This window comes from Lentisalinibacter salinarum (assembly GCF_040706555.1).
In the GTDB taxonomy this organism is placed as follows: domain Bacteria; phylum Pseudomonadota; class Gammaproteobacteria; order Steroidobacterales; family Woeseiaceae; genus Lentisalinibacter; species Lentisalinibacter salinarum.
In genome coordinates, this window is the sequence record NZ_JAPDRH010000005.1 from 113,233 (window position 1) to 168,996 (window position 55,764).

A 55,764-nucleotide genomic window follows, 5' to 3' on the forward strand; every position below is an offset into this window, starting at 1 on the left:
GCCAGGCTGGATCCCAGGCACTATAATGGCGCGAGTCTGGTCGGTCTCACCGGCATCGTCGTGAAGAGTCACGGCAGCGCCGACGAGCTGGCCTTCCTGCACGCCATCGAGACGGCGGTGGTGGAGGTCGAGCACGACGTGCCGTCCCAGATCGGACGACTGCTGCAACGGGAAGCCGCATGAAATATTCGCGCATCGAGGGCACCGGTCGCTGCCTGCCGGACAGGATCCTCACCAACGCCGATCTGGAGAAGATGGTGGAGACCACCGACGAGTGGATCCGCACGCGGACCGGCATCGAGCGGCGCCATATCGCCGCCGACGATCAGTACACCAGCGATCTCGCGGTGGGCGCCGCCAGGGAGGCCATGGCGGCCGCCGGCGTCGGCCCGGCCGATATCGATTTCATCGTCGTAGGCACCACCACGCCGGATCGGGTGTTCCCCAACGTCGGCTGTCTGGTGCAGGAGAAGCTGGGCATCCACGACTGCGCCGCGTTCAGTGTCGAGGCGGCCTGCACCGGTTTCATCTATGCCCTCAGCGTGGCGGACAAGTTCGTGCGCGCCGGCGCGGCCGGCTGCGCGCTGGTGATCGGCGCCGAGACGCTCTCCCGGATCACCGACTGGGACGACCGCCAGACCTGTGTGCTGTTCGGCGATGGCGCCGGCGCGGTGGTGCTGAAGCCGGCCGACGAGCCCGGTGTCGTGTCCACCCACCTCGGCGCCGACGGCCAGTACAAGGACCTGCTGTACTACCCGGCGGGTCCGTCCGAGAAGCTGGACGACATGCTGCGGGGCGAGGCGGCCATCCACATGCGTGGCAACGAGGTCTTCAAGGTGGCGGTGAAGACCCTGGGCAACATCGTCGACGAGACGCTCGCCGCCAACAGCCTGTCGAAGAGCGACATCGACTGGCTCATCCCGCATCAGGCGAACATCCGCATCATCCAGGCCACGGCGAAGCGCCTCGACATGCCCATGGAGCGTGTGGTGCTCACGGTGCAGGACCACGGCAATACGTCCGCTGCTTCGGTGCCGATGGCCCTCGACGTGGCGATCCGCGACGGGCGCATCAGCCGGGGCCAGACCCTGCTGCTGGAGGCGTTCGGCGGCGGCTTTACCTGGGGTTCGGCGCTGATCCGCTACTAAGGGCGCGGCCGCACTACCAGAGCGGAGCCGGTACCGCGTCCGTCTCCCGGTCGCGCCGGGTGCGCCGGAGCATGCGCTCGTGCAGCTGCTCGCGCCGTGCGGCGACGCGCTCGCGGCGGGTCGCCGCGTCGGTGCCCACCTTGAAGCGCCGGAAATAGTTGTCCCGGAACTCGCAGAAATCCTCGTAAGCCTCGATCACGTGCTTCAGTTCCCGCAGCACGAGCTCGATCATGATGGCGTCGTCCAGATAACCGAGTCCCGGCATGTCGTCGGGGATCAGGTCCTCGGGGTCGCCGAAATAGATCAGCGCGGAGAGCAGCTTCAGCCGTTCCGCGGTGGGCAGCTCCCATTCCTCGTCCTCGAGCATGGAACACATCGCCTGCAGGCGCGGCAGCCGCTCGCGGACGAAGTCCGGCAGCGCGCCCGGGTGCAGGGATTCCATCACGTCCCGGGTGGCCTTGACGATCTCCGCCTCGTCCGCGTCTTTCGCCGCGGCGCGGGCGCCTTTCATGGCCTTGCGGAACTGTTTGAGGTCGCGCTCGCTGATGTACAGGCTGATTTTCATGGTCATGGGCTTCGCTCGCGGTCGGGGGGCCGGGGAGGGGGCACGGGGGAAAGGTAGGCGACTCCGGGGAGGCGGTCAACGGCGGAACGTCGACCGGATGCGGGATATCTGGGAGAATCTCCGCCGTTGCACCCCACGGTGCGTTGCGCAGAGATTCGCTCGATGAGGACGGTTGCAGGCAGGTTCGGCCTGGTCGCCATGGCGACGCTCGGTCTGTTCGTCACGGCGCCGGCGCGGGGCGAAGTGTTCGACCTGCCGGACAACGGCGATACCGTGGTCGGGCAGATGACGACCGTCGAGTCCCGCGAGTGGGACACGCTGCTGGACATCGCCCGCCGCCACGGACTCGGCTATTACGACATCGTCCGGGCCAATCCGGGCGTGGACCCCTGGCTCCCGGGCGACGGCACCGAGGTGGTCCTGCCGACCCGCTTCATCCTGCCCGACGTGCCCTGGGAGGGGGTCGTGCTGAATCTGCCCGAGTACCGCATGTATTACTTCCCGCCGCCGGAGGCGGACGGCGCGCGCACGGTCATGACCTTCCCGATCAGCATCGGCCGCATGGACTGGGAGACGCCGCTGGGGGTGACCCGCATTACCGTCAAAGCCAGGGACCCGGCGTGGTACCCGCCCGAATCCGTGCGCAAGGAGCACGAGGCCGACGGCCGCTCATTGCCGCGGGTGGTACCGCCGGGGCCGGACAACCCGCTCGGGCAATTCGCCATGCGCCTGGCGATCCCCGGCTACCTCATCCACGGGACGAACCGGCCGGCCGGCGTCGGCATGCGGGTGACCCACGGCTGCATCCGCATGTTCCCCGAGGACATCGAGTTCGCCTTCGGGCGCATCCCGACCGGGACGCCGGTGCGCATCATCGACGAGCCCTACAAGTTCGGCTGGTACGACGGTCAGCTGTTGATGGAGGCCCACGAGCCGCTGGAGAGTCCGGCGGAGACCGACGACGCGGCGCCGGTGGTCAGTACGCTGACGCGGCTGACGGAACTCTACGTGGCGGCCACCGGCGATCGGCGCATCGCGGTGGACTGGGACCGGGTGGAAGCGCTGCATCAAGCCGCCGACGGCATACCGCGCCGGGTCGACTCGGCCGGCGTCGGCGAGACGCTGGTAGCGGACCAGGACTAGCCGTCGGAAGGGCGGAAGACTCGCGGACGAATCCTGCGGACAAAAAAACGCCGCGACGAGCGCGGCGTTGAAGAATCTCTGAACCCGCGAATTATTTGGACATCGATTTCTGGAACATGCGCTCCAGGCGTTCGCGGTTCGCATCGCAGCAGCTCTGTGCGCCCTGTGCGGCCGACAGCGCCTGGCTGGCGGTGCTCTGAGCGCTGGAAGCCATCTGGCTGGCACGGTCCGCTGCGGAACGTGCGGCTTCAGCGGCCGACTTCGCAGCAGCGGCGTCGGCAGCAGCGCGTTCGGCGGTCGCCTGCACTTCGTCCATGGCGGTCTGGTTGGCACAACCGGTGACCAGCAGCATCGTAGCTGCGACGGCGCCGAGTTTCGTTGCGATTCTCTTCATATGCTTTTCCCCTGTTGGAGGCATTAAAAACAACCGTATTATTTATTAAACGCGGTCAGTGTTCAACGTAATCCGGGTATCGGAGGCGGTTTTTTTTCGCCCCGAGGCATTTGATTTGTCTGTGTTTTGCGACACCCGGCGGGCATTGCCCGTCAGAGTTCGCTGAGCAGCCGGCGGGCTTCGTCCTCCAGCCGGGCTAGTTCGCGCTCCAGGGAATCACGGTCGCGCTCGAGATTGCGGAGGCGGTAGTAGATCGAGCGGCGCTGATCGTCGGTCAGGTCCCCGCGCTGGAGATCGAATTCCAGCTGTCGTACTGCCCGTTCGGCATCGTCCAGATCCTCGCTCACCCGATGGATACGCCGGCCCAGCTGGAAGCCGGTATAGAAGTCTTCCTCGTAGCCGGGCGGGCAGACGCCCTGGTAGCCGCGCCCGTCGCGGCCATGGGCCAGGCCGCCGGGGACGGTGCACAGGCGGTCAAGGCCCGCGAGTCGGCCGCGGGCGTAGGCATCCCGGTCGGGCACGACACCGTATTCGGCGCAGGCCTCCCGGTGTTCCTCGATCCGATCCGGCGGATAGCCGCGTGCGCCTTCCGCCTCTCCCAGGGCCTCCCAGTCGGCCTGCCGGCATTCGGTCTCGGAGAGAGTGGCGCAGCCGCCGGCCAGGAAGGCGGCGGACAGGGTGAGCCAGAGAAACTTGCGCCGGAATGGAACCTGTATATAATCACAGTATCTGGGCATGCATACAGGATAACACCATGGCCGATCTCACCCCACGCCAGTCGCAGATTCTGAAACTCATCCAGGATTTCATCGCCGAGACGGGCATGCCGCCCACCCGGGCCGAGATCGCCGAGGAACTGGGTTTCCGCTCTCCCAACGCCGCCGAGGAGCACCTGCGGGCGCTGCAGCGCAAGGGCGTGCTGGAACTGAGGCCCGGCACCTCCCGCGGCATCCAGCTGAAGGATTCCCTGCGCGAGCAGATGGGTCTGCCGCTGGTCGGGCGGGTGGCTGCCGGTCAGCCAATACTGGCCGAGCAGAACATCGAGGCCCATTACCAGATCGACAAGAGCCTGTTCCGGCCGAAGCCCCATTACCTGCTGCGGGTGCAGGGCATGAGCATGAAAGACGTGGGCATCCTGGACGGTGACCTGGTGGCCGTGCACCGCACGCCCGAGGTACGGAGCCGCCAGATCGTGGTGGCCCGCCTGGAGGACGAGGTCACCGTGAAGCGCTACCGGCAGGAAGGCACCATGGTCTGGCTGATGCCGGAGAACAGCGAATTCGCCCCGATACGGGTGGATCTCGCCCATCAGCCGCTGGTCATCGAAGGCGTGGTCGTCGGTGTCATCCGCGACGGCATGCCCGTGCACTGACGCATCTTCCGCACGTGGACGAAGCCCTCGAACAGTTACTCGGCAGTTACCGGCTCTGGCGCGGCAGCGAAGGCGCCGTGCGGGAAGGCCAGGCCGGACGGGTGGCGGCCACCGGTTACCGCAAGCTCGACGCCTGCCTGCCCGGCGGCGGCTGGCCGCTCGCATCGCTCACCGAGGCCCTTTCCGCCGCGTGTGGCATCGGCGAGTTGCGCCTGTTTATGCCGGCGCTCTCCGCACTGTGCCGGCAGCGAGAGGGTTGGGTGGTCTGGATCGCGCCGCCCCACGTACCCTATGCGCCGGCACTGATGCAGTGGGGGCTGGAAGTCTCCCGGGTACTGCTGATCCATCCGGCCCGTGACCGGGAAGCGCTCTGGGCGATGGAGCAGGCATTGTCTTCGGGCACCTGCGTGGCGGTTCTGGCCTGGATCAACCGCATGGACGAGCGCACCAGCCGACGGCTGCAGCTCGCGGCGGGCAGGGGCGAGAGCTGGGCCATCGCCTTCCGGCCGGCCGCCGCCAGGCGGGAGGCTTCCGCCGCCGCGCTGCGACTGATGCTGCGCCCCGGCAGCAATGGCACCGATGTGGACCTGTTCAAGGTACGCGGCGCTCGGCCCGCGCTGGTGAGCGACTATGACGGCCGGGACGGCGGTTGCCCGTTGCCGCTGGTGCGCCCGCCGGGGGAGAGCCTGGAGGAGAGCGCGGCAGCGGTGGGCGTGGGCGGGCGCGCCGGTTCGGGCTGACGACGTGGCCGCCTCTTCATGGTATCGCCGCCCGAGCCCGATTCCGTCCTGCCGGCCGAAAGGGAGTCTCCGCATCCCCGGCCCGAGCGTGGACGGGTAACGGCCGCCCCCGGACCCGCCCGGCAGCAGCCGCTGCCCCTCGGTGGCGGTGAACCCCCGGCCGAAGACCCGTCTCCTTCGTATTCGCGGCAGCGCCGTTCGCAGCTGTGGCTGTGCGTCCGCCTGCCGGGGATCGCCCTCGATGCACTGGGCGAGTCCGCCGCGTCCGCCGGGCCGGTGGCTGTGGTGGAAGAGGAAAGCGGGCAGATCGTCGTCCATCACGCGAACCGGGCCGCCGCGGCGGCCGGGATCAGGCCCGGCCAGACGCTGAGCGCTGCCCTGGCACTGGCGCCGGGGCTCCTCACCCTCTCGCGTCGGCCGCGGCGCGAGCGCATCCTGCTGGAATCCCTGGCTGAGTGGGCGGGGCGCTTCAGCCCCCTGGTCAGTCTGGAGGCCCCGGATGCGCTGCTGCTGGAAGTGCAGGGCAGCCTGCGTCTGTTCCGCGGCCTGGATCGCCTCTGCCGGCTGGTCACCGAAGGGTTGCGGCAACGAGGCCACCGGGCCCTCGTCTGCGTGGCCCCTACGCCGCTGGCGGCGCTCTGGCTCTCACGGGACGGCAGCAGCCGGGTGGAGGGCGTGGCGGAACTGGCACGGCATCTCAATCCGCTGGATCTGCGCGTTACCGGGTGGCCGGCGGCGGTGCTGCGGGGGCTTGCGGGCATCGGCGTGACGACCATCGGCGAGTGCCGCCGGCTGCCCCGTGAAGGGTTCGCCCGGCGCTTCGGCGCGGCGCGGCTGCAGACGCTGGACCGGGCCTTCGGCCGACTGCCGGACCCGCGGCCCCATTACACGGGTCCGCCGCGATTCCGCGAGCAGATCGACCTCGGGGAGGAGACGCGGGACGAGGCGCTGCTCGCGGCCGGCTGTTCGCGACTGCTGGCCTCCCTGGAGGACTTCCTGCTGCGCCATCAGCGAGCGGCGCGCCGCCTGCGGTTCCGCTTCTTCCACCTGCGCGGCTGGGCGACGCCGCTCACCCTGGGCTTCAGCGATGCCGGTTGCGATGTAGAGCACTGGCGGAGCCTGCTCGGCATCCGGCTGGAACGCCTCCGCCTGCCGGCGCCGGCGATCGCCGTGGAACTCGCCACGGGACGCCTGGAGCACCGCGAGGGCGACACGACGGCTCTGCCGCTGATACACGGCCAGGACGGCCAGGCCGGCCGGCATGACGGCGGGCTGCCCCGGCTGGTGGAGAGTCTGCGGGCCCGGCTGGGCGAGAACGCCGTCCGCGGACTCAGAAGTCTCGCGGAGCACCGGCCCCAGCAGGCGTGGGACGAGGTCGATCCCCTGGAGGGCGCGGCGGGCGGCGGCGGTGCGGGGCCGTCACCCTGGAACCGGGTACGTGAGTTGTCCGCGGCCGCCGACCGGGGAGAGGGCGACGACCTGCTGCTCGAGCGTCCGCTGTGGATATTGACGCAGCCCCAGCGGCTCGCCGTGCACGAGGGGCATCCCTGTCACGACGGTCCGCTGCAGTTCATGGACGGACCGGAGCGTATCGAGAGCGGCTGGTGGGACGGGGCGGATACGGCCAGGGACTACTACGTGGCCGAGACGGGCGCCGGCGCGCGGCTCTGGATCTACCGGGAGCGCCGCCGGCCGGCCGGGTGGTATCTGCAGGGCATCTTCGGCTGAGATGGTCCCTCGCTACGCCGAACTGCACGCCGTCAGCAATTTCACTTTCCTGCGCGGCGCCTCCCATCCGGAAGAGCTCGTGGACCGGGCGGACGCGCTGGGCTACACCGCACTGGCCCTCACCGACGAGTGCTCCGTGGCCGGCGTGGTGCGTGCCCACGGCGCGGCCCGCGGGCGAGACCTGAAATTCATCGTCGGCGCCGAATTCCGCCTCGCCGACGGGCCGGCCCTGGTGGTGCTCGCCGCCAGCCGCCGCGGCTATGCCCGGCTGTGCCGGCTGATCACCCGGGGCAGGCGCAATGCGGAGAAAGGCGCCTACCGGCTGCAGCGGGAAGACCTGGAAGACGGCCTGCCGGACTGCCTGGTGCTGTGGCTGCCGGGCCGGGACCTCGGCGGCAGCCGGCACGGCGACTGGCTCGCCGGGCTGTTCCCCGGCCGCGGCTGGATTGCCGCGGAGCTCGCCGCCGACGGGCTGGATCGGCCCCGGCTGGACGGGCTCGGCCGGCTCGCCCGGCGCACCGGCCTGCCGCTGGTCGCGGCGGGCGACGTGCACATGCATCGCCGCGGCCGCCGCGCTCTGCAGGATACGCTCACGGCCATCCGGCTGAAGGTGCCCGTGGCCGAGGCGGGGTACGCCCTGCACCCCAACGGCGAGCGCCACCTGCGCTCGCGCCCGCGGCTCGGCGAACTCTATCCCCCGGCGTTGCTTGGCGAGACGATCGCCGTAGCGGAGCGCATCGACTTTTCCCTGGACGAACTCGCCTACGCGTATCCCCGGGAGCTGGTGCCGGCCGGCCACACCGCCGCGAGCTGGCTCGCGCACCTGACGGAGGAGGGCATGGCCCGGCGCTGGCCGGACGGCGCTCCGCGCAAGGTGCGCGACCTCGTGCAGCATGAACTCGCGCTCATCGCTGATCTGGCGTACGAGCCCTATTTCCTGACGGTGCACGACATCGTGGCCTGGGCGCGGTCCCGGGGCATCCTCTGCCAGGGCCGCGGCTCGGCGGCCAATTCCGCGGTCTGTTTCTGCCTCGGCATCACCGAGGTGGACCCGGAACGGATGTCCACGCTGGTGGAGCGCTTCATATCGAAAGAGCGGGACGAGCCGCCGGACATCGACGTGGACTTCGAGCATGAGCGCCGCGAGGAGGTGATCCAGTACATCTACGCGAAGTACGGCCGGGAGCATGCCGCGCTGGCGGCCACGGTGATCACCTACCGGCCGCGCAGCGCGATGCGCGACGTGGGCAAGGCGCTCGGACTCTCCTCGCTGCAGACCGACCGGCTGGCGCGCGCGATGCAGTGGTGGGACGGCAGCCACGTGGACCCCGAGCGTGTCCGCGAGGCCGGCCTCGACCCGGATAGCCCGGTCATGCGCCGGCTGCTCACGCTGGTGCGCGAACTCATCGGCTTCCCCCGCCATCTGTCCCAGCACGTGGGCGGTTTCGTCATCTCGGACGGCCCGCTGGAAGAGCTCGTGCCGGTGGAGAACGCAGCCATGGAGGGGCGCACCGTCATCCAGTGGGAGAAAGACGACCTGGAGGAGCTGGGACTGCTGAAGGTGGACGTGCTGGGCCTCGGCATGTTGACGGCGATCCGCCGCTGCTTCGACCTCTTGCGCGGCTTCGACGGCCGGGAGCTGGACCTGGCCGGCGTGCCGGCGGAGGACCCGGCGGTCTACGACATGATCTCGGCCGCGGACACCATGGGCGTGTTCCAGATCGAGTCCCGCGCCCAGATGGCGATGCTGCCGCGGCTGCGCCCCCGCTGCTATTACGACCTGGTCATCGAGGTGGCCATCATCCGCCCGGGGCCCATCCAGGGGGACATGGTGCACCCGTATCTGCGCCGGCGCAGCGGCGAAGAGGCGGTGAGCTATCCCAGCGAGGAGGTCCGTGGCGTGCTGGAGCGCACCCTGGGCGTGCCGATATTCCAGGAGCAGGTGATGGAACTCGCCGTGGTGGCGGCGGGTTTCACGCCCGGCGAGGCGGACCGGCTGCGCCGGGCGATGGCCGCCTGGAAGCGCCGCGGCGGGCTCGGCCCCTTCGAGGAGAAGCTGAAGGCCGGTATGCGGGAACGGGGCTACGGCGAGCAGTTCGCCGAACAGATCTTCAACCAGATACAGGGCTTCGGCGAGTACGGCTTCCCGGAATCCCACTCGGCGAGCTTCGCCCTGCTGGTCTACGTCTCCGCCTGGCTGAAGTGCCACGAGCCGGCGGCCTTCCTGTGTGCGCTGCTGAACAGCCAGCCCATGGGCTTCTATGCCCCGTCCCAGCTGGTCCAGGATGCCGTGCGTCACGGCGTGGAGGTGCGGCCGGTGGACGTGAACGAGAGCCGGGAGGAGTCTTCGCTGGAGCGGCGCGACGACGGCACGGCCGCCGTGCGGCTGGGATTCGACCGGGTCAAGGGGCTCGCCGCAGCCGCGGCGGAGTTGCTGGTGGCGGCGCGGGAGAGCGGCGGGCGGTTCGGCTCGGTGCAGGACCTGGCCGAGCGAGCAGGTCTGGACCGCGCCGCCCTGTCCGCCCTGGCCGCGGCCGGCGCGCTGGCCGGGCTCGCCGGTCACCGCTTCCGGGCCCGCTGGGACGTGGCCGGCGTGGAGGCGCCGGAGGGACTGTTCCGATCTATGACCCGCTACGAGGCGCTGCCGCTCCTGGCCCGGCCGGCGGAGGGACAGGACGTCCGCGCCGATTACGAGAGCCTCGGCCTGACCCTCGGACGCCATCCCATGGCACTGCTCCGGGAACGCTTCCGCCGTCGGCGCTACATCACCGCGGAAGAACTGCCGGCGGCCGGGCACGGGACGCGGGTACGGGTGGCCGGGCTGGTGGTGACCCGCCAGCGGCCGGGCAGCGCGAGCGGGGTCACGTTCGTCACTCTCGAGGACGAGACCGGTCAGGTCAATCTGGTGGTATGGAAGGCGACCGCCGAGGCGCAGCGTCGTGCGCTGCTATCGGCGCGGCTGATGGGGGTGGAAGGCGAGGTGCAGATAGAGGGGGAGGTGGTCCATGTCATCGCCAGGAGGCTCACGGAGCACAACGGTCTGCTGGGGACTCTGGCCGTGCGCTCGCGGGACTTTCACTGAAGTGTCAGTCGTCGAAGTCCCAGTCGTCCATGTCGCGCAGGGCACGCTCGAAGCGCTTCTGCTCCATCAGTTCCTCCAGCCGCCGACGCGCCGCGAAGCTGCCGGTGCCGCCGGACTGCGAGCCCTCGATCTCGGCCACCAGCTGTTCGACGTTGATCTCGACGGATAACTCTCCGACGTTATCGTCGTCAGCGTCGTCTTCTGCGGACAGATCCGCATCCTCCATATCCTCATCCTCGAATTCGTCATCCACGTCGAGTGGATCTTCCCGTTCCAACTGCATCAACGTCTCGTCCATGGGAGCGCCCCCGCGCCGGCTCGTGTCAGAGAGTTTATGTCACGTTCGGCGCATGTATATCCCGAATGGGGGTGCCAGCGCAACAGGGTGGGCCACAGTTTTTACAAAACTCGTAAGTTTCTGTATTTATGCGGGAATTCAGCTACTGGATGAGATTGTTTATCTGGAAGATCGGCAGCAGGATCGCCAGCACGATGGTCAGCACCACGCCGCCCATGAACACGATCAGCAGCGGCTCCATGATGCCCATCATCGTCGTGATGAGCCCGTCCATCTCCCGCTCCTGGTTGTCGGCGGCGCGGCCGAGCATCTGTTCCAGCTGCCCGCTGGACTCGCCGCTGGAGATGAGATGGATGGTCATTGGCGGGAACAGGCGGCTCGCGGCCAGCGAGCGGGAGATGGCGCCGCCCTCGCGCACCCTGAGCGATGCTTCCTGCACCGCGTCGCGCATCGGCACGTTCATGATCACTTCGGCGGAGATCTTCAACGCCTCCAGTACAGGTACGCCGCTGCCGGCGAGGATGCTCAGCGTGCGGGTGAACCTTGCGGTGTTGACGCCCCGCGTGATGCGGCCGATCAGCGGCAGGCGCAGCAGCAGACGGTGATAGCGCCGACGCGGCCCCTCCAGCTTCAGTAAACGCCACACGCCGAAGGCGACGGCGGCGATCCCGGCGATGAGCAGCCACCACCACTGCCGCAGGAAGTCGCTGATGCCGATCAGCAGCCGGGTGAGTATCGGCAGTTCCGCACCGGTGGTCTCGAACACGCCGACCACCTGGGGCACGACGTAGGAGAGCATGAAGGCGATGATACCGAGCGACATCAGCACGAGCACGATGGGGTAGACCAGTGCGTTGGTGATGCGCTGGCGCAGCGCCTGGCGGGTCTCCGTGTAGTCGGCCAGCCGCTCGAGGACGGCGTCCAGATGGCCGGACTGCTCGCCGGCCGAAACCGTGGCGCGATAGATCTCGGGAAACGCCTGCGGGAACTCTTCCAGCCCGTCCGCGAGCGTGTGGCCTTCCATGACCCGGGCGCGCACTCCCAGCAGGATGCTCTGGGTGCGCGGCTTCTCCGTCTGCTGGGCCACGGCCTGCAGCGTCTCCTCCAGCGGCATGCCGGAGTTGACCAGAGTGGCGAGCTGGCGGGTGACCAGCGCGAGTTCCGTCGCGGAGAAGCCGCGGCGCAGCCCCACGGAGAACTGGCGCGCGGATTCCTTCTCGGCCACCTCCGAAACCTCGAGGGGCACGAGCGAGCGCTCGCGCAGGAGCTGGCGGACCTGCCGGGCGGTGTCGCCCTCGAGAACGCCTTTCTTCTCCTTGCCGGCGCTGTCCAGCGCGACGTATTCGAAAGCTCCCACGTGGCCGGCCCCGGGCGGGTTCAGTCAGCCCGCGTAACCCGGAGTACCTCCTCCAGGGTGGTAACGCCGGAGAGGACCTTGGTGCGACCGTCGTCGCGGATGCTCGGGCTGAGATTGCGGGCGTATTTCTCCAGCTCGTGCTCGCCGGCACCGTCGTGGATCATCGTGCGCATGTGATCGTCCACGGGCACCAGTTCGTAGATGCCGGTACGGCCCCGGAAACCGCCGTCCTCGACGTCGCCGGCCCGGTAGATGGTCGGCGGGTTGTCGGGGTCGGCCTTCAGGACGCGGCATTCGTACTCCCGGGCCGTATAGGGCACCTTGGTGTCGTCGTCGAGTACGCGCACCAGGCGCTGGGCCAGGACGCCGATGAGGCTGGACGACAGCAGGAAGGGCTCAACGCCCATGTCGCGCAGGCGGGTCACCGCGCCCACGGCGGTGTTCGTGTGCAGGGTCGAGAGCACGAGGTGGCCGGTCAGCGACGCCTGCACGGCGATCTCGGCCGTCTCCAGGTCGCGGATCTCACCGACCATCACCACGTCCGGGTCCTGGCGCAGGATGGCGCGCAGACCCCGGGCGAAGGTCATCTCCACCTTGGTATTCACCTGGGTCTGGCCGATGCCGTCGATGTAGTACTCGATCGGGTCCTCCACCGTCATGATGTTGCGGCTGTTGTCGTTGATGCGCTCCAGCGCCGCATACAGCGTGGTGGTCTTGCCCGAGCCGGTGGGGCCGGTGACCAGCAGGATGCCGTGGGGCTTGTGGATGAGTTCGTCCATGGTGCGCTGGGAAGCCTGGTCCATGCCCAGCGAATTGAGATCCAGGCGCCCCGCCTGCTTGTCCAGCAGACGCAGCACTACCCGCTCGCCATGCCCGGACGGGATGGTGGAGACGCGCACGTCGACGGCGCGTCCGGCGATGCGCAGCGAGATGCGGCCGTCCTGGGGCAGGCGCTTCTCGGCGATGTCGAGTCTCGACATGACCTTGATGCGCGAGGTGATCAGCGGGGCCACCGCGCGCCGGGTCTCCAGTACCTCGCGTAGCACGCCGTCCACGCGGAAACGGATAACGAGCCGGTTCTCGTACGGTTCCACGTGGATGTCGGAGGCGTTCTCCTTGACCGCCTCGGTGAGCACGGCGTTGATCAGCCGGATGATGGGCGCGTCGTCGTCGCTCTCCAGCAGGTCGGAGGGTTCGGGCAGCTCCTGGGCCACCTGGAAGAGGTTCGTGTCGTCGCTCAGCCCCTCCATCATCTGCATGGCGTTGTTGCTGCCGCCCTCGTAGGCCTGTCGCAGCATGGCGTCGAAGGCCTCCGCCGTCACGCGGGTGAGCTTCAGCGGCACGCCGGCGTAGCGGCGCACCTCCGCCAGGCTCACCGGCGAGACGCCGACCCGGCAGATCACGTCGGCCTTGCCGGCGGCATAGTCGCGGATCAGTACCCCGTGGCGCTTGGCGAAGGAGAAGGGCAGGCGCTTCTCCGGCAGGTCGCCGATCTTCGGCGGCTCCGTCGCAGGGATCTCTTCAGCGAGACTCAGTTCCGTGGTTTCCATCTCACTCATTCGTCGATGTCCTCCCCGGACATGATGTTGCCGGGACGCTCGGACGGTTCGCTCGGCTCGTAGGTCTCCAGCGGTGGCAGCGTCGGCCGTGTCTTGCCGGGCATGAGGCGGATGCGACCCTCTTCCTGCTGCATGTCGCGCATGTAGTTGTACTTCTCCTCGGTCGCCATATGCGTCTGTTCCGGATTGCGGAGGATGGAAGTACGGATGAACACCATCAGGTTGGCCTTCACCGTATTGGTGGAGCGGGAGCGGAACAGGTTCCCCAGCACCGGGATGCTGCCGAGCACGGGCACGCGCTGGTCGCTCTCGCGGATGGTGTCGTCGATGAGGCCGCCGAGCACCAGGATGCCGCCGTTCTCCACGATCACCGAGGTGGAGATCTTGCGCTCCTGGGTCACCAGGTCGACCGCGCCGGTGGCGCCCTGGGCAATGCTCGAGATCTCCTGGTTGATCTTCAGGACGATGGATTCACCCTCGCTGATCTGGGGCGTAATCTCGAGTTTCGTGCCGACGCTCTCCCGGTTGATGGTCTGAAACGGATTGACCGCGCCGGTATTCGCGCCGGTGTTGGTGAACTGGCCGGTGAGGAACGGCACTTCCTGGCCTACCTCGATGGACGCCTCCTCGTTATCCATGGTCACGATGGTCGGCGTCGAGATGATGTTGGTGTCGGCGTCGCCCTGCAGGGCGCGAAGCAGGGCGACGAAGCTCGTGCCGTTCTCCGAAATCCGCCCCACACCGAGCGTGATGCCCGAGCCGAGACCGGACAACGCATTCGCCGCATCCTCGCCGCCGCCGGCAGCGGCTCCCGCCAGCCCGAGCAGATTCACGCCCGATGACGGGAAGTTCTGGATGCCGATGGCGTTGTTGTCGGCGCTGCCGTCCACCGCCCATTCCACGCCCAGCTCGGCGGACTTGTCCGCGGTGATCTCGACGATGATGGCCTCCACCAGCACCTGGGCCCGGCGGATGTCCAGCTTGTCGACCACGGCCATGATGGCGCGCATGGCCTTCGGCGGCGCCGTGACGATCATGGCGTTGGTGAGCTCGTCTGCCCAGATCTGCACCGGGCCGCCGGCGGCGCCGGCAAGACCGCCGCCCTGGGCTGCGGCCTGAGCGCCCTGGCCGCCTGCGCCGGCGCCCGTGAACTGGCTTTGCAGCTTGGTGGATAGCTCCTCGGCGTTCGCGTAGCGCAGATAGCGCACGCGGGTATTGCCGCCGTCTTCCAGCGGCGTATCCAGGTGCGCGATCAGGGTGCGCATCTTCAGGCGCTGGTTCTTTTCGCCGCTGATCAGCACGCTGTTGGTGCGGTCGTCCGCCACCAGCCCGATCTGGCCTGCTCCCTCCGTACGCTGAGCCTGCGCCAGCGACGTCAGCACCCGGACCACATCGCCAGCGGTCGCGTGCTCCAGCGGCACCACCTCGATGTCCTCGTCGCCGGCCTGGTCGATGCGGCCGATGATGCGCAGCAGCCGTCGGACGTTCGCGGCCCGGTCGGAGATGATCAGCATGTTGGACGGAGGATGCGCCGCCAGGTGGCCGTATTGGGGGATCAGCGGTCGCAGTATCGGTACCAGCTGGGCGGAGGCGATGTTCTGCACCTCGATGACCTGGGTGACGATGTCGTCGTTGGCGGCGTCGCCGGAGTAGGTCTCGGCGCCGGGAATCTGGCGCGCATTCGCGTCCGGCAGGATCTTCACGACATTGCCGCTCTGCACCGCCACGAACCCGTAGACATCCAGGATGGAGAGGAACGTCTCGTAGAACGCATCCGCCGACATCGGCGTGGACGACAGCATGGTGACCTGCGCCTTCACCCGCGGGTCGACGATGAAGTTGCGGCCCGTAACGTCGCTCACCGCCTCGATGATCTGGCGTATGTCGGCGTCCTTGTAATTGGGCGTGATCGTGGCGTTCTGGGCGACCGCCAGGCCGCACGCTGCCAGCGCGGCTGCCGCGAGGGTTGCGCGCAACAGCGCCGTGAGGGAAATGCGGGTGTGGCTGTTCTCGTTATGCATGTTCACTGCCGTCTTCATCTGCTTCCGTCATCGCCCAGTTCCAGCTGGCTGGTACTGAGCGTGAGCTGTTCGGACTGACCGTTGCGTTCCACGGTCACCGTGATCTGGGTGGCGTCGCCGAGCGTCCGGAATACCTCCATCCCGGTGCGGGGGTCGTTCATGGGTGTGCCGTTGATGGCGGTCACCAGGTCGCCGGGCCGCAGGCCGAGGGCGGCGAAGCTCTTGCGGTCACGGCCGGGGTACACCCGATAGCCGCGCTGCTGGCCGTCGGCGAAATAGGGTTGCGGACGGATGACGTCCATGAGCTGGACCGCGTTGTCCGTGATCATCTGCTGGACGCTTGGCTGGCTCGACGCCGTCGCCACGCGGGCGGAACTCGTCTGCCGGCTGCGGTTGACCGTCCGGCCCTCGGCTTCGCGGGGCAGTTTCAGTGCCTCCAGCGTGCCCGCGCGGTTCAGAATCACCCGGTCGGCGTAGACGGCATGCAGTGAGGCACCGCCGGGGATGCTGTCGCGGATGGAATACACTTTCTCCTCGCCGCGGCTGTCGGCGATGATGGCCAGCGAATAGGCCGGATCGTCCGCGGCGACCGTGCCCTTCAGGGTCAGGCTCAGGCGGGTCTCGGGTGCGTCGTCGATCTCGGACTGGACGGGCGCCGGCGCATCGGCGGAGGCCTCGCCGAACAGGTGCGCGTTGACGATGCCGGCGACGTCGATCCCGCTGACACGGTTATTGGACGCCGACGGGGCAGGGGATGCGACGGGCGGCGGCGCGACGACGTCGTCCTCGCCGGCGGGGACGAGCATCCAGATCATGGAGGCGAGCTGCCAGCCGATGGCGACGACCAGCGCTAGCGCCACCCATCGGGGCAGATGACGGCCCGCAGCCGACACCGCATCCGAAGGGCTCATGCTCTTGAGCTCCGCCAGTTTCATTTCCGCATTCATGGGTTTGCGCGGCACCCCTGCGCCTTGTCTGGCCCCCCGCCCGGAGAGCGTCCCGCTCCGTCTAACGCACCGGAGGCATGATAAGGGTCAGCATATCACCGAACAAGGTGGTAACTACCTAAAAAATCGGCGCAAACGGAGCGCTGGCGCGGCTTCCGGCGGTCCGGCCTGCTCGCCGGGGAACGTGCGGCGCCGCGGGTTGTCAACGGCACAGGCGGCCGCATATATAATCCGGAGTCGGGCATCGCCGGCCCGCGGACGTCGTCGTCGAACAGCAGGAAGCGCCCCACCGGATCATGAGCGAAGAGACACCGAACCAGGATCAGCAGGACAATACCGGTCTGGCCGTCGAGGAATCCCGGCCAAAACTCAAGCGCCCGCCGCTGTACCGCGTGGTCCTGATCAACGACGACTTTACGCCCATGGAGTTTGTCGTGGAGGTGCTGGAGCGGGTGTTCGGCATGGACCGGCCGAAGGCGACCCGCATCATGCTGGAGGTGCACACGCGCGGCAAGGGCGTCTGCGGCGTCTATACCTACGAGATCGCCGAGACGAAGGTGGCCCAGGTGAACGGCTACGCGCAACAGCACCAGCACCCGCTGCTGTGTACCATGGAGGAGGCCTGAGGCCCCCGAACTACTTCGACGACGGACGGTCGGAACCAATCTATGCTGAACAGTGAACTCGAATTCTGCCTGAACGAGGCCTTCCAGTCGGCGCGCGAGAACCGCCACGAATTCATGACGGTGGAACACCTGCTTCTTGCGCTGCTGGACGTGCCCCAGGTGCACGACGTACTCAGGGCCTGCGACGCCGACGTGGCGAAGCTGCGCGTACAACTCACGGAATTCATCGACGAGTCCACCCCGCGGGTGTCACTGGAAGACGAGAACGACGTCCAGCCGACGCTCGGCTTCCAGCGCGTGCTGCAGCGGGCGGTCTTCCACGTGCAGTCGAGCGGGCGCAAGGAGGTCACCGGCCTGAACGTGCTGGTGGCGATATTCAGCGAGAAACAATCCCAGGCGGTCTATTTCCTGAACCTGCAGGACGTCACGCGTCTGGACGTGGTGAACTACATCTCCCACGGCATCACCAAGATCGGCGATGAAGGCGGCGAGAATGCCGAGGCTGCTCAGGAGGAGCCCGGCGTCGAACCCGAGGGCGGCTCGTCGGCGCTCGATAAATACGCCACCAATCTGAACCGGCTTGCCGAAGAGGGACGCATCGACCCCCTGATCGGCCGCAGCATAGAGATCGAGCGCACGGTGGAAATACTCTGCCGGCGGCGCAAGAACAATCCCCTGTACGTGGGCGAGGCCGGCGTGGGCAAGACCGCGCTCGCCGAGGGCCTGGCGCGGATGGTGGTCGAGGAGAAGGTCCCGGAAGTACTGCAGGACTGCACCATCTATGCCCTGGACATGGGTGCGCTGATCGCGGGCACCAAGTACCGGGGCGATTTCGAGAAGCGGCTGAAGGCCGTGCTGGCCGAGGTACGCGAGGACCCGGGTGCCGTCCTGTTCATCGACGAGATCCACACCGTGATCGGCGCGGGTGCGGCATCCGGCGGCGTGATGGACGCCTCCAACCTGATCAAGCCCGTGCTCGCCAACGGCCAGCTGCGCTGCATCGGCTCCACCACTTATCAGGAGTACCGGGGCATCTTCGAGAAAGATCACGCACTGGCACGGCGCTTCCAGAAGATCGAGGTGCCGGAGCCGACCGTGGAGGAGACGGTGGAGATCCTGAAGGGGCTGCGCAGCCGCTTCGAGGAGCACCACGGCGTGCGCTACGCCACCGACGCGCTGGAGGCGGCCGCGGAGCTGTCCTCGCGCCATATCAACGACCGCCATCTGCCGGACAAGGCCATAGACGTCATCGACGAGGCCGGTGCGAATCTGCGGCTGAAGCCGGCGGCGGAGCGCGGCGATACGGTGACGGCGGAGATGGTCCAGAACGTCGTCGCCCGCATGGCGCGCATCCCGCCGAAGAGCGTATCCGCCTCTGACAAGGACGTTCTGAAGAACCTGGAGCGGGACCTGAAGCTGGTCATCTTCGGCCAGGACACGGCCATCGAGGCGCTGGCGTCGTCCATCAAGATGGCGCGCTCGGGCCTCACCGAGGAGGAGAAGCCGGTCGGCAGTTTCCTCTTCGCCGGCCCCACCGGCGTTGGCAAGACCGAGGTCACCCGTCAGCTGGCCCTTTCGCTCGGCATCGAACTCGTGCGCTTCGACATGTCCGAGTACATGGAGCGGCACACGGTGTCGCGGCTGATCGGGGCGCCGCCGGGATACGTCGGCTACGACCAGGGCGGCCTGCTGACCGAGGCCGTGAGCAAGAACCCTCACTCGGTGGTGCTGCTCGACGAGATCGAGAAGGCCCATCCGGAAGTCTTCAACCTGCTGCTGCAGGTCATGGATCACGGCACGCTCACGGACAACAATGGCCGCAAGGCGGACTTCCGCAACGTGATCCTGGTGATGACCACGAATGCCGGCGCGGCGGAGGTGAGCCGCAGCTCAATCGGCTTCATGCAGCAGGATCACTCGAGCGACGCGCTGGCGATCATCAACAAGACGTTCACGCCGGAGTTTCGCAACCGGCTGGACGCCATCATCCAGTTCGCCTCGCTGGACGCCACTTCCATCGCCCGGGTCGTCGACAAGCTGGTGGTGGAGCTGGAGGCGAAGCTGACCGCCAACAACGTCACGCTGGAGCTCGACGACGAGGCCCGTTCCTGGATCGCCGAGCGCGGCTACGACCCGACCATGGGCGCAAGGCCGATGGCGCGGCTCATCCAGGAGAAGATCAAGCGTCCGCTGGCGGAGGAGCTGCTGTTCGGCCAGCTGGCCGAAGGCGGGCACGTCCGCATCCGGGTGAGCGAGGACGACGACCTGGAGCTGAAGCCGGAGCCGGTGCGCCGCGAACTGGCTCACCTGCCGGGAGATTCCGAGTAGGCGGAATGGGTAGGAGGGCCTTCAGGCCCGATTTCCGATAATGGGATCGGGGCTAAAGCCCCTCCTACAAGGTTACCGTCCGCGGTAGACGATGCGGCCCTTGGAGAGATCGTAGGGGGTCAGTTCCACCGTGACCTTGTCACCGGTGAGGATGCGGATGTAGTTCTTGCGCATCTTGCCCGAGATGTGGGCGGTCACCACGTGACCGTTCTCGAGTTCCACACGGAATGTGGTGTTGGGAAGCGTCTCGATGACGACTCCTTCCATCTGAATGGCATCTTCTTTCGCCACGTGTTCGGCACACCTCGGTTCGCTGGGAGGCCGGCATTGTGCAGAAACTAGACCCCGTTTGCAACGCGGTCCGGCGCGGCCAGCATCCGCGCCGGAAGTGGCTCCGTTGGCGCATTCCCGAGTTTCCGGCGGTCGGTGCAATGGCGGCGGAGGAGGTCGAGGAACTCGCCCCTGGGCAGGGTCTCCGCACCCATGCTCAGAAGGTGGGGTGAAACCACCTGGCAATCGATCAGGGCGAAGTGCCGCCGGGCCAGCTCGGCGCCGAGTGCCACCATGGCCGTCTTCGACGCGTCCGTCCGCCGGCTGAACATGGACTCGCCGAAGAACACCCGGCCGATCGCCAGGCCGTAGAGGCCGCCGGCCAGCTCGTCGCCCTGCCACACCTCCAGCGAGTGGGCCCAGCCCCGGGCGTGCAGCTCGGCGAACGCCTCCTCCATCGCCACGGTGATCCAGGTGCCGTACTGGCCCGGCCGCGGCTCGGCACAGGCGGCCATCACGCGTCGAAAGGACCGGTTCCAGGTCACGGTGTAGCCCGCCCGGCGCAGGCTGCGGCGCAGGCTGCGGGAGACGTGTATGCCGTCCGGAAGGAGCACGGCGCGGGGGTCCGGGGACCACCACAGCACCGGCTGGCCCTCCTCGTACCAGGGGAAGATGCCCCGCTCGTAGGCGGCCAGCAGCCGCTCCACCGACAGGTTCCCGCCGGCGGCGAGGAGGCCGTCCGGATCGCGCAGCGCGAGTTCGGCGTCGGGGAACGCGTCCGGCGGGTCGTGTCGTGACAGCCAGTGGATGCGGTACATCGCGGCGCTGCCGGGGGCTCAGTCGGCCTGGAGGTCGCTGCGGAACGGAGAATGCTCGCCCGCCGCCCGGATGTAGTCGTCCACGTGCTCCCGCTCCTCGTCCAGATAGCGGCCGACGGCGGCGGCGAACTGGGGGTGCGCCAGCCAGTGGGCGGACCAGGTCGGCGTCGGCAGGAAGCCCCGGCGGATCTTGTGCTCGCCCTGGGTGCCGGGCTCGAACAGCACGATGCCCTCGGCGATGCAGTACTCGATCCCCTGGTAGTAGCAGGTCTCGAAGTGCAGGCTGTGGTAGTCGTCGTCGCTGCCCCAATAACGGCCGTACAGCGTATCGCTGCCGCGATAGAACACGGCCGCCGCGACGATGGCGCCGTCGCACTCGGCGACGACCACCCGCAGGGCGGCCGGCAGCGTCCGGCGCAGTTCCAGGAAGAACTCCAGGCTGAGATAGGGCAGGTTGCCCCGGCGCATGAAGGTGTAGCTCAGGAGCCGGAACACGTCGGCCCACTCGGCCTGGCTCAGCTCGTCGGCGGCCAGGTTGCGGAAACCGATGCCCGCTTCGGCCACGCGGCGGCGTTCGCGTCTCGCCTTCTTGCGCTTGGCGGAGCTGAAGTCGGCCAGGAAGTGGTCGAAGTCGGCGTAGTCGCGGTTGCGCCACTGGAACTGGCAGTCCTTGCGCGCATGGAAACCGGCCTGCTCGAGTGCCGGCAGTTCCTCCCGGACGGGGAACAGGACGTGGGCCGACGACAGGTCGCGCTCCCGGGCATGGGCGATCACGGCGGCCGCCAGCGCGGCGCGTCGGGACTGCGCCCCGTCGCCGCGGGTCAGTAGCCGGTCACCGGTGGCCGGCGTGAACGGTACCGCGGCGACCAGCTTCGGGTAGTAGGGGAGTCCGGCGCGGCGGTAGGCGTCCGCCCAGGCCCAGTCGAAGATGAACTCGCCCCAGGAATGGGTCTTCTCGTACAGCGGCACCGCGCCGACGAGTTCTCCTGCCTCGTACAGCGCCACGTGGCAGGGCGTCCAGCCGCTCTCGGGCGCGGCGCAGCGGTGGCGCTCGGCCGCTGCCAGGAACTCGTGGCGCAGGAACGGATAGCGCGGGTCGACCAGCGCGTTCCACGCTGCGGGCGCGATCTCGTCGATGCCGGCATGGATGCGGATGCCGGTGTCGCTTTCGCGTGGCAGCGGGCCGGCCACGGCTTAAGCCGCGGCCTCCCGGGACTGATTCGTCTCCTGGGACTCGAGATACTTGTCCGCATCCAGCGCCGCCATGCAGCCGGTGCCCGCCGAGGTAATGGCCTGGCGGTAGACGTGGTCGGCCACGTCGCCGGCGGCGAAGACGCCCGGCACGCTCGTGGCGGTCGCGTTGCCGTCGATGCCGGATTTCACCACGATGTAGCCATTGTGGGTCTCGAGTTGCTCGCGGAATAGCTCCGTGTTCGGGTTGTGGCCGATGGCGATGAAGACACCGTCGCAGTCGATCTCGCGGGTGGCGTGCTCGTGAGCGGCGTCCCGGATGCGCACGCCGGTGACGCCGCCTTCGTCGCCCAGCACTTCGTCGAGCACGTGATCCCAGACGATCTCCACCTTGCCTTCGTCTGCCTTGGCGAACAGTTTCTCCTGCAGGATCTTCTCGGCACGGAGGCTGTCGCGCCGGTGCACCAGCGTCACTTTAGAGGCCAGATTGGACAGATAGAGCGCTTCCTCCACCGCCGTGTTGCCGCCGCCGACGACCACCACGGGCTTGCCCCGGTAGAAGAAGCCGTCGCAGGTGGCGCAGGCGGAGACGCCGCGGCCCTTGTAGGCCTCTTCCGACGGCAGGCCGAGGTATTTCGCGGAGGAACCGGTCGCGATGATGAGCGCGTCGCAGGTGTAGGTGCCGTAGTCGCCGTGCAACGTGAACGGGCGCCGGGTGATTTCCGCGGTATGGATGTGGTCGTTGATGATTTTGGTGTCGAAGCGCTCGGCGTGGCGGAGCATGCGCTCCATCAGGCCGGGGCCCTGAAGTCCTTCCACGTCCCCGGGCCAGTTGTCCACGTCCGTCGTGGTCATGAGCTGGCCGCCCTGTTCCATGCCGGTGACGAGCACCGGGTCGAGTCCGGCCCTGGCCGCGTAGACCGCCGCCGAATAGCCGGCGGGCCCCGAGCCGAGGATCAGTACCCGGCAGTGTCTCGTCTCAGTCATAATTGCTCCGCGTCTCGTGCTCTCGGTGTGTCGGCGACCGGGCGGGACCCTGGCGGAACCACGGTGGAACCCCGGCGGCCCCGGTCGATCAGAGGGACCGAGTTTATTGGATTGCGGTGGAGGTCGGCAAAATCCCTTCCGCAGCTGTCAGTCGCCTCGAAGTTGTTCTGAAGTTGCGGCGAAGTTGCCAAGGCCCCGGCCCGCGACCTATCGTAGGCGGCTGCTTCCGAGACATAATTCCCCCTATGGCGAAAGCAACGCGTCTGAAACAGTCACGCACCGGCCCCCGCGCGCCCGTGCAGGCACCCCTCGTGCGCACCCTGAGGGAGGCGGCCCTGTGGGTCTTCGGCGCGCTCGCCATCATCCTGTTCGTGGCGCTGGCCACCTATCATCCGGCCGATCCCGCTTTCTCCCAGGCGGGTGGCGCGGAGCGCATCCACAACCGCATCGGCACGGTGGGGGCCTGGTTCTCGGACCTGAGCTACATGCTGTTCGGGGCCCCGGCCTACCTGTTCCCGGTGATGATGCTGTTCGCCGGCTGGCTGATCTTCCGCGAGCGCCGGAATCCCGAGCCCCTGGACCGGGCGGAGTTCGGGCTGCGCTTCGTCGGCTTTCTGCTGACGCTGGCGACGAGCTGCGGCCTCGGCACGCTGCACTTCGCCGCCGCGGAGCTCCGCGAGACGGCGGGCGGCGTGGTCGGGCAGCTGGTCGGCGGCGGCCTGCAGTCGCTCATGGGCACGCTCGGCGCCACGTTGCTGCTGCTGGCCGTCTGGGTCGGCAGCGTGGCGGTCTTCCTCGGATTCTCCTGGCTGGCGGTGATGGACCATGTGGGGCATTTCGCGCTCGAGGGCTGGGAGCGGCTCGTCGGGCTGTTCGACCGGCTGCGCGACCGGGCTCGGGGTCGGCGCGCGCAGCAGGAGCGCCAGGAGGTGGTGCGGGCAGAGAAGAAACGCACCGCCAGCCGGCCCAAGCCGCGCATCGAGCCGGTGATACCGGCGCTCGAGACCAGCAACCGGGCCGAGAAGGAGCGCCAGGTGCCCCTGTTCGAGCCGCCGGGTGCGAGCGAGCTGCCGCCGCTGAGCCTGCTGGACGACCCGCCGAAGCAGAGCTCGGGCTATTCCGACGACGCGCTGGAAGCGATGTCGCGGCTGGTCGAGCTGAAACTCAAGGACTTCGGCATCGACGTCGAGGTGGTCTCCGTGCACCCGGGGCCGGTCATCACCCGCTTCGAGCTCGATCCGGCGCCGGGCGTGAAGTCCGCCCAGATCTCCAACCTCGCCAAGGATCTGGCGCGCTCCCTCTCGGTGGTCAGCGTGCGGGTGGTGGAGGTCATCCCCGGCAAGGCCTACATCGGGCTGGAGATTCCGAACGAGACCCGGGAGCTGGTGACGCTCGGCGAGATCCTGCGCTCGAAAGTCTACGACGAGATGGCGTCGCCGCTGACGCTCGCGCTCGGCAAGGACATCGGCGGCAACTCCGTGGTGGCGGATCTCTCCCGCATGCCGCATCTGATGATCGCGGGCACGACCGGCTCCGGCAAGTCCGTCGGTATCAACGCCATGGTCCTGAGCCTCCTGTACAAGGCACAGCCGGAGCACGTGCGGCTGATCATGATCGACCCGAAGATGCTGGAGCTCTCCGTCTACGAGGACATCCCGCATCTGCTGACACCGGTCGTCACCGACATGAACGAGGCGGCGAATGCGCTGCGCTGGTGTGTGGGCGAGATGGAGCGGCGCTACAAGCTGATGGCCGCGCTCGGCGTGCGCGGCATAGGCGGCTACAACCGCAAGGTGCGCGAGGCTGCGGATGCGGGCGAGCCGCTGAAGGATCCCACCTGGGAGCCGCCGGAGCTGGTGGACGAGGACAAACCGGTGGAGGCGCCGGATCTCGAGCCGCTGCCCTTCGTCGTGGTGGTGATCGACGAGTTGGCCGACATGATGATGATCGTCGGCAAGAAGGTGGAGGAGCTCATCGCCCGGCTGGCCCAGAAGGCCCGCGCCTCGGGCATCCACATGATCCTTGCCACCCAGCGGCCGAGCGTCGACGTGATCACCGGCCTGATCAAGGCCAACGTGCCGGCCCGCATCGCCTTCCAGGTCTCGGCCAAGGTGGATTCGCGCACCATCCTCGATCAGCAGGGCGCGGAGAATCTGCTGGGCCACGGCGACATGCTGTTCCTGCCGCCGGGCACCTCCATGCCGGAGCGGGTGCACGGCGCCTTTGTGGCCGACCACGAGGTGCACAAGGTCGTGAAATACCTGCGCAAGGCCGGCCAGCCGCACTACCTCGATGAAATTCTCAGCGGTCCCACGAGTCCAATACCCGGCATGCCGGATATCGGCGGCGCCGGCGAGGCGGGCGTGGACAGCGAGCAGGACCCCCTCTACGACGAGGCGGTGCGCATCGTGACCGAGACCCGCAAGGCCTCCATCTCGGGGGTCCAGCGGCGCCTGAAGATCGGCTACAACCGGGCCGCGCGCATGGTGGAGGCCATGGAAGAGGCCGGCCTGGTGGGACCGTTGCAGGCGAACGGCTCGCGCGAGGTGCTCGCGCCGCCGCCGCCCGAGGACTGAAGGTGGGATCGAGCAAACGATGAGAATCCGGGCAGCACTTGTCACGGCCGTGGCGGCCGCCCTGCTGGCGGCGCTGCCGGCTGCGGCCCCGCTACAGGCCCAGTCGGGCGACGCAGACCCGGCGGCGGCACCGGCCGATCAGGCCGGACAGATCGATCAGGCCGATCAGGCCGATCCGAGCGACGCCGAGCGCGACGACCTGCGCGACGAGACGCGGGTACCGGCGGAATTGCGCCGGTTTTTCGCGGGCATCGATACGATCCGCGGAGAATTCAGCCAGGTGCTGTTCGATACCCGGGGCGAGGCGGTGGAGCGCTCGGCCGGCGAATTCGCCATCCTGAAGCCGGGCCGCTTCCGCTGGGAGTACACGGAGCCGTACGAGCAGCTGATCGTCGCCGACGGCGAGAACATCTGGCTCTACGATGCGGATTTCGAACAGGTCACGGTGCGCGAGCAGACGGATTCGCTGAGCCAGTCGCCGGCCATGCTGCTGGGGGGCGATGCCGCCGCGCTGGAGGCGTTTCGTTATCTCGGCTCCTACAGCCGTGACGGCCGTGACTGGCTGCGGCTGGAGCCCGTGGCGCCGGAGTCGGACTTTCGCGCCGTGAGCCTGTCGTTCGCGGGCGGCGAGCTGGAGATGATGGAACTCACCGACGCACTGGGCCAGGTCACCCGCATCGAGTTCACCGAACTGGTCACGAACGATTCCCTGGACGCCGCGCTGTTCACCTTCGAACCGCCGCCGGGGGTGGACGTCATCGGCGTGCAGGAGTCGTCCGCGGCCACACCGGCGGCGACAGGCAGCAGGTGAACCCGATGGCCGCGCTTCGCTACCGCCGCTGGTGGCAGGCGGCGGGCTACGCGCTCGTCGTCGTCCTGACCGTGAATTCCCTCATACCCTGGCCCCAGCTGGCGGAGGCGCCGGACCACTTCGACAAGTGGCTTCATGCCGGCGCCTACCTGACCCTCACCCTGTGGTTCTGCGGCGTACACGAACGCCGTCACTGGCCGCTGGTGGCCGCTGGTCTGCTCCTGCTGGGTGCGGCGATCGAATTCGCCCAGGGCCGGACCGGCTACCGGCAGGCGGACCTGGCCGACATGGCCGCCAATGCGGCGGGCATCGGTATCGGCCTGGCCGTGGCGGCCGCGGGGGCCGATGCCTGGTGCCGCCGGCTCGAGTCTCTGCTGCCGGGAGCCCGCAATGCCTGAGCCTGTCGGAGAACGTAGCCGTCGCGGCGACAGCCGCCCGCTGGCCGATCGCATGCGCCCCGCGGAACTGGGCGAGTTCGCAGGCCAGGAACATCTGCTCGGCCCCGACAGCCCGCTGCCGCGGGCCGTGGCCGAGGGCCGCATCCATTCGATGGTGCTCTGGGGCCCGCCGGGCAGCGGCAAGACCACGCTGGCGCGTATGGTGGCCCGGCAGGGGGAGGCCCGGTTCATTGCGCTTTCCGCCGTCATGGCCGGCGTGAAGGACATCCGCGCCGCCGTCGAGGAGGCCCGCAAGGCAAGGGAGGACTTCGACGAGGCGACGGTGCTGTTCCTGGACGAGGTGCACCGCTTCAACAAGGCGCAGCAGGACGCCTTCCTGCCGTTCGTGGAGGACGGCACGCTGACTTTCATCGGCGCGACCACCGAGAACCCGTCCTTCGAGCTGAATAACGCGTTGCTGTCCCGGGCCCGGGTCTACGTGCTGAGGCCGCTGGACCGGGCGGCGCTGGTGCGCATCCTGGAGCGTGCCCTGGCGGACGAGGAACGGGGCCTGGCCGGACGGGTGCGCCTCGCGCCGGAGCAGTTGCAGACGCTGGCCGAAGCCGCGGACGGCGACGCGCGCCGGGCCCTGAACCTGCTCGAGCTCTGTGCCGACCTCGCGGGCGAGGAGGGCAGCGTCACGGATGGCGTGGTCGCCGAGGTCATCGCGGGCGGACGCCGGCGCTTCGACAAGGGCGGGGAGGCCTTCTACGACCAGATCTCGGCCCTGCACAAGGCCGTGCGGGGTTCGGACCCGGACGCCGCCCTGTACTGGCTGGTGCGCATGCTGGACGGCGGCTGCGACCCGCTCTACGTGGCGCGGCGGGTGGTGCGCATGGCCACCGAGGACATCGGCTGCGCCGACCCGCGGGCGCTGGGCACGGCGCTGGACGCCTGGGAGGCCCAGGAACGCCTCGGCAGCCCCGAGGGAGAACTCGCCATCGCGCAGGCGGTGGTATTCATGGCTTGCGCGGCCAAGAGCAACGCGGTCTACACCGCCATGAAGGCGGCGCAGGCCGACGTGGAGCGCTACGGCTCGCTGGAGGTGCCCCTGCATCTGCGCAACGCGCCCACGCGGTTGATGAAGGAACTGGACTACGGCAAGGCCTACCGCTATCCCCACGACGAGCCGGACGGCTATGCGCCGGGCGTGGACTACTTCCCCGAGGAAATGCCGCGGCGAAAGTATTATCATCCCGTGCGCCGCGGCCTCGAGCAGCGCATCGGCGAGAAGCTACAAGAGCTTCGCCGCCGGGACCGGGAAGCCGGCCAGGACCGAGCGCCGCCTCGTAAGACGACCAACGACGACTAGCCCGCAACGAGCCGCAGCCATGATCGACCCGAAGAGACTCAGAAACGAGGCGAAAGCCGTCGCGGCCAATCTGGCCCGTCGCGGATTCCGGTTCGACGCCGAAGCCTTCCTGCAGGCCGACGAGGAACGCAAGCGCCTGCAGGTGGAGACGGACGAGTTGCGCCAGGAGCGTAACCGCAGCGCCAAGTCCATCGGCCAGGCGAAGGCGAAGGGCGAGGACATCCAGCCGCTGCTGGACGCCGTGCAGGATCTCGGCGACCGGCTCGAGGCGGCGGAGAACGAACTCGAGCGCGTACGGGGAGAGCTGGAAGCGCTGCAGCTCGGCCTGCCGAACCTGCTGGACGAGTCCGTGCCCGAGGGCGACAGCGAAGACGACAACGTGGAGATCCGCCGCTGGGGCGAGCCGCGTGAGTTCTCGTTCGAGCCGCGGGACCACGTCGCCATCGGCGAGGCCGACGGACAGCTCGACTTCGAGGCGGCCAGCCGGGTTTCGGGCGCTCGCTTCGCCGTGATGTCCGGGGGTATCGCGCGACTGCACCGGGCGCTCATCCAGTTCATGCTGGACGTGCACACCGGCGAGCACGGGTACCGCGAGGTCTACGTGCCCTACCTCGTGCGCGGCGAGGCGCTGCTCGGCACCGGCCAGCTGCCGAAGTTCGGCGAGGACCTGTTCCATATCGAGGACGAGCGCGACCTCTACCTGATCCCCACGGCCGAGGTGCCGGTCACCAACCTCGTGCGCGAACGGATACTTGAGGCCGACGAACTGCCGCTGAAGATGGCAGCGCACACACCGTGTTTCCGCTCCGAGGCCGGCTCCCACGGCAAGGACACGCGGGGCATGATCCGTCAGCACCAGTTCGAAAAGGTGGAGCTGGTGCACATCGTGCCGCCGGACCAGTCCTGGGACGCGCTGGAGGAACTGGTGGGCAACGCCGAGAAGATACTGCAGCGCCTGGAGCTGCCTTATCGGGTGGTGGCACTGTCGGCGGGTGACACCGGTTTCTCCGCGGCCAAAACCTACGACATCGAGGTGTGGCTGCCGGGCCAGAGCCGCTACCGTGAGATCTCCTCCTGCTCCAACTGCACGGACTTCCAGGCGCGCCGCATGCAGGCCCGCTGGCGCAATCCGGAGACGGGCAAGCCGGAGCCGCTGCACACGCTGAACGGCTCCGGCGTGGCGGCGGGCAGGGCATTGATCGCCGTGCTGGAGAACTACCAGCAGGAAGACGGCAGCGTGGACGTGCCGGAGCCGCTGCGGCCCTACATGGGCGGCCGGGAGATTATTGCCTGACGGTTCAGCGGGCAGTGGCCCGGTTCTTCAGCACCTTCTGCAGCTCGGCCAGGGCCTGTTCCCAGCGCTCCTCGGAGCTGCGGTAGTACTCCTCCCAGTCCTCCGTCGCCGGGATGCCGGCCACCTTGATCGTCAGCACCACGGCCTCGTCGGCTTCGCGGATGATGTATTCCTCGGTGATCGGGCCGGTGGGCAGGTGCTCGTCGCCCTCGGGCGGGACCATCACCACGCGCATGCGCCGCGGCGGCATGAAGATATCGATGCGGCCCTCGAGTACGGAGTCGTCCTCGAATTCCACCCGGTAGCTGCCGCCGATGTGCGGCTCCACCTGCGCATCCCGGGCGTACCAGCGCACCAGCCACTTCTCGTCGGTGACGGTGCTCCAGACCGTCTCCAGCCGGTTCGTGAGCCGGATCTCGTGCGTGTGGCTGCGGGTCATCTCCTCCGGGTGCACCGGCGGCGGCGCCTTCGGTTTCACCGGCGCCGGCTCCGCTTCGTGCTCCCGCCTTGCTTCTGCGGCGGCGTCCATCTTCGCCTGCTCAGGCAGCGAGATGAGGTGCAGGTCGCGCTGCGGGAAGGGGATGGTGATGCCGGCCTCGCGGAACGCCTTGTCGACGGCGAAGTTGATGTCGCTGATCACCGTGAAGCGGCGCTCGATGCGCTTGATGCGCACGCGCAATTCGAAGTTCAGCGAGCTCTCGCCGAAGGCCATGAACAGCGCCCGCGGCGCCGGCGCGCGACCGTCCGTGATGACCTCCGGGTGTTCCCGGGCGATGGTCTCGAGAATGTCGCGCACCTTTTCGATGTCGGAGCCGTAGGCGACGCCGACCTCGATGCGCAACCGTCCCTGGGGATTGCGGAACACCCAGTTGGTTACCCGGCCCGAGACCAGCTCCGAGTTGGGCACCAGCACGTTCTGGTTGTCGAGCGTCTCGATATCGGTGGCGCGGATGCGCACCCGGCGCACGAAACCCTCGGTGCCGCCGACGGTGACGAAGTCGCCCGCCTTGATCGGCCGTTCGAACAGCAGGATGAGCCCGGAGACGAAATTACTGGCGATGGCCTGCAGGCCGAAACCGATACCGAGACCGAGTGCCGTGACGAACCAGGCGAGGCCGGTCAGATCGATGCCCGCGACGTTCAGGCCGATCAGTATCGCGATGACTACGCCGACGTAACCGAACAGGGTCACCAGCGCATCGCGCGCGCCGCGGTCGAGCGCCATGTGCCGCAGCCAGCGCCGGTCGATCCAGCGCTTTATCCAGCCGGTCACGACGATGAGCGCGGTGAGGATCAGGAGACCCTTGACGATCTCCGAGGGCACCAGCTCCAGCTGGCCGATCTCCCAGCCCTCGAAGATGCGGTACTCCAGGCGGTCGAGCGTGTTGCCCGAGCTGTCCCAGACGTAGATGACGTAGACGACGAAGGAGATCCAGAGGAACAGGTCGATCACCAGCTGGATGAAGCCGAAGCTGGTGCGCGATTCCCGCTCGGCCGCGCCGAGCAGATCGCGTACGCGCTGGGCCAGCGGTGCCTCGCCCTCGACCAGGCCCTCGAATGCCCGGAATACGAGCCAGAGCAGGATCCACAACGCGAACAGTGCCAGCGCCGTTCGCACCAGACCGTGGATCATGAAGCTCGAGAGATTGTGGTAGCCGAGTGCGGCCGCGCCCACCGCGGTCAGCACCGCCGTGACGCCGGCGAAGCGGAGGAAGCGGAAGCGGCCCTGCAGTCCCGGGATGCGCCGGATATAGATGAGCAGCGACAGCAGCGAGATCGCGACGGCCAGCAGCAGTAGCACGTGCAGCAGGTTGTCGCCGACGGTGGCGCGGGGCCCCAGCCAGCCGGGGCCGAGTACGACGTAACTGACTACAAGGCCGACCAGAAGCACCCGCATGCGCAGCCGGAGCGGCTGTACGTGATCGGGTATCAGGCCGGGGACCTTGGCCGACGGTGACAGCGGACCGGTCGCCCAGTCGATGATCACCGCGCCGACGCCGAACAGGAACAGGGCGGCGGCGAGTCGCATGGCGGCCAGGTCGAAATCCGCTCCGCGGATGGTCAGGAACAGCACCGAGGTGAGGGCAGCGCCCTCGAGCAGCAGCGGCGCATAGTTCGCCAGCGGTTTCGGGAACAGGTACTTCAGCCGCGGCGTATCGTCGATCTCCGTGACCGCCTGGAACCAGCGCATGAACCGGTGCCGGATGAACAGCCCCGCAGCGGCCGAGACGACCGCGGCGGCCAGCAGCAGCCAGAGCAGTCCGGCCTCCGTCACACCCGGCTCCAGGTCCAGTTCGGCGGTCTTGCGCAGACGCGACGGCCAGTCCGGCACGGTCTGCGGTATGGCCCGGATCAGCCCGATGATGGTGCTGCGGCGCTCCCACAGGAACGCCGCCGAGATCTCGGCCTGAATGTCGGCGACCAGATCGCTCAGATCGGAGGCCTGATTGACGATCTCGCGACAGGTCGACAGGCGCGCCTGGGCGTTGGTGAGCTCGTTGCGGATGCGCACCCGCTGGTCCCAGAGCGCCGTGTCGATGGTGGGATCGACGTCCTCCAGGATCTTGTTCTGTTCGGTGAGGCGTTCGACTTCCGGCGAGGTCTTGCGGACACAGGCTCGGCCCCGCTCTCCGAGCGCCTCGGCCTCCCGCTGCGCCTCCCGGAGCAGTTCCTTGTCGCGCTCACCGGCTTCGAGCCGTCCCGCGAGATACTGCAGGCGCTCGAGTGCTGCCGGTGGGGAGAATGCCTCACCGGTTTGGGCCAGAGCGCCCGTGCCCGCCGTCGCGAGTGCGCAGAAGACAAGACCGAGGAAGGCTGGCCATCGGAGTCGGGCGCGGCGTTCAGCCTTCATGATTCGTGCGGTGTCCCCGGCGCGGCAAGATGCGGGCAGTATAACCAAAGGGTTGCGCGCAGTTGAAACGCTGTCTGCGCGGCGCCACAATGCCACGCACCGGAGAGGTGGCAGAGCGGTTGAATGCACCGGTCTTGAAAACCGGCAAGGGTTAGTAGCCCTTCGTGGGTTCGAATCCCACCCTCTCCGCCACACTCCCGCTCAGTTCCCTTGAACTATCACCCCGCCAACCAGTCGCACCTCCTTATGAGCGTATTTCCGAAATCTCTCGATGCAGTTCTCCTGCTTGCTCTCATAAGCGTTCTCGTCATGTCGGGCTCTAGCTGGGCCCAGACCCAGGAACGCCCCCGCCCGTGCACCGAGCGCCCCGAGTTCTCCCAGTTCGATTTCTGGGTAGGGAACTGGGAGGTGCGCACCGCCAAGGGCGAGCTCGCAGGTACCAATCGGATCACCAAGCGGGCTGACGACTGCGCGCTGCTGGAGGAGTGGACCAGCGTACGCGGCGGCAGCGGCATCAGCGTCAATTACTACGACCCGGCAGCCGGCGAGTGGGTGCAGGTCTGGAACGGCAGCGGCGGTACCCAGATCACCATCCGCGGTGGCCTCGACGAGGACGATGCCATGGCGCTTGCCGGGACCCTGCACTACGTCAGCCGCGGGCAGACCGTCGGGTTCCGCGGGCTGTGGACGCCGCTGCCCGACGGCCGCGTGCGCCAGTATTTCGAGCAGTCGACCGACGACGGCGAGACCTGGGAGCCCTGGTTCGAAGGCTTTTACAGCCGTATCGACGAGACGGAGGAGGGCGCGGAGTGAACCAGCGCTACCGGGGCCACACGGGCGATTACGGCGCCACCTCCCGCACGTTCACAGTCCCCACGACGAACCCGCTCCTGAACGGCGTCATCGTCGTGCTCGGTTTCCTCGCGCTCGGTGCCGCCATGCTGCTCGGCCTGGTCGTGCTCGCCGTGTTTCTCGTCTCATTGTTCGTGCTGGCCGGGGTCGTCGGCCTGCGGCTGTGGTGGCTGCGTCGAAAACTCGGCAAACGACGGCAGGACGCGGCGTCGCGGAGCGGCGTCATCGAAGGCGAATATCGGGTCGTGGACCTCGAGCAACGACGTCGCGAGCGCCGCTGAGGCGCCGTAGCCTGCCGCGGCAAAACCGCGTAAGCTTTCGCGCGTGGCAGCCAACAACTCGAAACGCCGTCGTCTCCGCCAGCGCCTGATGTCCATGACGGGCTTCGTCCTCGTCGCCGTCGGACTGGCCTGGTTCTTCGAGTCCCAGGCCACCACCACCATCCTGTTCGTACGGCATGCCGAGAAGGCGGCCGAGCCCGCCAGCGATCCGGGCCTGAGCGCGCAGGGCGAACAGCGAGCGCGGCTGCTCGCGCGAGTGCTCGGCGACGCCGACGTGGTGGCCGGTGTGGATCATATCTACGCCACCCAGTACCGGCGCACCCAGCAGACGGCACGCCCGCTGGCCGAGAGGCTGGACGTGACGCCGGTCCTCTACAACGCCGGCGACATCGTCGGCGTGCTCGAGGAGATCCTGCAGGAGCACAAGGGCAGGATCATCCTGGTGGTGGCCCACAGCGACACCATCCCCCAGCTCATCGCCGAACTCGGCGGCAGCAAGAACGTGCCGCCGATCGCGGAGAACGAGTACGACAATCTCTACGTCGTCTCGATACCCTGGTTCGGCAAGACCAAGACCCTGCGTTTCAAGTACGGCGAGCCGCCGCCTCAGGCGTACCCGGAGCCGGAGCCGGCCGGCAGATAGCCCTCTTCGTCGAGTTCGGGGTAGGGGCGCCCCTCACGGCGCAGCTGGTCGGCCACCTCCGGATAGCACCACTCGAACAGCTTCTGCCGATGCAGCTCGGGATCCAGCCGGCTTTGCTCGTAAAGTCCCGCGGCCTGACGCTGCCGCTGGGCCTCGTAGAGGATCAGAGCCGTGGCCACCGACACGTTCAGCGAGGCCACCATGCCTTCCATCGGGATGACGATGTGCCGGTCCGCCGAGTCCGCCGCCTCGCGGCTGACGCCCCACAGCTCGGAGCCGAGCAGGATGGCCGTCGGCCCCGTGTAGTCGATGTCGCGGAAATCCACCGCGGTGTCGGAGAAGTGGGCGGCGAGGATCTGATGGCCGGCGCTGCGCAGATGGCGCAGCGCCGAGCCGAGGTCACGGTGCGGGCGGATCTCCACCCATTTGCGCGAGCCCGCCGATGCCATGTGATGGCGCGGCACCTCGCCGCCCTCCGAGATGGCATGGGCCTCGTAGATGCCGACGGCGTCCGCGGTGCGCAGGATGGCGGAGATGTTGTGGGACTTGTGGACGTTCTCGGTGAGCAGTGTGAGGTCGGGCTGACGCCGGTCGAGGACTCTGCGGAGCTTCCGATATCGGGCCGGTGTCATGCGCGACTCCCAGGGAGCGTCCCTTTCAGCCGCTCCGTTTCCACCGTAAGGTAGGGGATTCTAAACCGAGTGCGAGCGGAGATGACAACCATGTTCCGGCAGAAGACGATCGAGTTCCGGACGTCGGGGCGCGAGACGCTGGATATCACCGGCGAGGTGGAGTCGGCGGTGGCGGAGAGCGGCATCGAGACCGGACTGGCACATCTGTTCCTGCGCCACACGAGTGCCTCCATCATGCTCTGCGAGAACGCCGACCCTGCCGTGCGGGAGGATCTGGAGCGCTTCATGCAGCGGATCGCGCCCGACGGCGACGCGATGTTCCGGCATCGGGCCGAAGGGCCGGACGACATGCCCGCCCACGTGCGGACGGTCCTCACCCAGTCGGAGATGACCCTGCCGGTGGGCGGCGGCCGCCTGCTGCTCGGCACCTGGCAGGGAATCTACCTCTGGGAGCACCGCCACGCCGGCCACCGGCGGCAGCTCGCGGTGACCGTCTACGGAGATTGAGTCGGTGCCGGCACGGCCCTCCTAGCCGTCCGCGTTCAGGCGGATCGCATTCTCGATGAAGCTGCGATGCTTGCCGATCATGAGGTCGGCCTGCACGGCGTCGCCGATCTCGCCGTCCGGGGTGATGAGGTAGGTGACGCGCCGCACTCCGATGCCCAGTGGGCCGTCCGCATCGTAGCGCCGGATCACTTCCTTGTCGGTATCGCAGAGCAGCCTGAAAGGCAGCCCGTGCTTGTCGCGGAAGCGCCGGTGGCTGTCGGCGTCCTGGGGGCTCACGCCCGTCACCTGAAGTCCCGCCGCCGCGAGCTCGCCGTGGATATCGCGAATGTCGCAGGCCTCTTTCGTGCAGCCCGGCGTGAAGTCCGCCGGATAGAAATACAGGATCAGCGGTCCGCCGGCGAGCAGGTCGGACAGCGAGACGGGATTGCCGTCCGCGTCCGGCAGCGTGAACTCCGGTGCGTGTGTTCCAGGCTTCAGCATGGCTGGTGGCTCCTCAGTGATAGTCGAAAATGTCTTCCATGACCCGATAGCCGCCGTCTTCCATGCCCATGGCCTCGTAGACGCGCCGGGCACGGTCATTGCGGTCGTCCACGTAGAGACGCAGTCCGCCGATGCCGGGCGTCTCGCGGGCGAGCCTCTCGACGTGGCGGTACAGGGCGGAGAAAACGCCGCGGCCTCTCGCCTCGGGGCGCACGTAGACGCTCTGGATCCACCACAGCATGCCATTGCGCCAGTCGCTCCATTCGCGGGTAGTCATGATCTGGCCGACGACCTCGCCGTCCAGTTCGGCCAGCCAGTAGCGGCCGAGCGAGGGATCGGCGAGCAGCGCCGCGACGCCGGCGGCCACGGTGTTCGGACTCAGCGTGATGTCTTCCGACTCGGCCGCAAGCAGCCGATTGAATTCCGCGATGATGGCCGCGTCCGCCGTTCCGGCGTCTCTGATGCGGAGGGTCATGGGGTCTCCGTGGAGTCTCGTGTCGATCGATCCACTCATGATACCGGCTGGCGAGGCCCGGGTGGGGCGGGTTGGGGCTTCGCTGAACCGGCGGACGGTTCTGCTAGAATGCGGCCTCGGCAGGGCCCCGGTAGCTCAGCAGGATAGAGCATCAGATTCCTAATCTGAGGGTCACAGGTTCGAATCCTGTCCGGGGCGCGTTTCCCCTGCCGTGTGCATCCCCCGCCGGAGTCCGCTCATGAAGGTATTCGAAGTCAGAAAAGACCGCCTCGACGAAACACGCATGGTGCAGCGGGACTTCCCGTCCGTGGGCGACGGCGAGGTGCTCCTCTCGGTGGACCGCTACGCCTTCACGGCGAATAACATCACGTACGCCGTGTTCGGCGAAGCGATGCATTACTGGGATTTCTTTCCGGCGGAAGAGGAGGGCTGGGGCATCGTTCCGGTCTGGGGGTTTGCCGACGTGGTGGCCTCGCGCTGCGAGGGCATCGAGCCCGGCGAGCGTTTCTATGGCTACTACCCGATGGCGAGCCACGTGAAGGTCAGGCCCGGACGGGTCGGGAAGTCCGGTTTCTCGGACGTCTCTGCGCACCGCCGGGAGCTGCCGGAGGTCTACAACCGTTACACCCGCACCAGCGCGGATCCGGCCTACCGGGAGGCCCTGGAGGCGCAGCAGATGCTGTACCGGCCGCTTTTCATGACGTCGTTCCTGCTGGACGACTTTCTCGCCGAGGCGGACTTCTTCGGTGCGAGAGAGGCGGTGCTCACGAGCGCGTCCAGCAAGACCGCGTTCGGCCTCGCGTTCCTCCTGCACCGCAACCGCAAGCCGGGCATCGAGATCCGCGGGCTGACCTCGCCCTCCAATCTCGACTTCGTCAACGGCCTCGGCTGCTACGACACGGTGCATCCCTACGACGCCATCCACGAGTTGCCGGGCGAGCATCGCACCCTGCTGGTCGATTTCGCCGGCAATACCGACCTGCGCCGGTCCATCCACGAACACTACGGAGAGTCGCTCGCCTACAGCTGCTCCGTCGGCGCTTCCCACTGGGACCAGGCGGCGGGCGGCGGCGAGCTGCCGGGCCCGAAGCCGACCCTGTTCTTCGCGCCCTCCTGGGTGGAGAAACGGATGAAGGACTGGGGCCCCGGCGGTATCGAACAGCGGGTATCCAAGGCCTGGCAGGCTTTTCTGGAGGCCTCACGGGACTGGCTCGAGATCCGCGAAGACAGCGGCGACGAGGCGCTGGAGCGGGTCTATAAACGCACGCTCGCAGGCGACATGCCGCCGGGTGTGGGCCAGATCGTCGTCATGGCATGACCGGGGCGGCGACGGACCCCGAGCAGGACCTCGAGCACGACAAGGCCGCGTGGCTGGAGCGCTGGCAGGCCGGCAGGACGGGCTTCCACAACGATGCCGTCAATCCGCACCTGGCCCAGTTCTGGCCCGGCTTCGCCCTGCCTGCGGGCTCGCGGGTGTTCGTGCCGCTGGCCGGCAAGTCCCTGGATCTGCTGTGGCTGGCGGAGCAGGGCTACCGGGTGGTGGCCAATGAGCTGAGCCCGCTCGCTGTCGAGGCGTTCTTCGACGGGGCCGGTATCGTGCCGTCGCGCCGGCACTCCGGGCCTTTCGAGATCTGGTCCCATGGCCTCGTCACCGTGCTCTGCGGTGACTACTTCGCTCTGGATACGGCCGTCACCGGCCGGCTGGATGCCTGTTACGACCGTGCGGCGCTGGTGGCACTGCCGCCAGCCCTCAGACGTCGCTACATCGAGCGGCTGGCCGTGCTGCTGCCGGCGGGCGCGCCGGTACTGTTGATCGGCGTGGATTACCCCCAGGAGGAGATGGAGGGGCCGCCGTTCTCCGTGCCGCAGGCGGAGGTCCGGGAGCTGGCGGCCGGCCGTTTCGGGGTGGAAGTCCTGGCCGCGGGCATGGACATGCTGGCCGACAATCAGCGCTTCGTGGAGCGCGGCGTAACGCGCATGGAAGAGACGGTGTACCGGCTGGTGCGCGGCGGCTGAACGGCCGCCGGTGCCGGGTTAGAATCCGGCGTGCCCCCCTGCGACAGGGCGACAAGGCGACGACGGCGGGGCGATGATGGCAGGGCGAAGACGGCAACGGAGGCGAAATGAGCGACAAGTACCGTGAAGTGGGCTACAGCAGCGGCGTCATCGAGTACGGAGAACGCCCCGCGGTGGTGGTGGTGGACTTCCAGCTCGCCTTCACCGACGACGCGTATCCCCTCGGCGGGCTGCCGATGATCGATCGCGCCGTGGACCGCACCGCGGAGCTGCTGCGGGTGGCCCGGGAATGCGGCGTGCCCGTCGCGAAGTGTTTCACCGCCTACGACAGCCCCCGGGACGTGCCCCACTGGAAGGTGCAGGCCGTGCACGACCAGTTCTACTTCGGCCATCCCTGCACTGCGATGGATCCGCGGGTGGACGACACCGACTACGATTTCAACTTCGCCAAGAGTGCGCCGTCCATCTTCTTCCAGACGCCGCTGACGACTTTCCTGCACAAGGAGCGGGTCGACTCGGTGATCGTCACGGGCTGCACCACCAGCGGCTGCGTGCGGGCCTCGGTGGTCGATGCCTTTTCGCACGGTTACCGGGTGTTCGTGCCTACCGATTGCACCGGCGACGTGGACGAGGGCCCGCATCAGTCCAACCTGGCCGACGTCGGCAAGCGCTACTGCGAGCTGACCGATGCCGCCGCCATGATGGAGTGGTTCCGCGGCGGCCGGGTGGTGGAGGGTCGGCGCGCATGAGGCGGGCGGGAAGCCGGAACCGCACCGTTGCGCCCGCGATCCTGCTGCTGCTTCTGGCCGGCTGCGGCGCCGGGCCGGACAGCGCCGACCGCCAGCCGGCGGTGACCGCCGCCGAGCTGGGCGATCAGACGGTCTTGTCCGCCGACGAGTATCTCGCCCAGCCGACGTATGCCGGCGCAGATCTGGAGCGCGGCCGCAGTCTGTACCTGCAGTGCCGGGCCTGTCACACGATCGAGGAGGGCGGGAGCAACCTGGCCGGGCCCAACCTGCACGGCATATTCGGCAGCCGGGCGGCGGCCGTAGAGGACTTCCCGTATTCTGAGGCCCTGCGCCAGGCGGATTTCATCTGGACGCCCCGCGCGATGGACGCCTGGATCACCAACCCCTGGCAGTTCCTGCCGGGCAACCGCATGAGCTACGGCGGCATGCGCCGGCCCGAGGATCGCCGCGACCTGATCGCCTGGATGCTCCGCGCCAGCGACGAGTAAGGCTCACGTCGCGGCGGATCCCGTTGCCATCACGGCCGTCCAGCTGTCGATGAGGCGGCGCAGCTCCCGGGCGAAGCGTTCGGGCTGCTCCATCATCAGGAAGTGCCCGGTTCCCTCGACGATCACCAGCTCGAAACCGGGTTGCGCGCGGCGCAGCGCCTCGGCATCGGTGGGCCGGATGTCGGCGTTGATCGTGCCGATCGGCACTTCCAGCGCGGTCAGGGCGGCAGATTCGTCGTAGCGCACGAGGCTCTCCAGCGCCGGCACCGAGACAGTGACCGGAGCCGCCGCCATGTCCCGCCGTATCCAGTCTTCGAGCTCGGGCTCGGTGGAAGGCGCGAAGAAGACGGGGTCGAGTATGCGCAGCGCCTTGCCGAGGTCCCTGCGGAACGGTTCCAGCTGGGCGTCCAGGTCGTCCGGCGGCGTCTCCTCGACCGCCTGGAAGGTGTCGACCCCGACCACGCCGACGATGCGGCCGGGCAGGCGTCCCGCCGCTTCCACGGCCACGGGCCCGCCCATGGAGTGCCCGACCAGCACCACGCGCTGCAGATCGAGCCGACGCACGACTGCGGCCACGTCCTCGCCGAAGCCGCCGATGGTCCAGGCCTGACGGTCGCCTCCCGATTCGCCGTGGCCGCCCAGGTCCACCGCGACCAGGTGATAGTCGTCCTCGAGCACCGCCATCGCGGGCTCCCAGTAGCGGCGGTCGCAGTTCCAGCCGTGGATCAGCACCAGCGTGGGGGCGCCGGCGCGCCGGCCGCGCTCCTCCCACGCGATGGACACGCCGCCGGCGCCTTCGGCGCGGTCCGCCGCAGGTATGGTTCCGTCCGGCATGCCGCTACAACCCGCCGTCAGTGTCAGCCATCCGGCCAGCAGCAGGCCGGACCCGACTTTCTTCATGATTTACCACCATTTGAACTAAATTATTAAAACCCATTCTAGAAAAAGTGAATTGCTGTGACGTTTCCCTCTGACCGCCTGGCGCGGCGTCGGACATTCTTACAAACCCGCCGCGCTACGGCGACCCCCTCGCGGCTAAGCCACTGTGGGAGGCCGATAATCGGGAAACGGCCCGGTTATTGCATCATTGCGGTGCAATTGCCGAATCGAGAGTCTGCCCGGAAGGAGAACCGAAACCATGCGCCGAATCAGTCCTCCCGTCACCATTCCCGTCACCGGCGGCGCCGCGCCGCTGGAGCGCCGGGGGCCGGACAGGCGAAGATTCGACTGGCGCACGGTACTCCACGGCTTCTTACGCTCGCGGCGGCGCCGGGCCAGGCGGGACGGCGACCGGCGGCATCCGTTCAGCGACTGGCACCATCCCTGGCTCCTGTTCCTCGGCATCGGCGTGATGGCGATGAGCGCGACGGATGCGTTCCTGACGTTGAGGCTGCTCGAGCACGGCGCGGTCGAGGCGAATCCGTTCATGCGTGTCCTCATCCACGCGGATATCCAGTGGTTCGTCGGCATCAAGCTGACGCTGACGGGCCTCGGACTGATGCTGCTCGTCTATACCAGCCGGGTGCTGCTGTTCCGGCGCATCAGGGTGGGGCTGCTGATTACCGGGTTTTTCTGCGGCTATGCCTGCCTGATCTGCTACGAGTATCTCGGCCTGCTGGCGCTGGGCATCGTCTAGTCCGCTTCTAGTCCGCTTCGCCCGCCCGTGTAACCCGGTGCTTTCCCTGCGGGAAGCCCATCCGCTAAACTACTCCGGTAGTTACCGTTAGTTACCGTTGACCGCTGTATGCTGTTCGCTGCGGGCTGCCATGCGGCCCCTGCGGGGTTCCTTTTGCTATGTCACAGTCGCTGAAAGAGCAGTACGCGTCCTCGCCGCTCTTTGGCAGCAATGCCAGTGCCGTGGAGGCCCTCTACGAGCAATATCTCGATGACCCCGACAGCGTTCCCGAGCGCTGGCGGCGTTTTTTCGGCGAGATCACGCCGGATTCCGGCGGCGAGGTGCCCCATGGCCCGATCCGCGACGCGTTCCGCGAACGCTCCCTGGCCGGCGGCGGCAACGGGCGCGCCGGCACGGCCGTCTCACGGGGGCGCACCCGGGCGGTAACCGCCAGCGAGAAGCAGGCCGCCGTCTCGCGTCTCATCCAGGTCTACAGCCTGCGCGGTCACCAGATCGCGGATCTCGATCCGCTGGGGCTGCAGGAGCGCCACGTGCCGGCGGTCCTCAAGTTCGACTTCCTGGGCCTGAGCGACGCCGACCTGGACGACGAGTTCTACACCGGTGGCCTGGCCGGCACCGGCCACGAGCGCATGAAGCTGCGCGACATCCTCGCGCTGTTGCGCAAGATCTACTGCGGCAAGATCGGCGCCGAGTTCGCGCACATCTCCCGCGCGCGGGAGCGGCTGTGGCTGCGCGAGCGCTTCGAGCGCGGCATGGCCGAGGACCACCTGGACGTGGAGCAGCGCCGCTGGCTGATGGAGCAGCTGACCCGCGCCGAGGGCATCGAGCGCTATCTGCACACGCGCTACGTGGGCCAGAAGCGCTTCTCGCTGGAGGGCGGCGAGAGCCTCATCCCGCTGCTAGACGACCTGATCCAGCGCGGCGGCGAGGGCGGCATCAAGGAAGTGGTCATCGGCATGGCCCACCGTGGCCGCATCAACGTGCTGGTCAACCTTCTCGGCAAGAGCCCGGAGGAGCTTTTCTCGGAATTCGAGGGCAAGGTGGACCTGGAGAATCTCTCCGGCTCCGGCGACGTGAAGTACCACATGGGCTTCTCCTCGGACATTCGCACGGCGGGCGGCAACGTCCACATCGCGCTCGCCTTCAATCCGTCGCATCTCGAGATCGTCGATCCGGTGGTGGAGGGCTCGGTGCGGGCGCGCCAGCAGCGCCGGGGCGACCTGGACCGCAACGAGATCCTGCCCGTGCTGATCCACGGCGACGCGGCCTTCGCCGGTCAGGGCGTCGTGACCGAGACTTTCCAGATGTCCCAGGCGAATGGTTTCCGCACCGGCGGCACGGTCCACATCGTGGTGAACAACCAGATCGGTTTCACCACCAGCGACCCGGCGGACGCGCGCTCGACGCCCTACTGCAGCGACGTCGCCAAGATGATCGAGGCACCGGTCTTCCACGTGAACGCGGACGACCCGGAGGCCGTGGTGTTCGTCAGCCGGCTGGCCCTGGCCTATCGCCAGCACTTCAAGAAGGACGTGGTCATCGATCTGGTGTGCTACCGCCGCCACGGCCACAACGAGGCCGACGAGCCGGCGGCCACGCAGCCGGTGATGTACGGCCGCATCCGCGAGCATCCGACCACGCGCGAGATCTACGCCCGCCAGCTGAAGGACGCCGGCATCGTCGACGACGATGCACTGAAGCAGATGACCGATGCTTACCGCAGCCGGCTGGACGAGGGCCAGCCCGTGCCCCAGGCGGCACTCGGCATGATCGGCAATGAGTTCACGGTGGACTGGACCGGATACCGTGATGCCGACTGGGACCAGCAGATCGTCACCGCCATCGGCACCGAGCGCGTGGAGGCGCTGGCCGAGCACATCGTCACGCTGCCGGACGACTTCCAGCTGCACAGTCGGGTCAAACGTATTATCGACGACCGCGGCAAGATGGGGCAGGGCGAGCTGGAAATGGACTGGGGCTTCGCCGAGACCATGGCTTACGCCTCGCTGATCGAGGACGGCTACGACGTGCGGGTCACCGGCCAGGACAGCGGTCGGGGCACCTTCTTCCATCGACACGCCGTGCTGCATAACCAGCCGGACGCGCGCGAGTACGTGCCGCTGAAACACATTGCGGATCGGCCCGGCGCCTTCACCGTCATCGATTCGCTGCTCTCCGAAGAGGCGGTGCTGGGCTTCGAGTACGGCTTCTCCACCACCGATCCCAACGCCCTGGTCATCTGGGAGGCGCAGTTCGGCGACTTCTGCAACGGCGCCCAGGTGGTCATCGACCAGTTCATCAGCTCGGGCGAGGCGAAGTGGGGCCGGCTGTGCGGCCTGACCCTGTTCCTGCCCCACGGCTACGAAGGTCAGGGCCCGGAGCACTCCTCGGCGCGCCTGGAGCGCTTCCTGCAGCTCTGCGCCGAGCACAACATGCAGGTCTGCGTGCCGTCCACGCCGGCGCAGATGTTTCACATGCTGCGCCGCCAGATGCTGCGCTCGTTCCGCAAGCCGCTGATCGTGATGACGCCCAAGAGCCTGCTGCGCCACAAGCTCTCCGTCTCGCCGCTCACCGACCTGAGCGAGGGCCGCTTCCAGACGCTGATACCCGAGGTGGACGCCATCGAGCGGGACAAGGTACACCGGGTCGTGTTCTGCAGCGGCAAGGTTTACTTCGACCTGCTGCAGGCCCGCCGGGAACACGAGATCGACGACGTCGCCATCGTGCGCATCGAACAGCTCTATCCGTTCCCCATCGACCAGTACGCCGAGATCCTGCAGCAATACTCCCGGGCCGAAGAAGTGGTCTGGTGCCAGGAGGAGCCGCAGAATCAGGGCGCGTGGTACCAGATCCGCCATCGTCTGCAGGAGCCGCTGCGCTCCCGTCACACGCTGTTCTATGCAGGCCGGTCCCATGCAGCGGCGCCGGCCTCCGGCATCTTCAAACTGCACGTGAAGCAGCAGGAGGCGCTGGTCGCGGCCGCCCTCGGGCTGGAGAATGGCGGCGAGGACTGAGCCCGCCAACGTCAACACGCAAACCCATCGGAATCCACGAACAATGAGCATCGAAGTCAAAGTTCCCCAGTTACCCGAATCGGTCTCGGACGCCACGCTCGTCTCCTGGCACAAGCAGGAGGGTGACCGCGTCTCCCGGGACGAAAACCTGGTGGACCTGGAGACCGACAAGGTCGTGCTGGAGGTGCCGGCGCCCGCCGACGGCACGCTGAAGGAGATCAAGATCGGCGACGGCACGACGGTCACCAGCGGCGAGGTGCTGGCGCTGCTCGAGGAAGGCGAAGGCGGGGGCGAGCCCGACAAGGGCGGGGAAGGCGAGAAAGCCGACAAGGGCGACAAAGCCGCCGCCAGGGAAGACGAGAGCAGGAAAGAGAAGGCAGGCGCCGAGGCGTCGAAGAAGAAGGACGAAGACAGCGGCAAGAAGCCGGCCGACGAGGAGCCGGAAGAAGAGGATGGCGAGGAGGAGGGCCGCGGCGCCCGCAAGCTCAGCCCCTCCGTGCGGCGCATGATCGAGGAGCACGACCTCGACCCGGACGACATCGAGGCGAGCGGCCGCGGCGGGCGCATCACCAAGGCGGATGTGCAGCGGCATCTGGAGTCGCTGGATCACGATACCGCGCCGGAGGATACGCCGGCCGAGGGCGAAGCCTACCCGGCGTCGGGCGGGCGCACCGAGGAGCGGGTGCCGATGACCCGTCTGCGGGCGCGCATCGCCGAACGTATGGTGGAGGCCCAGCAGGCGGCGGCCATGCTGACCACGTTCAACGAGGCGGACATGACGGCCATCATGGAGCTGCGCTCCCGCTACAAGGACCGCTTCGCCGATCAGCACGACGTGAAGCTCGGCTTCATGTCGTTCTTCGTGCGCGCTGCGGTCGAGGCGCTCCGGAAGTTCCCGGTGGTCAACGCCTCCGTGGAAGACAAGGACATCATCTACCACGACTACCAGGACATCGGCATCGCCGTGTCCACCGATCGGGGCCTGCTGGTGCCGGTCCTGCGGGACGCGGGCCGGATGAGCCTGGCGGACATCGAGAAGGCCATCAACGACTACGGCAAGCGGGCGCGGGAAGGCAACATCGGTATCGATGACCTGACCGGCGGCACGTTCACCATCACCAACGGCGGCATCTTCGGCTCGATGATGTCGACGCCCATCCTCAATCCGCCGCAGAGCGCCATCCTCGGCATGCATGCAATACAGGATCGGCCGATGGCTGTGGACGGCAAGGTGGAGATCCGGCCGATGATGTACCTGGCGCTGACCTACGACCACCGCATCATCGACGGCCGCGAGGCCGTGCAGTTCCTCGTCAGCATCAAGCAGTCGCTGGAGGATCCCGCGCGCCTGCTGCTGCAGGTCTGAACCGGCGTCTGCCGCGGCGGACCCATACACGAGACAATCAGGACAGGGAATGAGTAACAAGTACGACGTAATCGTGATCGGCGGTGGACCCGGCGGCTATCCGGCGGCCATCCGCGCCGCACAGAACGGCATGAACGTGGCCTGCATCGACGCGTGGGAGAACTACGACGGCAGCCACGCCTTCGGTGGCACCTGCCTGAACGCAGGCTGCATCCCGTCCAAGGCGCTGCTGGAGTCCTCCGAGCTCTGGCACCGGGCGGAGCACGAGTTCGCCGCCCACGGCATCGGCACGGGCAAGCTCAAGCTCGACCTCGCCGCGATGCAGAAGCGCAAGGCCGGCATCGTGCAGCAGCTCACCGGCGGCATCGGCGCGCTGTTCAAGTCCAACAAGGTCACCGGCCTGGTGGGCCACGGCAAGCTGCTGGCCGGCCGCAAGGTGGAGTTCACGCCGAAGGACGGCGGCGATGCGCAGACCCTGGAAGCCGACCACGTCGTCCTCGCCAGCGGCTCCGCGCCGGTGGAGCTCGGCGCCGTGCCCTTCGACGGCGAGACCATCGTCGACTCCTGGGGCGCGCTCGAGTTCGAGAGCGTGCCGAAGCGCCTCGGCGTCATCGGTGCCGGCGTCATAGGCCTGGAGCTCGGCAGCGTCTGGAGCCGGCTGGGCGCCGAGGTGGTGATGCTGGAAGCCATGGAGGATTTCCTCTGGATGGCGGACCACGACATCGCGAAAGCCGCGCAGCGCCAGTTCAAGAAGCAGGGCCTCGAAATCCGCCTGGGCACGAAGGTGACCGGCACGGAGTCCGGCAAGAACGGCGTCACCCTCGTGTTCGAGGAAAAGGGCGAAGAGCAGCGGCTGGAGTTCGACAAGGTCATCGTCTCCGTAGGCCGCCGGCCGTACACGGAGGGCCTGCTGGCCGACGACGCCGGCGTGGAGCTGGACGAGAAGGGTTTCGTCAAGGTGGACGAGGAGTGCCGCACGGGCGTCTCCGGCGTCTATGCGGTCGGCGACTGCGTGCGCGGCCCGATGCTCGCGCACAAGGCCACGGAGGAGGGCGTCATGGCGGCAGACCTGATCGCCGGCAAGGTCGCCGAGGTGAACTACAATGCCATCCCGTCGGTGATCTACACCGCGCCCGAGGTGGCCTGGGTGGGCCGGACCGAGGCCGAGGTGAAGGAGAGCGGGCGCCCGTACAAGATCGGCTCCTTCCAGTTCGCCGCCAACGGCAGGGCCAAGGCCATGGAGCAGACTGCCGGGCTGGTGAAGATGGTCTCAGCCTCCGATGACGACGAGCTGCTGGGCGTGCACATCGTCGGCCCCATGGCCGGCGAGCTGATCGGCGAGCTCGTGCTGGCGATGGAATTTTCGGCGAGCACCGAGGACATCCAGCGCACCGTGCACGCGCATCCGACCCTCTCCGAATCGGTGCACGAGGCCGCGCTGGCCGTCGACGGCATGGCGATACACGCCATCAACCGCTGAGTTTCCCGCGCCGGTCAGGCGTCGCGGCGCACGGCGATCACGTTCGGCAGGCGCTCCAGCCGGCTGAGCGTGCGGCTCAGCGTCTCCAGGTCCGGCACCTCGACACTCAGCTCGATGCTGGCCTTGCGGCTGCGCCGGTCGGTGTCCGAGCGCGTGCCGATGATGCCGATGTGCTCGTCGCTCAGCACACTGGAGATGTCCCGCAGCAGGCCGTCCCGGTTCCAGGCATCGATGCGCAGCTCGACCGGGTAGCGGGCCTCGTCGTCCGCGCCCCATTCCACCTCGATGATGCGGCTGGCCTGCTGCTCCATCAGCCGCAGCAGGTTGCGGCAGTCGCGGCGGTGGATGCTCACCCCGCGGCCCACCGTGATGTAACCCAGGATCGGCTCCGGCGGGACGGGGCCGCAGCAGCGGGCCAGGTTGCTCATGAGATCGCCGACGCCGCGCACCCGGATATCGCCGCCGCCCTCCGAGGGTCGCCGCCGGCGCCGCCGGACCGGCAGCGGCTCCGGTTCCTGCGCGGTGAGCTGGTGCGCGGCGTTCGCCACCGCGGAGGCCGTGAGGTCGCCCGTGCCGAGGGCCACGTACAGCGCGTCCGCATTCTCCTGCTTCAGCTGGGCGGCGATGTCGGCGACCGGCAGTGACTTCAGATTCAGGCGCGAGAGCTCCCGCTCCAGGATCTCGCGGCCCTGTTTCCTGTTCTGCTCGCGGTCCTGGCGACGAAACCAGGCCCGTACCTTCGCCCGGTTGCGGGCCGAGGCGAGGAAGCCGAGCCGGGGCACCAGCCAGTCCCGGCTGGGGGAGGGCTTCGAGGCGGTGATGATCTCCACCTGGTCGCCGTTGCAGATCTGATAGCCGAGCGGGACGATGCGCCCGTTCACTCGCGCGCCCCGGCAACGATGCCCCACCTGGGTGTGGACCGAGTAGGCGAAGTCCAGCGGCGTGGCGCCGGCCGGCAGGTCGACCACGTCGCCCCGGGGCGAGAAGGCGTAGACCCGGTCCTCCATGATCTCCTCGCGCAGCCGTTCCACGAAATCGTCGCCGGCCTCGGCCTCGGACGGCTCGAGCAGCTGGCGCAGCCAGCGCACCTTCTGCTCGAAGGCGCCTGCGCCGGAGCCGCCCTCCTTGTAACGCCAGTGGGCAGCCACGCCCAGCTCGGCATGTCGGTGCATCTCGTGGGTGCGTATCTGCACCTCCAGCGGCTGCCCGTGAGGGCCCATCACCGCCGTGTGCAGCGACTGGTAGAGGTTTTTCTTCGGGTTGGCGATGTAATCGTCGAATTCCTGGGGCAGGTAGCTCCAGAGGTTGTGCACGATGCCGAGGGCCGCGTAGCAGTCCCGCACGTCGTTGACGAAGATGCGCACGGCAAGGACGTCGAATATCTTGTCCAGCTCGGTGTCCTTGCGCTGCATCTTCCGCCAGATGCTGTAGATGTGCTTCGGCCGGCCCGATATCTCGGCCTCGATGCCCGCCGCGTCGAGTTCGGCGCGCAGCCGCTCCCGCATCTCGCGGATGACGGCCTCGCGCTCCGCGCGCCGCTGCTTGAGCTGGCGGGCGATGCGCCGATAGGTGTCCGGCTCCAGGAAGCGGAAGGAGAGGTCCTCCAGCTCCCACTTGAGCTGCCAGATGCCCAACCGGTTGGCGAGGGGCGCGTAGATGTCGCGACACTGGGCCGCGATGCGGCGCTGGGTCTCCGCCGGCGCGTCCTTGGCCTCCCGGAGGGACAGCAGGACGTCGGCGAGGCGCACCAGCACCACGCGCACGTCGCGGACGGCGGCCAGCAGCATGCGTCGCAGCCCCTCCGCCTGGTCCGGCGCGAAATCCGCCGGATCCTGTCCGTGCAGCTCCGGGCTCATGTCGGTGAGCTGCGCGAGGTCCGCGCACAGGGCGGCAGAGGGGCCCGGATAGCGCCGTTTCACCTCGTCGAGGTCCAGGACGCCGGCCTGCACCGCCGGGTGGATGGCGGCGGCGTCGACAATCTCCGGCTCCATGCCGAGGCCGGCCACCAGGCCGGCAAGTTCGCGGCAGCGGGCGCCGGCGGCCGGCTGGCCGGCGTCCGCGCACAGCCGCCCCAGCTCTTCCGCCAGGCTGCCGGATCCTTCACTTTTCACGCCGTGCGTATCCCTGCTCGCGTCCATGGCCGATCGTTGTATCGTGGATGTCTGAAGTGTTGAATATCGTTATCATAAACGCTGACCGGGCGTCGCGTTTGGGTACTACGCCTGCAATCTTCGAGGATCCATATGCTTTCCATGCTGAAACGGGTGCCGCTCGTGCTGGCGCCATTACTGCTCATGGCCGCGCCGTCTGCCGGCGCCGCCGACCTGGACATCAACGTCAACGACGACGCTGCCCGCCTGACCTATGCCTGGCAGGTGCCGGAGCGCAAGCTGCAGTTCGACGCCGGCTGGCTCCATCACCAGGATCGGGGCGACGTGGGTCATCTCGGCCTGCACCTGGTCGACCTGGCTTCCGGCGGCCGCAACCCCGTGCGGGGCGGACTGGGCGGCAAGATCTTCTATACCAACTCCGACCGGCTCGACGAGAGCGGGTTCGTGGTGGGCCTGGGGGGCTTCCTCGCCTACACGCTGCCCACCTACAACCGGTTCTCCGTGAGCGGCCACCTCTACTTCGCGCCCGACGTGCTGGCCTTCAGCGGCGCCGACGGCTACCAGGAGTTCGAGGCGCGCATCAGCTACAACGTGCTGCGCGAGGCCGACGTGTACCTGGGTGCCCGCTACAGCAAGGCCGACTTCGACGACCGCGGCGACGCGCTCATCGACAACGGCCTGCATGTCGGCATCCAGCTCCGTTTCTGAGCCGGGCGAGGGAGGAGCGAGACTGACATGGCCGGTCACAGCAAATGGGCCAACATCCAGCACCGCAAGGGGGCCCAGGACAAAAAGCGCGGCAAGCTCTTTACGCGGCTGATCCGGGAGATCACCGTAGCCGCCCGCATGGGCGGCGGCGACATCGACGCCAATCCCCGTCTCCGCCTGGCCGTGGACAAGGCCAAGGCGCAGAGCATGCCGAAGGACAACATCGAGCGCGCCATCAAGCGCGGCTCCGGCGACCTCGAGGGCGACGACTACGAGGAGATCCGCTACGAGGGTTACGGCCCGGGCGGCGCGGCCGTGATGGTCGACTGCCTCACGGACAACCGGAACCGCACCGTGGCTGACGTGCGCCACGCGTTCTCCAAGTACGGCGGCAATCTGGGCGCGGACGGCTCGGTGGCCTATCTGTTCAACCACTGCGGCCAGCTCCTGTATCCGCCGGGCAGTGACGAGGACGCCATCACGGAGGCGGCCATTCATGCGGCCGCGGAGGACGTGGTGGTGGCCGGGGACCACTCCATCGAGGTGCTGACCGACCCGGCGGAGTTCGAGTCCGTGCGCGACGCGATGGCGGCCGCCGGTTTCCCGCCGGAGGAGGCGGAGACGACCATGCGCGCCTCGACCAGCGCGGATCTGAATGGCAAGGAGGCCGTCAGCATGGTGAAGCTGCTGGAGGCGCTGGAGGATCTGGACGACGTGCAGAACGTCTACACCAACGCGGAAATCCCGGACGAGGCATATGAGGCGGCCTGACCGGACGGCACCGCGGCGGGGGCGATGAACGCTCCCGTGCGCATCCTGGGTATCGACCCGGGCTCCCGCCTCACCGGCTACGGCGTGGTGGAGACGACCGGCGACCGCATTACCTGGGTGCAGCACGGCGCTATCCGCACCAATGGAGATGATTTTCCCTCCCGCCTGGCGCAGATCTACGCCGGCATCGGCGAGGTACTGGAGACCTGGCAGCCGCAGGAGGTGGCCATCGAGCGCGTGTTCGTCCATCGCAACGCGGACAGCGCACTGAAGCTTGGTCACGCCCGTTCGGCCGCGATCTGCGCCACCTTCGCCCACACGGTGACCCTCTACGAGTACGCGCCCCGGGCGGTGAAGCAGGCCGTGACCGGGCTGGGCGGTGCGGACAAGGAGCAGGTGGCGCGCATGGTGGGCATGCTGCTGGGCCTCAAGGGCGAGCTGCAGGCCGACGCGGCGGACGCCCTGGCGATCGCCATCTGCCATTCGAACAGCCGGCGGCTGAACACCCGTGTGGCGGGGGCGGGCCGGTGATCGGTTCCCTGCGCGGGCGGCTGGAGTCGAAGCAGCCGCCGTGGATCGTGCTCGACGTGGGCGGTGTCGGCTACGAGGTGGAGACGCCGATGTCCACCTTCTTCCAGCTGCCGGAGACCGGCGCGGAGGTGCGCCTGCTCACCCACCTGCTGGTGCGCGACGATGCCCAGCAGCTGTACGGCTTCGCCACGGAGGAGGAGCGGGTGCTGTTCCGCAACCTGCTGAAGGTGAGCGGCGTCGGCGCGCGCATGGCGCTGGCCATCCTCTCCGGGATCAGCGTGGAGGGCTTCCGCCGCTGCGTCGAATACGAGGACACGGCCAGCCTGGTGAAGGTGCCGGGCATCGGCAAGAAGACGGCCGAGCGGCTGATCATCGAGATGCGCGACCGGGTGGCTGCGGTCGGCCCGGCCGGCGTGGCGGGGGCGCCGCCGGGCACGGCGCCGCCGGAAGACGCGCGCGGCGAGGCCTCGACGGCACTGATGGCCCTGGGCTACCGTGCCGCGGAGGTGACGAAGCTGCTGCGCCAGGTGGACACGGAAAACCTGAGCGCCGAGGAGATCATCCGCCAGGCGCTGCGTCAGGCGGCACGGTGAAAGGATGAGCGGGAATACCGGAAATAGCGATACCGAACGGGAACGGTTCATCGCCGCCGCGGCGAGCGGCGAGGATGCCGTATTCGACCGGGCCATCCGGCCGAAGCGCCTCGTGGACTACGTGGGGCAGTCCGCCGTCAAGGAGCAGATGGAGATCTTCATCGAGGCCGCCCGCAAGCGCGGCGAGGCGCTCGATCACGTGCTGATCTTCGGCCCGCCCGGCCTCGGCAAGACGACGCTGGCCCACATCATCGCCAACGAGATGGGCGTGAACCTGCGCCAGACCGCGGGTCCTGTGCTGGAGCGCCCCGGCGACCTGGCCGCCATCCTCACCAACCTGGAGGAGCGCGACGTCCTGTTCGTCGACGAGATCCACCGCCTGAGCCCGGTCGTCGAGGAGGTGCTGTATCCGGCGTTGGAGGACTTCCAGCTGGACATCATGATCGGCGAGGGCCCGGCGGCGCGCTCCATCAAGCTCGACCTGCCGCCGTTCACGCTGGTCGGCGCCACCACCCGGGCCGGGCTGCTCACCTCACCGCTGCGGGATCGCTTCGGCATCGTCCAGCGGTTGGAGTTCTATACCACCGGCGACCTGGAGGCGATTGCGACACGCTCTGCCGAGATACTGAATCTCGCCATCGAGCCGCCCGGGGCGCGCCAGATCGCCGCGCGTTCCCGCGGCACGCCCCGCATCGCCAACCGGCTGCTGCGCCGCGTGCGCGACTACGCAGAGGTGCGTTCCGACGGGGTGGTCACCGAGGCCGTGGCCCAGGCGGCCATGAACATGCTCGAGGTGGACCCACACGGTTTCGACGCCATGGACCGCAAGCTGCTCCTGACCGTCATCGAGAAGTTCGACGGCGGGCCCGTTGGCGTGGAGAGCCTCGCGGCGGCCATCGGCGAGGAGCGGGGCACGATAGAGGACGTGATCGAGCCCTATCTCATCCAGCAGGGCTTCATGATGCGCACCGCCCGGGGCCGGATGGCCACCCGCAACGCCTATCTTCATTTCGGCCTGCCGGCGCCAGAATCCGAGGTGCCGCCCGATCTGCCGCTGTTCGATTAGCCGCCGGAGGCGCCCATGGATACCCAAAAGGCAGGCGCCGACGGCGCGTTCCACTGGCCCGTACGGGTCTATTACGAAGATACCGACGCCCAGGGACTGGTATATTTCGCCAACTACTTCAAATACATGGAGCGAGCCCGCACCGAGTGGCTGCGTGCCCGCGGCATCGAGCAGGATCGGCTGCGCGCCGAGGAAAACCGCCTCTTCGTGGTGGTCGAGACGGGCGCGCGATTCCTGGTGCCGGCCCGCTTCAACGATGAACTCTGGGTGAGCGTCGAGCTCGAAGAGATAGCCCGGGCGAGTTTCCAGATGACGCAGGAGATCCGCCGCGGCAGCCTCGATGGGGAGCTGCTGTGCACCGGCATGACCCGCGCCGCCTGCATCACGGCCGATTCCTATCGCCCGGCCCGCCTGCCCCGGACATTGCTGGAGGTTTCCACCGGATGACTACCGATTTCTCATTCCTGCAACTCATCCTCGAGGCGAGCATCGTCGTCCAGGCGGTCATGGCGCTGCTGGTCGCCGCGTCGGTCTTCTCCTGGTTCATCATCGTCAAGAAGCGCCGCACCATCTCGAGCGCGGTGGGTATCGCCGACGAGTTCGAGGCCACCTTCTGGTCCGGCGGCGATCTTTCGTCGATGTATCAGGACCTCACCCGCCAGAGCGGCAGCCCCCAGGGCATGTCCGGCATCTTCGAGGCCGGCTTCCGCGAGTTCCGCCGGCTGCGCGGCCAGGAGGGCATCGCGCCGGACAAGCTGGTGGAGGGCGCGCGGCGGAGCATGCGCGTCACCCAGACCCGGGAGGTGGAACGTCTCGAGCAGGGGCTGGCCAACCTCGCCACCATCGGCTCGACCAGCCCCTACGTCGGCCTGTTCGGCACCGTGTGGGGCATCATGAACTCCTTCAGCGCGCTGGGTGCCGGCACCCAGACGGCCACGCTGACCGCGGTGGCGCCCGGCATTGCCGAGGCGCTGGTCGCCACGGCCATGGGCCTGTTCGCCGCCATCCCGGCGGTGATCTTCTACAACCGCTACGCCGACCAGGTGGGCCGGCTGGAGAGCCGCTACGAGACCTTTGTCGAGGAGTTCCTGACCATCCTGGAGCGCCATGCGCACCGGGCGGCCAAGGGAGGGCAGTAGTCATGGCGAAAAACCGGCGCCTGATGGGCGAGATCAACGTGGTGCCCTACATCGACGTGATGCTGGTGCTGCTGATCATCTTCATGGTGACGGCGCCTTTGCTCACCCAGGGCATCGAGGTGGACCTGCCGAAGGCTGCAGCCGAGCCGCTGGACCCGGAGCTCACCCAGGATGAACTCCCGCTGGTGCTCTCGGTCGATCGGGAGGGCAACCTGTATCTCAACGCGGGCGACAACGAGGACGCGCCCGTGGATGCGCGCACCGTGATCGCCCGGACTGCGGCCGTGCTGCGGCGGCGGCCGGAGACACCGGTGCTGGTCAAGGCCGACCAGGCCGTGGCCTACGGACGGGTGGTGAATGCGATGGTGCTGTTGCAGCAGGGCGGCGCCGAGAAGGTCGGCTTCATCACGGATCCGTTGGACGACAATCCCGTCGACTGAGGAGAGGCAGGCCGGATTTTGCGCGAGAACCTGATTCCGCTGGCGGTATCGTTACTGCTGCACGCAGCCGTGCTGGCAGCATTGCTCGTGGGCGTCGATTTTCACCGGCCGCACAATCCGCCCCAGCAGGTGGCGCTGAAGGCCACGGTGGTGGACGAGGCGGCCATCAGGGAGCAGATGCGCGAGCTGGAGGAATCCGAGGAACGGGAGCGCCGGGAACGCGAGGCCGAAGAGCAGCGGCTGCGGGAACAGGCCGAGGCCGCGCGGCGCGAGCGCGAGCAGGAGCAGGAGCGGCTGGAAGAGGCCCGTCGGGAACGCGAGCGGGCGGAGCAACAGGCGGCCGAGGCCGAGCGCCAGCGTCAGGTGCAGCAGGAGCGACTGGCCGAGGAGGCCGCCCGCAAGGCCGCGGAAGAGCAGGCCGCCCGCGAAGAGCGGGAGCGGCTGGAGCGGATCCGGCGCGAGCGCGAGGCCGAGGAGGCCAGGCTCGCCGAGATCCAGCGCCAGAAGGAAGAAGCGGAGCGCCGGCGCCAGGAAGAGGAGCGCAAGCGCCGCGAAGCGGAAGAGGCTCGCCTGCAGGCGGAGCGTGAGGCGGAACTGCAGCGTGTGATGCAGGCGGAGGAGGAACGCCGCAGCGCGGTGGAGTCGGGGCTGCTGGACCAGTACATCGCCGTGATCCGTCAGACGGTGGAGCGCAACTGGGTCAAGCCGGCGACGGCGGGCTCGGGCATCGAATGCGAGGTGCTGGTGACCCAGCTGCCGAGCCGCGACATCGTCAACGTGCGCTTCGGCGATTGCAACGCCGATGCGACCGTGCGCCGTTCCATCGAGGCGGCGGTGATGAAATCCTCGCCTTTGCCGCCGCCGCCCGACCGCAGCCTGTTCGAGCGCAACTTGCGATTCACGTTCAGACCTGAACAATAGTGGCGATGGCGCCCGCCAGGAGGCGGACGCCCTTCGCTTGGAGCACACAAAATGAAACGAGCGCTGATTATCATCGCGCTGATGGCCTGTGCCGGACTGGCCCGGGCCGAGCTGACCATCGAGATCACCCAGGGTGCCGGCCAGACCGTGCCCGTGGCGGTGGTGCCCTTCGGCTGGGACGGTCCCGGCGAGGCGCCGCTGGACGTCGCGGCCGTGATCGGCGCGGATCTGGCCCGCAGCGGGCGCTTCGAGCCGCTGGAGCGGCGCGACATGCTTTCGCGGCCCACCCGCGGCGTGGAGATCGACTTCGACGACTGGCGCATGGTGGGCACCGACCTGATCGTGGTCGGGCGGCTGGTCCGCGAGGCCGAGGACGACTACACCATCGAGTTCCAGCTGTTCGACATCCTGCGCGGCGAGCAGCTGGTGGGTTACCGCATGCCAGCTTCGAAGCGCGGCCTGCGTCTCGCGGCGCACCGGGCGGCCGACATGATCTTCGAGGAGATCACCGGCATCCCCGGCGTGTTCGCCACCCGCATCGCCTACATCACCGCCGAGGGCGAGGATGCCACCGACCGCACCTATCGCCTGATCGTCTCGGATGCGGATGGCGCCAACCAGTACACCATCGTGGAATCGGCGCAGCCTCTCATGTCCCCCACCTGGTCGCCGGACGGGCGGCGCATCGCCTACGTCTCCTTCGAGGGCAACCGTTCGGCCGTGTGGGTGCAGACGCTAAGGACCGGCAACCGCCAGCGGCTGTCCCAGGAGCAGGGCATCAACGGCGCGCCGGCCTGGTCGCCGGACGGTCGGCGCATCGCGCTGACGCTGTCGGGCGCCGACGGCAACCCGGATATCTGGCTGCTGACGGTGGCCAGCGGCGAGAAGCGGCGGCTGACCACCAACCCGGCCATCGATACCGAGGCCGCCTGGGCGCCGGACGGCAAGTCCGTCTATTTCACGTCGGACCGCAGCGGCGGCCCGCAGATCTACCGGGTCGACGTAAACGG

The 55,764-nt window shown here is 68.1% G+C and carries 54 protein-coding genes and 2 tRNA genes (2 of these 56 cut by a window edge); 38 read left to right on the forward strand and 18 right to left on the reverse strand.

Features of this window, described 5'->3' with window-relative positions:
• Positions 1-183 carry the final stretch of a phosphate acyltransferase PlsX gene (gene plsX / locus ACJMKZ_RS18320; protein WP_405234674.1) on the forward strand. The gene continues 834 nt to the left of window position 1, outside the view, so 183 of the gene's 1,017 nt are visible here — the last part of the coding sequence; its start codon lies off the left edge, out of view; it ends in the stop codon at positions 181-183.
• Positions 180-1,148 (forward strand): beta-ketoacyl-ACP synthase III, encoded by a 969-nt coding sequence (locus ACJMKZ_RS18325; RefSeq protein WP_405234675.1) that lies wholly within the window; start codon positions 180-182, stop codon positions 1,146-1,148. Before plsX ends, ACJMKZ_RS18325 begins: the two co-directional genes overlap by 4 nt.
• A 13-nt stretch (positions 1,149-1,161) precedes the next feature.
• On the opposite strand, the gene ACJMKZ_RS18330 is transcribed toward ACJMKZ_RS18325, so the two are convergent.
• Complete coding sequence (locus tag ACJMKZ_RS18330; protein ID WP_405234676.1) at positions 1,162-1,719, reverse strand: YkvA family protein; 558 nt, start codon at positions 1,717-1,719, stop codon at positions 1,162-1,164.
• Between the two features lie 156 nt (positions 1,720-1,875).
• On the opposite strand from ACJMKZ_RS18330, the gene ACJMKZ_RS18335 reads away from it, so the two are divergent.
• The gene (locus ACJMKZ_RS18335) at positions 1,876-2,856 is read left to right on the forward strand and encodes a L,D-transpeptidase family protein (protein ID WP_405234677.1); all 981 of its coding nucleotides are present in this window, start codon (positions 1,876-1,878) and stop codon (positions 2,854-2,856) included.
• A 91-nt stretch (positions 2,857-2,947) separates the two neighbouring features.
• Here ACJMKZ_RS18335 and ACJMKZ_RS18340 read toward each other — a convergent pair whose 3' ends face one another.
• Together ACJMKZ_RS18340 and ACJMKZ_RS18345 are read right to left on the reverse strand one after the other, a co-directional pair.
• The gene (locus ACJMKZ_RS18340; RefSeq protein WP_405234678.1) at positions 2,948-3,250 is read right to left on the reverse strand and encodes an Lpp/OprI family alanine-zipper lipoprotein; all 303 of its coding nucleotides are present in this window, start codon (positions 3,248-3,250) and stop codon (positions 2,948-2,950) included.
• Between the two features lie 152 nt (positions 3,251-3,402).
• Positions 3,403-3,987, reverse strand: a complete 585-nt coding sequence (locus ACJMKZ_RS18345; RefSeq protein ID WP_405234679.1) for a DUF2799 domain-containing protein — start codon at positions 3,985-3,987, stop codon at positions 3,403-3,405.
• Positions 3,988-4,004: 17 nt separating this feature from the next.
• Between ACJMKZ_RS18345 and lexA the strand changes: the two genes are divergently transcribed.
• The 4 genes from lexA (at position 4,005) to ACJMKZ_RS18365 (ending at position 10,172) form a co-directional block, all read left to right on the forward strand.
• A complete protein-coding gene (lexA, locus tag ACJMKZ_RS18350) occupies positions 4,005-4,622 on the forward strand; it encodes a transcriptional repressor LexA (RefSeq protein WP_405234680.1) in 618 nt (205 codons plus the stop codon).
• Between the two features lie 14 nt (positions 4,623-4,636).
• Positions 4,637-5,362 carry a translesion DNA synthesis-associated protein ImuA gene (gene imuA / locus ACJMKZ_RS18355; RefSeq protein WP_405234681.1) on the forward strand — a complete coding sequence of 242 codons (726 nt, stop codon included), beginning with the start codon at positions 4,637-4,639 and terminating at the stop codon, positions 5,360-5,362.
• A gap of 285 nt (positions 5,363-5,647) precedes the next feature.
• Positions 5,648-7,090, forward strand: a complete 1,443-nt coding sequence (locus ACJMKZ_RS18360) for a Y-family DNA polymerase (RefSeq protein ID WP_405234682.1) — start codon at positions 5,648-5,650, stop codon at positions 7,088-7,090.
• Position 7,091: 1 nt separating this feature from the next.
• The gene (locus ACJMKZ_RS18365) at positions 7,092-10,172 is read left to right on the forward strand and encodes an error-prone DNA polymerase (protein ID WP_405234683.1); all 3,081 of its coding nucleotides are present in this window, start codon (positions 7,092-7,094) and stop codon (positions 10,170-10,172) included.
• A gap of 4 nt (positions 10,173-10,176) precedes the next feature.
• On the opposite strand, the gene ACJMKZ_RS18370 is transcribed toward ACJMKZ_RS18365, so the two are convergent.
• The 5 genes from ACJMKZ_RS18370 to gspC all read right to left on the reverse strand — a co-directional run bounded on the left by ACJMKZ_RS18370 (position 10,177) and on the right by gspC (position 16,318).
• The gene (locus ACJMKZ_RS18370; RefSeq protein ID WP_405234684.1) at positions 10,177-10,470 is read right to left on the reverse strand and encodes a hypothetical protein; all 294 of its coding nucleotides are present in this window, start codon (positions 10,468-10,470) and stop codon (positions 10,177-10,179) included.
• A gap of 142 nt (positions 10,471-10,612) precedes the next feature.
• The gene (gspF, locus tag ACJMKZ_RS18375; protein ID WP_405234685.1) at positions 10,613-11,827 is read right to left on the reverse strand and encodes a type II secretion system inner membrane protein GspF; all 1,215 of its coding nucleotides are present in this window, start codon (positions 11,825-11,827) and stop codon (positions 10,613-10,615) included.
• Positions 11,828-11,847: 20 nt separating this feature from the next.
• Entirely contained in the window at positions 11,848-13,386 is a 1,539-nt protein-coding gene (gspE, locus tag ACJMKZ_RS18380) for a type II secretion system ATPase GspE (protein WP_405234686.1), read from the reverse strand.
• The gene (gene gspD, locus ACJMKZ_RS18385; protein ID WP_405234687.1) at positions 13,383-15,425 is read right to left on the reverse strand and encodes a type II secretion system secretin GspD; all 2,043 of its coding nucleotides are present in this window, start codon (positions 15,423-15,425) and stop codon (positions 13,383-13,385) included. Before gspD ends, gspE begins: the two co-directional genes overlap by 4 nt.
• The gene (gene gspC, locus ACJMKZ_RS18390; RefSeq protein WP_405234688.1) at positions 15,422-16,318 is read right to left on the reverse strand and encodes a type II secretion system protein GspC; all 897 of its coding nucleotides are present in this window, start codon (positions 16,316-16,318) and stop codon (positions 15,422-15,424) included. The genes gspD and gspC overlap by 4 nt, the downstream gene beginning before the upstream one ends.
• A gap of 332 nt (positions 16,319-16,650) precedes the next feature.
• Here gspC and clpS point away from each other — a divergent pair, with 332 nt between their 5' ends.
• Both clpS and clpA read left to right on the forward strand, forming a co-directional pair.
• Positions 16,651-16,980, forward strand: coding sequence for an ATP-dependent Clp protease adapter ClpS (gene clpS, locus ACJMKZ_RS18395; RefSeq protein ID WP_405234689.1), 330 nt, complete (start codon positions 16,651-16,653; stop codon positions 16,978-16,980).
• A 42-nt stretch (positions 16,981-17,022) separates the two neighbouring features.
• Complete coding sequence (gene clpA / locus ACJMKZ_RS18400) at positions 17,023-19,308, forward strand: ATP-dependent Clp protease ATP-binding subunit ClpA (protein WP_405234690.1); 2,286 nt, start codon at positions 17,023-17,025, stop codon at positions 19,306-19,308.
• Positions 19,309-19,380: 72 nt separating this feature from the next.
• On the opposite strand, the gene infA is transcribed toward clpA, so the two are convergent.
• The 4 genes from infA to trxB are packed head-to-tail and all read right to left on the reverse strand — an operon-like array spanning position 19,381 to position 22,574.
• Entirely contained in the window at positions 19,381-19,599 is a 219-nt protein-coding gene (infA, locus tag ACJMKZ_RS18405; RefSeq protein ID WP_405234691.1) for a translation initiation factor IF-1, read from the reverse strand.
• A gap of 47 nt (positions 19,600-19,646) precedes the next feature.
• A complete protein-coding gene (gene aat, locus ACJMKZ_RS18410; RefSeq protein WP_405234692.1) occupies positions 19,647-20,396 on the reverse strand; it encodes a leucyl/phenylalanyl-tRNA--protein transferase in 750 nt (249 codons plus the stop codon).
• An 18-nt stretch (positions 20,397-20,414) separates the two neighbouring features.
• Complete coding sequence (locus ACJMKZ_RS18415) at positions 20,415-21,587, reverse strand: GNAT family N-acetyltransferase (RefSeq protein WP_405234693.1); 1,173 nt, start codon at positions 21,585-21,587, stop codon at positions 20,415-20,417.
• Between the two features lie 3 nt (positions 21,588-21,590).
• On the reverse strand, positions 21,591-22,574 hold the full coding sequence (gene trxB / locus ACJMKZ_RS18420) for a thioredoxin-disulfide reductase (protein WP_405234694.1): 984 nt from the start codon (positions 22,572-22,574) through the stop codon (positions 21,591-21,593).
• A 245-nt stretch (positions 22,575-22,819) separates the two neighbouring features.
• Here trxB and ACJMKZ_RS18425 point away from each other — a divergent pair, with 245 nt between their 5' ends.
• From ACJMKZ_RS18425 to serS, 5 genes are read left to right on the forward strand one after another with little or no spacing between them, the layout of a single operon-like run.
• Positions 22,820-25,150: a DNA translocase FtsK gene (locus ACJMKZ_RS18425; RefSeq protein WP_405234695.1), complete on the forward strand. Its 2,331-nt coding sequence runs from the start codon at positions 22,820-22,822 to the stop codon at positions 25,148-25,150.
• 19 nt (positions 25,151-25,169) lie between these two features.
• Complete coding sequence (gene lolA / locus ACJMKZ_RS18430; protein WP_405234696.1) at positions 25,170-25,961, forward strand: outer membrane lipoprotein chaperone LolA; 792 nt, start codon at positions 25,170-25,172, stop codon at positions 25,959-25,961.
• Between the two features lie 5 nt (positions 25,962-25,966).
• Positions 25,967-26,359 carry a VanZ family protein gene (locus tag ACJMKZ_RS18435; RefSeq protein ID WP_405234697.1) on the forward strand — a complete coding sequence of 131 codons (393 nt, stop codon included), beginning with the start codon at positions 25,967-25,969 and terminating at the stop codon, positions 26,357-26,359.
• The gene (locus tag ACJMKZ_RS18440) at positions 26,352-27,710 is read left to right on the forward strand and encodes a replication-associated recombination protein A (RefSeq protein WP_405234698.1); all 1,359 of its coding nucleotides are present in this window, start codon (positions 26,352-26,354) and stop codon (positions 27,708-27,710) included. The genes ACJMKZ_RS18435 and ACJMKZ_RS18440 overlap by 8 nt, the downstream gene beginning before the upstream one ends.
• A gap of 19 nt (positions 27,711-27,729) precedes the next feature.
• On the forward strand, positions 27,730-29,004 hold the full coding sequence (gene serS / locus ACJMKZ_RS18445; protein ID WP_405234699.1) for a serine--tRNA ligase: 1,275 nt from the start codon (positions 27,730-27,732) through the stop codon (positions 29,002-29,004).
• A gap of 4 nt (positions 29,005-29,008) precedes the next feature.
• Here serS and ACJMKZ_RS18450 read toward each other — a convergent pair whose 3' ends face one another.
• A complete protein-coding gene (locus tag ACJMKZ_RS18450; RefSeq protein ID WP_405234700.1) occupies positions 29,009-31,855 on the reverse strand; it encodes a mechanosensitive ion channel domain-containing protein in 2,847 nt (948 codons plus the stop codon).
• Positions 31,856-31,956: 101 nt separating this feature from the next.
• Here ACJMKZ_RS18450 and ACJMKZ_RS18455 point away from each other — a divergent pair.
• From ACJMKZ_RS18455 to ACJMKZ_RS18470, 4 genes are all read left to right on the forward strand, one after another.
• Positions 31,957-32,047 (forward strand) — tRNA-Ser (locus ACJMKZ_RS18455).
• Positions 32,048-32,164: 117 nt separating this feature from the next.
• Entirely contained in the window at positions 32,165-32,668 is a 504-nt protein-coding gene (locus tag ACJMKZ_RS18460; protein WP_405234701.1) for a hypothetical protein, read from the forward strand.
• Complete coding sequence (locus tag ACJMKZ_RS18465; protein ID WP_405234702.1) at positions 32,665-32,988, forward strand: hypothetical protein; 324 nt, start codon at positions 32,665-32,667, stop codon at positions 32,986-32,988. The genes ACJMKZ_RS18460 and ACJMKZ_RS18465 overlap by 4 nt, the downstream gene beginning before the upstream one ends.
• 43 nt (positions 32,989-33,031) lie before the next feature.
• Positions 33,032-33,631, forward strand: coding sequence for a phosphoglycerate mutase family protein (locus ACJMKZ_RS18470; RefSeq protein WP_405234703.1), 600 nt, complete (start codon positions 33,032-33,034; stop codon positions 33,629-33,631).
• On the opposite strand, the gene trmH is transcribed toward ACJMKZ_RS18470, so the two are convergent.
• Entirely contained in the window at positions 33,595-34,263 is a 669-nt protein-coding gene (gene trmH, locus ACJMKZ_RS18475; protein ID WP_405234704.1) for a tRNA (guanosine(18)-2'-O)-methyltransferase TrmH, read from the reverse strand. The two genes, ACJMKZ_RS18470 and trmH, sit on opposite strands and share 37 nt — an antisense overlap.
• A 90-nt stretch (positions 34,264-34,353) precedes the next feature.
• On the opposite strand from trmH, the gene ACJMKZ_RS18480 reads away from it, so the two are divergent.
• Positions 34,354-34,770, forward strand: a complete 417-nt coding sequence (locus tag ACJMKZ_RS18480; protein WP_405234705.1) for a secondary thiamine-phosphate synthase enzyme YjbQ — start codon at positions 34,354-34,356, stop codon at positions 34,768-34,770.
• 21 nt (positions 34,771-34,791) lie between these two features.
• Here ACJMKZ_RS18480 and ACJMKZ_RS18485 read toward each other — a convergent pair whose 3' ends face one another.
• Complete coding sequence (locus ACJMKZ_RS18485; RefSeq protein ID WP_405234706.1) at positions 34,792-35,250, reverse strand: peroxiredoxin; 459 nt, start codon at positions 35,248-35,250, stop codon at positions 34,792-34,794.
• 13 nt (positions 35,251-35,263) lie between these two features.
• On the reverse strand, positions 35,264-35,725 hold the full coding sequence (locus tag ACJMKZ_RS18490) for a GNAT family N-acetyltransferase (RefSeq protein WP_405234708.1): 462 nt from the start codon (positions 35,723-35,725) through the stop codon (positions 35,264-35,266).
• 124 nt (positions 35,726-35,849) lie between these two features.
• Between ACJMKZ_RS18490 and ACJMKZ_RS18495 the strand changes: the two genes are divergently transcribed.
• The 5 genes from ACJMKZ_RS18495 to ACJMKZ_RS18515 all read left to right on the forward strand — a co-directional run bounded on the left by ACJMKZ_RS18495 (position 35,850) and on the right by ACJMKZ_RS18515 (position 38,978).
• A tRNA-Arg gene (locus tag ACJMKZ_RS18495) sits at positions 35,850-35,923 on the forward strand.
• Between the two features lie 40 nt (positions 35,924-35,963).
• On the forward strand, positions 35,964-37,043 hold the full coding sequence (locus tag ACJMKZ_RS18500) for a DUF2855 family protein (protein ID WP_405234709.1): 1,080 nt from the start codon (positions 35,964-35,966) through the stop codon (positions 37,041-37,043).
• Positions 37,040-37,741, forward strand: coding sequence for a thiopurine S-methyltransferase (locus ACJMKZ_RS18505; RefSeq protein WP_405234710.1), 702 nt, complete (start codon positions 37,040-37,042; stop codon positions 37,739-37,741). Before ACJMKZ_RS18500 ends, ACJMKZ_RS18505 begins: the two co-directional genes overlap by 4 nt.
• Positions 37,742-37,848: 107 nt before the next feature.
• Positions 37,849-38,490, forward strand: coding sequence for an isochorismatase family protein (locus ACJMKZ_RS18510; RefSeq protein ID WP_405234711.1), 642 nt, complete (start codon positions 37,849-37,851; stop codon positions 38,488-38,490).
• Complete coding sequence (locus ACJMKZ_RS18515) at positions 38,487-38,978, forward strand: c-type cytochrome (RefSeq protein ID WP_405234712.1); 492 nt, start codon at positions 38,487-38,489, stop codon at positions 38,976-38,978. The genes ACJMKZ_RS18510 and ACJMKZ_RS18515 overlap by 4 nt, the downstream gene beginning before the upstream one ends.
• A 3-nt stretch (positions 38,979-38,981) precedes the next feature.
• Here the strand turns inward: ACJMKZ_RS18515 and ACJMKZ_RS18520 are convergent, their stop codons facing one another.
• Positions 38,982-39,878, reverse strand: coding sequence for an alpha/beta fold hydrolase (locus tag ACJMKZ_RS18520; RefSeq protein ID WP_405234713.1), 897 nt, complete (start codon positions 39,876-39,878; stop codon positions 38,982-38,984).
• Between the two features lie 238 nt (positions 39,879-40,116).
• Between ACJMKZ_RS18520 and ACJMKZ_RS18525 the strand changes: the two genes are divergently transcribed.
• The 4 genes from ACJMKZ_RS18525 (at position 40,117) to lpdA (ending at position 46,474) form a co-directional block, all read left to right on the forward strand.
• Positions 40,117-40,614 carry a DUF5658 family protein gene (locus ACJMKZ_RS18525; protein WP_405234714.1) on the forward strand — a complete coding sequence of 166 codons (498 nt, stop codon included), beginning with the start codon at positions 40,117-40,119 and terminating at the stop codon, positions 40,612-40,614.
• 158 nt (positions 40,615-40,772) lie between these two features.
• Positions 40,773-43,628 (forward strand): 2-oxoglutarate dehydrogenase E1 component, encoded by a 2,856-nt coding sequence (locus ACJMKZ_RS18530; protein ID WP_405234715.1) that lies wholly within the window; start codon positions 40,773-40,775, stop codon positions 43,626-43,628.
• A 43-nt stretch (positions 43,629-43,671) separates the two neighbouring features.
• Complete coding sequence (odhB, locus tag ACJMKZ_RS18535; RefSeq protein WP_405234716.1) at positions 43,672-44,994, forward strand: 2-oxoglutarate dehydrogenase complex dihydrolipoyllysine-residue succinyltransferase; 1,323 nt, start codon at positions 43,672-43,674, stop codon at positions 44,992-44,994.
• Positions 44,995-45,043: 49 nt separating this feature from the next.
• A complete protein-coding gene (gene lpdA, locus ACJMKZ_RS18540) occupies positions 45,044-46,474 on the forward strand; it encodes a dihydrolipoyl dehydrogenase (protein ID WP_405234717.1) in 1,431 nt (476 codons plus the stop codon).
• A gap of 14 nt (positions 46,475-46,488) precedes the next feature.
• On the opposite strand, the gene ACJMKZ_RS18545 is transcribed toward lpdA, so the two are convergent.
• Positions 46,489-48,585 (reverse strand): RelA/SpoT family protein, encoded by a 2,097-nt coding sequence (locus ACJMKZ_RS18545; RefSeq protein WP_405234718.1) that lies wholly within the window; start codon positions 48,583-48,585, stop codon positions 46,489-46,491.
• A gap of 132 nt (positions 48,586-48,717) precedes the next feature.
• Here ACJMKZ_RS18545 and ACJMKZ_RS18550 point away from each other — a divergent pair, with 132 nt between their 5' ends.
• The 10 genes in view from ACJMKZ_RS18550 to tolB are tightly spaced (at most 51 nt apart) and all read left to right on the forward strand, a layout consistent with a single transcriptional unit that may run on beyond the window.
• Entirely contained in the window at positions 48,718-49,293 is a 576-nt protein-coding gene (locus ACJMKZ_RS18550; protein WP_405234719.1) for a YfaZ family outer membrane protein, read from the forward strand.
• A 27-nt stretch (positions 49,294-49,320) separates the two neighbouring features.
• Positions 49,321-50,064, forward strand: coding sequence for a YebC/PmpR family DNA-binding transcriptional regulator (locus tag ACJMKZ_RS18555; protein ID WP_405234720.1), 744 nt, complete (start codon positions 49,321-49,323; stop codon positions 50,062-50,064).
• Positions 50,065-50,088: 24 nt separating this feature from the next.
• A complete protein-coding gene (ruvC, locus tag ACJMKZ_RS18560; RefSeq protein ID WP_405234721.1) occupies positions 50,089-50,595 on the forward strand; it encodes a crossover junction endodeoxyribonuclease RuvC in 507 nt (168 codons plus the stop codon).
• On the forward strand, positions 50,592-51,188 hold the full coding sequence (gene ruvA / locus ACJMKZ_RS18565) for a Holliday junction branch migration protein RuvA (protein WP_405234722.1): 597 nt from the start codon (positions 50,592-50,594) through the stop codon (positions 51,186-51,188). The genes ruvC and ruvA overlap by 4 nt, the downstream gene beginning before the upstream one ends.
• A gap of 4 nt (positions 51,189-51,192) precedes the next feature.
• Complete coding sequence (gene ruvB, locus ACJMKZ_RS18570) at positions 51,193-52,254, forward strand: Holliday junction branch migration DNA helicase RuvB (protein ID WP_405234723.1); 1,062 nt, start codon at positions 51,193-51,195, stop codon at positions 52,252-52,254.
• Positions 52,255-52,269: 15 nt separating this feature from the next.
• Positions 52,270-52,701 carry a tol-pal system-associated acyl-CoA thioesterase gene (ybgC, locus tag ACJMKZ_RS18575; protein ID WP_405234724.1) on the forward strand — a complete coding sequence of 144 codons (432 nt, stop codon included), beginning with the start codon at positions 52,270-52,272 and terminating at the stop codon, positions 52,699-52,701.
• Positions 52,698-53,393, forward strand: a complete 696-nt coding sequence (tolQ, locus tag ACJMKZ_RS18580; protein WP_405234725.1) for a protein TolQ — start codon at positions 52,698-52,700, stop codon at positions 53,391-53,393. The genes ybgC and tolQ overlap by 4 nt, the downstream gene beginning before the upstream one ends.
• Positions 53,394-53,395: 2 nt before the next feature.
• Complete coding sequence (gene tolR / locus ACJMKZ_RS18585) at positions 53,396-53,833, forward strand: protein TolR (protein ID WP_405234726.1); 438 nt, start codon at positions 53,396-53,398, stop codon at positions 53,831-53,833.
• A gap of 18 nt (positions 53,834-53,851) precedes the next feature.
• Positions 53,852-54,754 (forward strand): cell envelope integrity protein TolA, encoded by a 903-nt coding sequence (tolA, locus tag ACJMKZ_RS18590; RefSeq protein ID WP_405234727.1) that lies wholly within the window; start codon positions 53,852-53,854, stop codon positions 54,752-54,754.
• 51 nt (positions 54,755-54,805) lie between these two features.
• Positions 54,806-55,764, forward strand: the 5' portion of a protein-coding gene (tolB, locus tag ACJMKZ_RS18595) for a Tol-Pal system beta propeller repeat protein TolB (RefSeq protein WP_405234728.1). 340 nt of this gene lie beyond the right edge of the window; 959 of the gene's 1,299 nt are visible here — the first part of the coding sequence; its start codon is at positions 54,806-54,808; the stop codon falls past the right edge of the window.

Bases quoted from the DNA above. Each gene is read 5' to 3' on its own strand.
- ACJMKZ_RS18480 (WP_405234705.1), top strand. From the start codon at position 34,354: ATGTTCCGGCAGAAGACGATCGAGTTCCGGACGTCGGGGCGCGAGACG.
- ACJMKZ_RS18330 (WP_405234676.1), bottom strand. From the start codon at position 1,719: ATGACCATGAAAATCAGCCTGTACATCAGCGAGCGCGACCTCAAACAG.
- ruvB (WP_405234723.1), top strand. From the start codon at position 51,193: ATGAGCGGGAATACCGGAAATAGCGATACCGAACGGGAACGGTTCATC.
- gspD (WP_405234687.1), bottom strand. From the start codon at position 15,425: ATGAAGACGGCAGTGAACATGCATAACGAGAACAGCCACACCCGCATT.
- ACJMKZ_RS18510 (WP_405234711.1), top strand. From the start codon at position 37,849: ATGAGCGACAAGTACCGTGAAGTGGGCTACAGCAGCGGCGTCATCGAG.
- trxB (WP_405234694.1), bottom strand. From the start codon at position 22,574: ATGACTGAGACGAGACACTGCCGGGTACTGATCCTCGGCTCGGGGCCC.
- ACJMKZ_RS18440 (WP_405234698.1), top strand. From the start codon at position 26,352: ATGCCTGAGCCTGTCGGAGAACGTAGCCGTCGCGGCGACAGCCGCCCG.
- ACJMKZ_RS18335 (WP_405234677.1), top strand. From the start codon at position 1,876: ATGAGGACGGTTGCAGGCAGGTTCGGCCTGGTCGCCATGGCGACGCTC.
- ACJMKZ_RS18530 (WP_405234715.1), top strand. From the start codon at position 40,773: ATGTCACAGTCGCTGAAAGAGCAGTACGCGTCCTCGCCGCTCTTTGGC.
- ACJMKZ_RS18490 (WP_405234708.1), bottom strand. From the start codon at position 35,725: ATGACCCTCCGCATCAGAGACGCCGGAACGGCGGACGCGGCCATCATC.
- ACJMKZ_RS18425 (WP_405234695.1), top strand. From the start codon at position 22,820: ATGGCGAAAGCAACGCGTCTGAAACAGTCACGCACCGGCCCCCGCGCG.
- ACJMKZ_RS18515 (WP_405234712.1), top strand. From the start codon at position 38,487: ATGAGGCGGGCGGGAAGCCGGAACCGCACCGTTGCGCCCGCGATCCTG.
- ACJMKZ_RS18365 (WP_405234683.1), top strand. From the start codon at position 7,092: ATGGTCCCTCGCTACGCCGAACTGCACGCCGTCAGCAATTTCACTTTC.
- lpdA (WP_405234717.1), top strand. From the start codon at position 45,044: ATGAGTAACAAGTACGACGTAATCGTGATCGGCGGTGGACCCGGCGGC.
- ACJMKZ_RS18345 (WP_405234679.1), bottom strand. From the start codon at position 3,987: ATGCCCAGATACTGTGATTATATACAGGTTCCATTCCGGCGCAAGTTT.
- odhB (WP_405234716.1), top strand. From the start codon at position 43,672: ATGAGCATCGAAGTCAAAGTTCCCCAGTTACCCGAATCGGTCTCGGAC.
- ACJMKZ_RS18435 (WP_405234697.1), top strand. From the start codon at position 25,967: ATGGCCGCGCTTCGCTACCGCCGCTGGTGGCAGGCGGCGGGCTACGCG.
- ACJMKZ_RS18505 (WP_405234710.1), top strand. From the start codon at position 37,040: ATGACCGGGGCGGCGACGGACCCCGAGCAGGACCTCGAGCACGACAAG.
- aat (WP_405234692.1), bottom strand. From the start codon at position 20,396: ATGTACCGCATCCACTGGCTGTCACGACACGACCCGCCGGACGCGTTC.
- clpA (WP_405234690.1), top strand. From the start codon at position 17,023: ATGCTGAACAGTGAACTCGAATTCTGCCTGAACGAGGCCTTCCAGTCG.
- lolA (WP_405234696.1), top strand. From the start codon at position 25,170: ATGAGAATCCGGGCAGCACTTGTCACGGCCGTGGCGGCCGCCCTGCTG.
- gspC (WP_405234688.1), bottom strand. From the start codon at position 16,318: ATGAGCCCTTCGGATGCGGTGTCGGCTGCGGGCCGTCATCTGCCCCGA.
- ACJMKZ_RS18520 (WP_405234713.1), bottom strand. From the start codon at position 39,878: ATGAAGAAAGTCGGGTCCGGCCTGCTGCTGGCCGGATGGCTGACACTG.
- tolQ (WP_405234725.1), top strand. From the start codon at position 52,698: ATGACTACCGATTTCTCATTCCTGCAACTCATCCTCGAGGCGAGCATC.
- ACJMKZ_RS18370 (WP_405234684.1), bottom strand. From the start codon at position 10,470: ATGGACGAGACGTTGATGCAGTTGGAACGGGAAGATCCACTCGACGTG.
- ACJMKZ_RS18550 (WP_405234719.1), top strand. From the start codon at position 48,718: ATGCTTTCCATGCTGAAACGGGTGCCGCTCGTGCTGGCGCCATTACTG.
- clpS (WP_405234689.1), top strand. From the start codon at position 16,651: ATGAGCGAAGAGACACCGAACCAGGATCAGCAGGACAATACCGGTCTG.
- ACJMKZ_RS18325 (WP_405234675.1), top strand. From the start codon at position 180: ATGAAATATTCGCGCATCGAGGGCACCGGTCGCTGCCTGCCGGACAGG.
- lexA (WP_405234680.1), top strand. From the start codon at position 4,005: ATGGCCGATCTCACCCCACGCCAGTCGCAGATTCTGAAACTCATCCAG.
- ACJMKZ_RS18485 (WP_405234706.1), bottom strand. From the start codon at position 35,250: ATGCTGAAGCCTGGAACACACGCACCGGAGTTCACGCTGCCGGACGCG.
- ACJMKZ_RS18450 (WP_405234700.1), bottom strand. From the start codon at position 31,855: ATGAAGGCTGAACGCCGCGCCCGACTCCGATGGCCAGCCTTCCTCGGT.
- ACJMKZ_RS18525 (WP_405234714.1), top strand. From the start codon at position 40,117: ATGCGCCGAATCAGTCCTCCCGTCACCATTCCCGTCACCGGCGGCGCC.
- trmH (WP_405234704.1), bottom strand. From the start codon at position 34,263: ATGACACCGGCCCGATATCGGAAGCTCCGCAGAGTCCTCGACCGGCGT.
- ACJMKZ_RS18460 (WP_405234701.1), top strand. From the start codon at position 32,165: ATGTCGGGCTCTAGCTGGGCCCAGACCCAGGAACGCCCCCGCCCGTGC.
- ruvC (WP_405234721.1), top strand. From the start codon at position 50,089: ATGAACGCTCCCGTGCGCATCCTGGGTATCGACCCGGGCTCCCGCCTC.
- ybgC (WP_405234724.1), top strand. From the start codon at position 52,270: ATGGATACCCAAAAGGCAGGCGCCGACGGCGCGTTCCACTGGCCCGTA.
- ACJMKZ_RS18555 (WP_405234720.1), top strand. From the start codon at position 49,321: ATGGCCGGTCACAGCAAATGGGCCAACATCCAGCACCGCAAGGGGGCC.
- tolR (WP_405234726.1), top strand. From the start codon at position 53,396: ATGGCGAAAAACCGGCGCCTGATGGGCGAGATCAACGTGGTGCCCTAC.
- ACJMKZ_RS18500 (WP_405234709.1), top strand. From the start codon at position 35,964: ATGAAGGTATTCGAAGTCAGAAAAGACCGCCTCGACGAAACACGCATG.
- gspE (WP_405234686.1), bottom strand. From the start codon at position 13,386: ATGAGTGAGATGGAAACCACGGAACTGAGTCTCGCTGAAGAGATCCCT.
- ACJMKZ_RS18340 (WP_405234678.1), bottom strand. From the start codon at position 3,250: ATGAAGAGAATCGCAACGAAACTCGGCGCCGTCGCAGCTACGATGCTG.
- serS (WP_405234699.1), top strand. From the start codon at position 27,730: ATGATCGACCCGAAGAGACTCAGAAACGAGGCGAAAGCCGTCGCGGCC.